59 protein-coding genes, 1 pseudogene and 1 riboswitch (1 of these 61 running past the window's edge) are annotated in these 57,671 nt (G+C 38.0%); of the genes and pseudogenes, 20 read left to right on the top strand and 40 right to left on the bottom strand.

Features of this window, described 5'->3' with window-relative positions:
- Positions 1 to 631 carry the end of an ABC-F family ATP-binding cassette domain-containing protein gene (locus PI85_RS16480; protein ID WP_036125767.1) on the top strand. The gene continues 974 nt to the left of window position 1, outside the view, so 631 of the gene's 1,605 nt are visible here — the last part of the coding sequence; its start codon lies beyond the left edge, outside the window; it ends in the stop codon at positions 629 to 631.
- A 49-nt stretch (positions 632 to 680) separates the two neighbouring features.
- Here the strand turns inward: PI85_RS16480 and PI85_RS16475 are convergent, their stop codons facing one another.
- The 4 genes from PI85_RS16475 to PI85_RS16460 form a co-directional block, all read right to left on the bottom strand.
- A complete protein-coding gene (locus PI85_RS16475) occupies positions 681 to 1,424 on the bottom strand; it encodes an amidohydrolase (protein WP_036125765.1) in 744 nt (247 codons plus the stop codon).
- Between the two features lie 162 nt (positions 1,425 to 1,586).
- On the bottom strand, positions 1,587 to 2,822 hold the full coding sequence (gene fabF / locus PI85_RS16470; RefSeq protein ID WP_036125762.1) for a beta-ketoacyl-ACP synthase II: 1,236 nt from the start codon (positions 2,820 to 2,822) through the stop codon (positions 1,587 to 1,589).
- A gap of 20 nt (positions 2,823 to 2,842) precedes the next feature.
- Positions 2,843 to 3,400, bottom strand: coding sequence for a TetR/AcrR family transcriptional regulator (locus PI85_RS16465; RefSeq protein WP_036125760.1), 558 nt, complete (start codon positions 3,398 to 3,400; stop codon positions 2,843 to 2,845).
- A gap of 79 nt (positions 3,401 to 3,479) precedes the next feature.
- Positions 3,480 to 3,950, bottom strand: a complete 471-nt coding sequence (locus PI85_RS16460) for a DinB family protein (RefSeq protein WP_036125758.1) — start codon at positions 3,948 to 3,950, stop codon at positions 3,480 to 3,482.
- Between the two features lie 169 nt (positions 3,951 to 4,119).
- Between PI85_RS16460 and PI85_RS16455 the strand changes: the two genes are divergently transcribed.
- Together PI85_RS16455 and PI85_RS16450 are read left to right on the top strand one after the other, a co-directional pair.
- The gene (locus PI85_RS16455; RefSeq protein WP_036125756.1) at positions 4,120 to 4,728 is read left to right on the top strand and encodes a hypothetical protein; all 609 of its coding nucleotides are present in this window, start codon (positions 4,120 to 4,122) and stop codon (positions 4,726 to 4,728) included.
- 58 nt (positions 4,729 to 4,786) lie between these two features.
- Entirely contained in the window at positions 4,787 to 5,611 is an 825-nt protein-coding gene (locus tag PI85_RS16450) for a S1C family serine protease (protein ID WP_036125755.1), read from the top strand.
- 62 nt (positions 5,612 to 5,673) lie between these two features.
- Here PI85_RS16450 and PI85_RS16445 read toward each other — a convergent pair whose 3' ends face one another.
- The 3 genes from PI85_RS16445 to PI85_RS16435 all read right to left on the bottom strand — a co-directional run bounded on the left by PI85_RS16445 (position 5,674) and on the right by PI85_RS16435 (position 7,229).
- Positions 5,674 to 6,159 (bottom strand): YkvA family protein, encoded by a 486-nt coding sequence (locus PI85_RS16445; RefSeq protein ID WP_036125754.1) that lies wholly within the window; start codon positions 6,157 to 6,159, stop codon positions 5,674 to 5,676.
- A gap of 326 nt (positions 6,160 to 6,485) precedes the next feature.
- The gene (locus tag PI85_RS16440) at positions 6,486 to 6,686 is read right to left on the bottom strand and encodes a cold-shock protein (protein ID WP_004230088.1); all 201 of its coding nucleotides are present in this window, start codon (positions 6,684 to 6,686) and stop codon (positions 6,486 to 6,488) included.
- A gap of 222 nt (positions 6,687 to 6,908) precedes the next feature.
- Positions 6,909 to 7,229, bottom strand: coding sequence for a DUF1033 family protein (locus PI85_RS16435; RefSeq protein WP_225316193.1), 321 nt, complete (start codon positions 7,227 to 7,229; stop codon positions 6,909 to 6,911).
- 87 nt (positions 7,230 to 7,316) lie between these two features.
- Between PI85_RS16435 and PI85_RS16430 the strand changes: the two genes are divergently transcribed.
- From PI85_RS16430 to PI85_RS16410, 4 genes are all read left to right on the top strand, one after another.
- A complete protein-coding gene (locus PI85_RS16430; RefSeq protein WP_036125751.1) occupies positions 7,317 to 9,044 on the top strand; it encodes a methyl-accepting chemotaxis protein in 1,728 nt (575 codons plus the stop codon).
- A gap of 44 nt (positions 9,045 to 9,088) precedes the next feature.
- On the top strand, positions 9,089 to 9,370 hold the full coding sequence (locus PI85_RS16425; RefSeq protein ID WP_025115385.1) for an acylphosphatase: 282 nt from the start codon (positions 9,089 to 9,091) through the stop codon (positions 9,368 to 9,370).
- A gap of 664 nt (positions 9,371 to 10,034) precedes the next feature.
- A complete protein-coding gene (locus PI85_RS16415) occupies positions 10,035 to 10,685 on the top strand; it encodes a 5-bromo-4-chloroindolyl phosphate hydrolysis family protein (RefSeq protein ID WP_025115387.1) in 651 nt (216 codons plus the stop codon).
- Positions 10,682 to 11,752 carry a toxic anion resistance protein gene (locus PI85_RS16410; RefSeq protein WP_036125747.1) on the top strand — a complete coding sequence of 357 codons (1,071 nt, stop codon included), beginning with the start codon at positions 10,682 to 10,684 and terminating at the stop codon, positions 11,750 to 11,752. The genes PI85_RS16415 and PI85_RS16410 overlap by 4 nt, the downstream gene beginning before the upstream one ends.
- A gap of 49 nt (positions 11,753 to 11,801) precedes the next feature.
- On the opposite strand, the gene PI85_RS16405 is transcribed toward PI85_RS16410, so the two are convergent.
- The 9 genes from PI85_RS16405 to PI85_RS16365 all read right to left on the bottom strand — a co-directional run bounded on the left by PI85_RS16405 (position 11,802) and on the right by PI85_RS16365 (position 23,984).
- Positions 11,802 to 11,999 (bottom strand): DUF6501 family protein, encoded by a 198-nt coding sequence (locus PI85_RS16405; RefSeq protein WP_012294410.1) that lies wholly within the window; start codon positions 11,997 to 11,999, stop codon positions 11,802 to 11,804.
- Between the two features lie 272 nt (positions 12,000 to 12,271).
- Entirely contained in the window at positions 12,272 to 13,003 is a 732-nt protein-coding gene (locus PI85_RS16400; RefSeq protein ID WP_036125746.1) for an amino acid ABC transporter ATP-binding protein, read from the bottom strand.
- 12 nt (positions 13,004 to 13,015) lie between these two features.
- Complete coding sequence (locus PI85_RS16395; protein ID WP_008181226.1) at positions 13,016 to 13,741, bottom strand: amino acid ABC transporter permease; 726 nt, start codon at positions 13,739 to 13,741, stop codon at positions 13,016 to 13,018.
- A 169-nt stretch (positions 13,742 to 13,910) separates the two neighbouring features.
- Positions 13,911 to 14,768: a transporter substrate-binding domain-containing protein gene (locus PI85_RS16390; protein WP_008181228.1), complete on the bottom strand. Its 858-nt coding sequence runs from the start codon at positions 14,766 to 14,768 to the stop codon at positions 13,911 to 13,913.
- Between the two features lie 118 nt (positions 14,769 to 14,886).
- Positions 14,887 to 15,073, bottom strand: a riboswitch (Lysine riboswitch).
- A 304-nt stretch (positions 15,074 to 15,377) separates the two neighbouring features.
- A complete protein-coding gene (gene odhB / locus PI85_RS16385; protein WP_036125744.1) occupies positions 15,378 to 16,634 on the bottom strand; it encodes a 2-oxoglutarate dehydrogenase complex dihydrolipoyllysine-residue succinyltransferase in 1,257 nt (418 codons plus the stop codon).
- Positions 16,635 to 16,725: 91 nt separating this feature from the next.
- The gene (locus tag PI85_RS16380) at positions 16,726 to 19,551 is read right to left on the bottom strand and encodes a 2-oxoglutarate dehydrogenase E1 component (protein ID WP_036125741.1); all 2,826 of its coding nucleotides are present in this window, start codon (positions 19,549 to 19,551) and stop codon (positions 16,726 to 16,728) included.
- Between the two features lie 232 nt (positions 19,552 to 19,783).
- On the bottom strand, positions 19,784 to 21,169 hold the full coding sequence (locus PI85_RS16375; RefSeq protein ID WP_036125739.1) for a HAMP domain-containing histidine kinase: 1,386 nt from the start codon (positions 21,167 to 21,169) through the stop codon (positions 19,784 to 19,786).
- Positions 21,166 to 21,843: a response regulator transcription factor gene (locus PI85_RS16370; protein ID WP_036125737.1), complete on the bottom strand. Its 678-nt coding sequence runs from the start codon at positions 21,841 to 21,843 to the stop codon at positions 21,166 to 21,168. The genes PI85_RS16375 and PI85_RS16370 overlap by 4 nt, the downstream gene beginning before the upstream one ends.
- A 113-nt stretch (positions 21,844 to 21,956) precedes the next feature.
- Entirely contained in the window at positions 21,957 to 23,984 is a 2,028-nt protein-coding gene (locus PI85_RS16365; RefSeq protein ID WP_036125734.1) for a diguanylate cyclase domain-containing protein, read from the bottom strand.
- Positions 23,985 to 24,524: 540 nt separating this feature from the next.
- Between PI85_RS16365 and PI85_RS16360 the strand changes: the two genes are divergently transcribed.
- Positions 24,525 to 25,073, top strand: a complete 549-nt coding sequence (locus PI85_RS16360; protein WP_036125733.1) for a GNAT family N-acetyltransferase — start codon at positions 24,525 to 24,527, stop codon at positions 25,071 to 25,073.
- A gap of 71 nt (positions 25,074 to 25,144) precedes the next feature.
- Here PI85_RS16360 and PI85_RS16355 read toward each other — a convergent pair whose 3' ends face one another.
- On the bottom strand, positions 25,145 to 26,221 hold the full coding sequence (locus PI85_RS16355) for an undecaprenyldiphospho-muramoylpentapeptide beta-N-acetylglucosaminyltransferase (protein ID WP_036125730.1): 1,077 nt from the start codon (positions 26,219 to 26,221) through the stop codon (positions 25,145 to 25,147).
- A gap of 170 nt (positions 26,222 to 26,391) precedes the next feature.
- On the opposite strand from PI85_RS16355, the gene PI85_RS16350 reads away from it, so the two are divergent.
- Positions 26,392 to 27,741, top strand: coding sequence for an MATE family efflux transporter (locus PI85_RS16350; protein ID WP_036125728.1), 1,350 nt, complete (start codon positions 26,392 to 26,394; stop codon positions 27,739 to 27,741).
- 40 nt (positions 27,742 to 27,781) lie between these two features.
- Here the strand turns inward: PI85_RS16350 and PI85_RS16345 are convergent, their stop codons facing one another.
- The 8 genes from PI85_RS16345 to PI85_RS25240 form a co-directional block, all read right to left on the bottom strand.
- Complete coding sequence (locus PI85_RS16345; protein ID WP_036125725.1) at positions 27,782 to 28,858, bottom strand: Ger(x)C family spore germination protein; 1,077 nt, start codon at positions 28,856 to 28,858, stop codon at positions 27,782 to 27,784.
- Positions 28,848 to 29,876 carry a GerAB/ArcD/ProY family transporter gene (locus PI85_RS16340; protein WP_036125722.1) on the bottom strand — a complete coding sequence of 343 codons (1,029 nt, stop codon included), beginning with the start codon at positions 29,874 to 29,876 and terminating at the stop codon, positions 28,848 to 28,850. Before PI85_RS16340 ends, PI85_RS16345 begins: the two co-directional genes overlap by 11 nt.
- Positions 29,873 to 31,306, bottom strand: a complete 1,434-nt coding sequence (locus PI85_RS16335; protein ID WP_036125718.1) for a spore germination protein — start codon at positions 31,304 to 31,306, stop codon at positions 29,873 to 29,875. The genes PI85_RS16340 and PI85_RS16335 overlap by 4 nt, the downstream gene beginning before the upstream one ends.
- Before the next feature lie 220 nt (positions 31,307 to 31,526).
- Complete coding sequence (locus tag PI85_RS16330; RefSeq protein WP_025115403.1) at positions 31,527 to 32,210, bottom strand: CAP domain-containing protein; 684 nt, start codon at positions 32,208 to 32,210, stop codon at positions 31,527 to 31,529.
- Positions 32,211 to 32,654: 444 nt separating this feature from the next.
- Positions 32,655 to 33,557 (bottom strand): CobW family GTP-binding protein, encoded by a 903-nt coding sequence (locus PI85_RS16325; protein ID WP_036125715.1) that lies wholly within the window; start codon positions 33,555 to 33,557, stop codon positions 32,655 to 32,657.
- A 69-nt stretch (positions 33,558 to 33,626) separates the two neighbouring features.
- A complete protein-coding gene (locus tag PI85_RS16320) occupies positions 33,627 to 35,141 on the bottom strand; it encodes a S41 family peptidase (protein WP_036125713.1) in 1,515 nt (504 codons plus the stop codon).
- 316 nt (positions 35,142 to 35,457) lie between these two features.
- Positions 35,458 to 36,087 carry a GNAT family N-acetyltransferase gene (locus tag PI85_RS16315; RefSeq protein WP_325167543.1) on the bottom strand — a complete coding sequence of 210 codons (630 nt, stop codon included), beginning with the start codon at positions 36,085 to 36,087 and terminating at the stop codon, positions 35,458 to 35,460.
- A 21-nt stretch (positions 36,088 to 36,108) separates the two neighbouring features.
- Entirely contained in the window at positions 36,109 to 36,240 is a 132-nt protein-coding gene (locus PI85_RS25240) for a hypothetical protein (RefSeq protein WP_325167544.1), read from the bottom strand.
- A 127-nt stretch (positions 36,241 to 36,367) separates the two neighbouring features.
- Here PI85_RS25240 and PI85_RS16310 point away from each other — a divergent pair, with 127 nt between their 5' ends.
- A complete protein-coding gene (locus PI85_RS16310; RefSeq protein ID WP_036125710.1) occupies positions 36,368 to 36,640 on the top strand; it encodes a hypothetical protein in 273 nt (90 codons plus the stop codon).
- On the opposite strand, the gene PI85_RS16305 is transcribed toward PI85_RS16310, so the two are convergent.
- The 4 genes from PI85_RS16305 to fabZ form a co-directional block, all read right to left on the bottom strand.
- Entirely contained in the window at positions 36,621 to 37,442 is an 822-nt protein-coding gene (locus PI85_RS16305) for a polysaccharide deacetylase family protein (RefSeq protein WP_052323541.1), read from the bottom strand. The two genes, PI85_RS16310 and PI85_RS16305, sit on opposite strands and share 20 nt — an antisense overlap.
- A 78-nt stretch (positions 37,443 to 37,520) precedes the next feature.
- A complete protein-coding gene (locus PI85_RS16300) occupies positions 37,521 to 37,961 on the bottom strand; it encodes a DinB family protein (protein WP_036125708.1) in 441 nt (146 codons plus the stop codon).
- A complete protein-coding gene (locus PI85_RS16295) occupies positions 37,945 to 38,439 on the bottom strand; it encodes a hypothetical protein (RefSeq protein ID WP_036125706.1) in 495 nt (164 codons plus the stop codon). The genes PI85_RS16300 and PI85_RS16295 overlap by 17 nt, the downstream gene beginning before the upstream one ends.
- Before the next feature lie 127 nt (positions 38,440 to 38,566).
- Positions 38,567 to 38,992 (bottom strand): 3-hydroxyacyl-ACP dehydratase FabZ, encoded by a 426-nt coding sequence (gene fabZ, locus PI85_RS16290; RefSeq protein ID WP_008174760.1) that lies wholly within the window; start codon positions 38,990 to 38,992, stop codon positions 38,567 to 38,569.
- A gap of 246 nt (positions 38,993 to 39,238) precedes the next feature.
- On the opposite strand from fabZ, the gene PI85_RS16285 reads away from it, so the two are divergent.
- Together PI85_RS16285 and PI85_RS16280 are read left to right on the top strand one after the other, a co-directional pair.
- Positions 39,239 to 39,856 carry a LysE family translocator gene (locus PI85_RS16285; protein WP_036125703.1) on the top strand — a complete coding sequence of 206 codons (618 nt, stop codon included), beginning with the start codon at positions 39,239 to 39,241 and terminating at the stop codon, positions 39,854 to 39,856.
- Positions 39,857 to 39,945: 89 nt separating this feature from the next.
- Positions 39,946 to 40,413, top strand: coding sequence for a DinB family protein (locus PI85_RS16280; protein WP_036125701.1), 468 nt, complete (start codon positions 39,946 to 39,948; stop codon positions 40,411 to 40,413).
- Positions 40,414 to 40,542: 129 nt separating this feature from the next.
- On the opposite strand, the gene PI85_RS24705 is transcribed toward PI85_RS16280, so the two are convergent.
- Complete coding sequence (locus PI85_RS24705; protein ID WP_164908711.1) at positions 40,543 to 40,707, bottom strand: hypothetical protein; 165 nt, start codon at positions 40,705 to 40,707, stop codon at positions 40,543 to 40,545.
- 141 nt (positions 40,708 to 40,848) lie between these two features.
- Between PI85_RS24705 and PI85_RS16275 the strand changes: the two genes are divergently transcribed.
- Together PI85_RS16275 and PI85_RS16270 are read left to right on the top strand one after the other, a co-directional pair.
- Positions 40,849 to 41,691: a copper amine oxidase N-terminal domain-containing protein gene (locus PI85_RS16275; protein WP_036125700.1), complete on the top strand. Its 843-nt coding sequence runs from the start codon at positions 40,849 to 40,851 to the stop codon at positions 41,689 to 41,691.
- 82 nt (positions 41,692 to 41,773) lie between these two features.
- Entirely contained in the window at positions 41,774 to 41,953 is a 180-nt protein-coding gene (locus tag PI85_RS16270; protein ID WP_036125698.1) for a hypothetical protein, read from the top strand.
- Between the two features lie 48 nt (positions 41,954 to 42,001).
- Here PI85_RS16270 and PI85_RS16265 read toward each other — a convergent pair whose 3' ends face one another.
- The 3 genes from PI85_RS16265 to PI85_RS16255 all read right to left on the bottom strand — a co-directional run bounded on the left by PI85_RS16265 (position 42,002) and on the right by PI85_RS16255 (position 43,362).
- On the bottom strand, positions 42,002 to 42,385 hold the full coding sequence (locus PI85_RS16265) for a VOC family protein (protein ID WP_036125697.1): 384 nt from the start codon (positions 42,383 to 42,385) through the stop codon (positions 42,002 to 42,004).
- Positions 42,386 to 42,450: 65 nt separating this feature from the next.
- A complete protein-coding gene (locus tag PI85_RS16260; protein ID WP_008174769.1) occupies positions 42,451 to 42,729 on the bottom strand; it encodes a metalloregulator ArsR/SmtB family transcription factor in 279 nt (92 codons plus the stop codon).
- Between the two features lie 162 nt (positions 42,730 to 42,891).
- Positions 42,892 to 43,362, bottom strand: coding sequence for an Lrp/AsnC family transcriptional regulator (locus PI85_RS16255; protein ID WP_036125694.1), 471 nt, complete (start codon positions 43,360 to 43,362; stop codon positions 42,892 to 42,894).
- Positions 43,363 to 43,567: 205 nt separating this feature from the next.
- Here PI85_RS16255 and PI85_RS16250 point away from each other — a divergent pair, with 205 nt between their 5' ends.
- On the top strand, positions 43,568 to 44,443 hold the full coding sequence (locus PI85_RS16250; RefSeq protein ID WP_233301146.1) for a DMT family transporter: 876 nt from the start codon (positions 43,568 to 43,570) through the stop codon (positions 44,441 to 44,443).
- Positions 44,444 to 44,470: 27 nt separating this feature from the next.
- On the opposite strand, the gene PI85_RS16245 is transcribed toward PI85_RS16250, so the two are convergent.
- The 4 genes from PI85_RS16245 to PI85_RS16230 all read right to left on the bottom strand — a co-directional run bounded on the left by PI85_RS16245 (position 44,471) and on the right by PI85_RS16230 (position 49,544).
- Entirely contained in the window at positions 44,471 to 47,536 is a 3,066-nt protein-coding gene (locus PI85_RS16245) for an ATP-binding protein (RefSeq protein ID WP_036125690.1), read from the bottom strand.
- Positions 47,537 to 47,683: 147 nt separating this feature from the next.
- On the bottom strand, positions 47,684 to 48,019 hold the full coding sequence (locus PI85_RS16240) for a hypothetical protein (protein WP_036125687.1): 336 nt from the start codon (positions 48,017 to 48,019) through the stop codon (positions 47,684 to 47,686).
- Positions 48,020 to 48,559: 540 nt separating this feature from the next.
- Positions 48,560 to 49,045: an NUDIX hydrolase gene (locus PI85_RS16235; protein WP_036125685.1), complete on the bottom strand. Its 486-nt coding sequence runs from the start codon at positions 49,043 to 49,045 to the stop codon at positions 48,560 to 48,562.
- Between the two features lie 28 nt (positions 49,046 to 49,073).
- A complete protein-coding gene (locus PI85_RS16230) occupies positions 49,074 to 49,544 on the bottom strand; it encodes a peptide-methionine (S)-S-oxide reductase (protein ID WP_036125683.1) in 471 nt (156 codons plus the stop codon).
- A 697-nt stretch (positions 49,545 to 50,241) separates the two neighbouring features.
- On the opposite strand from PI85_RS16230, the gene PI85_RS16225 reads away from it, so the two are divergent.
- The 3 genes from PI85_RS16225 to PI85_RS16215 all read left to right on the top strand — a co-directional run bounded on the left by PI85_RS16225 (position 50,242) and on the right by PI85_RS16215 (position 53,619).
- Entirely contained in the window at positions 50,242 to 50,721 is a 480-nt protein-coding gene (locus PI85_RS16225; protein ID WP_036125681.1) for a DUF6530 family protein, read from the top strand.
- 20 nt (positions 50,722 to 50,741) lie between these two features.
- Entirely contained in the window at positions 50,742 to 52,118 is a 1,377-nt protein-coding gene (locus PI85_RS16220) for an MATE family efflux transporter (RefSeq protein WP_036125679.1), read from the top strand.
- A 322-nt stretch (positions 52,119 to 52,440) separates the two neighbouring features.
- A complete protein-coding gene (locus PI85_RS16215) occupies positions 52,441 to 53,619 on the top strand; it encodes a Ger(x)C family spore germination protein (RefSeq protein WP_036125678.1) in 1,179 nt (392 codons plus the stop codon).
- A gap of 29 nt (positions 53,620 to 53,648) precedes the next feature.
- Here the strand turns inward: PI85_RS16215 and PI85_RS16210 are convergent, their stop codons facing one another.
- Positions 53,649 to 54,209 (bottom strand): AAA family ATPase, encoded by a 561-nt coding sequence (locus PI85_RS16210; protein ID WP_036125676.1) that lies wholly within the window; start codon positions 54,207 to 54,209, stop codon positions 53,649 to 53,651.
- A 97-nt stretch (positions 54,210 to 54,306) separates the two neighbouring features.
- Here PI85_RS16210 and PI85_RS16205 point away from each other — a divergent pair, with 97 nt between their 5' ends.
- Positions 54,307 to 54,600 (top strand): hypothetical protein, encoded by a 294-nt coding sequence (locus tag PI85_RS16205; protein WP_036125674.1) that lies wholly within the window; start codon positions 54,307 to 54,309, stop codon positions 54,598 to 54,600.
- Between the two features lie 32 nt (positions 54,601 to 54,632).
- Here PI85_RS16205 and PI85_RS16200 read toward each other — a convergent pair whose 3' ends face one another.
- Entirely contained in the window at positions 54,633 to 55,661 is a 1,029-nt protein-coding gene (locus tag PI85_RS16200) for a serine hydrolase (RefSeq protein WP_036125672.1), read from the bottom strand.
- A 166-nt stretch (positions 55,662 to 55,827) separates the two neighbouring features.
- Between PI85_RS16200 and PI85_RS16195 the strand changes: the two genes are divergently transcribed.
- Positions 55,828 to 56,529: a DUF421 domain-containing protein gene (locus tag PI85_RS16195; protein WP_036125670.1), complete on the top strand. Its 702-nt coding sequence runs from the start codon at positions 55,828 to 55,830 to the stop codon at positions 56,527 to 56,529.
- A gap of 20 nt (positions 56,530 to 56,549) precedes the next feature.
- On the opposite strand, the pseudogene PI85_RS25175 reads toward PI85_RS16195, so the two are convergent.
- A pseudogene (locus tag PI85_RS25175) lies at positions 56,550 to 57,671 on the bottom strand (collagen-like protein); the annotation flags it as partial.

Genomic DNA, 57,671 nt, shown 5'->3' with positions numbered 1-57,671 from the left:
AACTGCCACTCATGAAGGCGATTCACTGTTTAAAGATATTCGTTTCTCGATGAACAAAGATGATAAAATCGTTTTACTTGGTAGCCCACTTGCTAAAACAGCGCTTCTTGATATCTTAATGGAAGATAAAGAAGCAGATGCAGGTACATTTAAATGGGGTGTAACCACTTCACAAAGCTACTTCGAAAACGATCATGACAAGTACTTTGAAGGAACAGAAAAGTCATTAGTAGAATGGTTACGCCAATATTCTCCTGATGATGAAACAGAAAGCTTCCTACGTGGTTTCCTAGGACGCATGTTGTTCTCTGGTGAAGAAGTGAAAAAATCACCTTCTGTACTATCAGGAGGCGAAAAAGTTCGTTGTATGTTATCAAAAATGATGCTTGCCACAGCGAACGTGATTTTACTAGATGAACCAACAAACCACCTTGACCTTGAATCTATTCAAGCATTGAACGAAGGCTTAATTCGTTTCAAAGGGGCTATGATTTTCACATCTCATGACCACCAGTTCATTCAAACAATTGCTAACCGTGTAATTGAAATCCGTGAAGACGGTTCAATTTTAGATAAGCAATTAACATATGATGAATTCTTAGAGTGGAAAGATCGCGAAGGTTTAAACTAATTCCAATAAAAATCCTCTACCGAATGTTTGGGTAGAGGATTTTTTGCATTTACTTGTCATACCATTTTCTAGCATTTTGATAGAGAATTTTATCCGCAGCCTGTTCATCAAAAAGCTCTTGAATCAATTCAACATCCTCAAATTCAAAAGGTCGTTTTGCTCGTGTCGATGGCAAATCTGTCCCAAACATTAACGCATCTGGATGAATGCTATAGATGGTTTGCAAAGCATTTTTCACATTCAATTCTACCCGACCAAAACCAGTCGCTTTCACACGTACACCTTTCTCTACAAGCTTTAGCAAATGTGGTAAACCTTCCTCCGATAAGCCTAGATGGTCAACTGAAATGGCTGGTAATGCTTCAATTGTGGAAGCAATCTCAGGTAAATATTTGGCATCTATATAAAGTTCACTATGCCACCCCGCCAACTCATACACTCTTCTTGCAAAGCTATCGAGTTTTGACAAATCCTCTGAACCGCCTCGTTGAATATTGAAGCGCAATGCCCTTACTCCATTTTTATGTAAATGAAGGATTTCATCATCTGTCACTGTATACGGTAATTGCGTCACCCCACAAAAAGCGGGACCTAGTTGTTTCAAAGCCTTCAGTAAATAATTTTGATCAAATCCTTGAAAGGAACCAGAAACAATGGCGCCCCCCTCTATATTGAAAAGAGCTGTTTCCTTTTGATAGTCCTCTACTATATAGCTCGGTGGTGTGTATCCTTGATTTTCTATAATCGGAAAATCAAAATCAATAATATGAAAATGTGCATCAAAAATTCTCATTATCCATCCCCCTTCTTTATTAACATATCATAGAAAGCACATAAGCGAAAATATTGATTATCTGCGCAATCTCATAAGTAGAACTTATCATAGATGTATAGGTCATTTAATAAAGACAATAAAAAATGGTATGAAACATTCATTTCATACCATTGTGTACTATTATTCCTCAAACTTTTTAAAAGCCAACACAGCATTATGACCACCAAAGCCAAAACCGTTAGACAAAGCAATGTTGACGGTTTGATGAAGCGCCTCGTTAGGAACATAATTCAAATCACACTCTGGATCTGGCGTTTCGTAATTGATCGTTGGTGGAATGATACCTTCCATAATACTTTTTAAAGTAATGATGGCCTCGATTCCGCCAGCTGCGCCAAAAAGATGGCCTGTCATCGACTTCGTGGAGCTCACTTTTAATTGATAGGCATGCTCACCAAATACGCTTTTAATCGCCTTTGTTTCCGACTTGTCTCCCTCTGGTGTACTAGTACCATGCGCATTGATATAATCGACAGCCGTCACATCAATGTCACCCATGCTTAAGGCTAGTTTCATCGCATTAGCTGCCCCAGTAAAATCAGGAGCTGTAATATGGAAAGCATCAGTCGTCACCCCATAGCCTACGATTTCTCCAAGAATCGTAGCGCCCCTTTGCTTAGCATGTTCATATTCCTCTAGGAACACAACCCCTGCCCCCTCTGACATGACGAAGCCGTCGCGATGGCTATCGAATGGTCGGCTAGCTTGTTCTGGCGCATCGTTCCTAGTAGACATCGCCTTCATACGGGAAAATCCAGCAAAGCTCAGCGGATTTATCGGTGCCTCAGCCCCTCCAGCTAAAATTCCATCTGCATAGCCATGGCGAATGTTTAAAAACGCTTCACCAATTGCTTGGTTACCCGTTGCACAAGCGGAAACTGGTGAGAAGCTTGGCCCTTTGAAGCCTGTTTTAATCGCGATAATCCCTGCGGCCATATTGCTAATCATCATCGGCACCATAAACGGTGACACCTTCCTTGGTCCATTATCGAGCATGGCTTGATGATTCGCTAAAATCGTCTCAATTCCCCCAATACCTGAGCCAATATAAACACCTAGTCGTTCCTTATTAACTTGCTCCATATTTATGTTTGCTTGCTCCAAAGCCTGCTGAGATGCAGCCAGTGCATATTGAATAAAAAGATCGTATTTACTTAATTCCTTTTTATCCATATATTGAGTAGCATCAAAGTCAGTGATAGAACCAGCAATTTGTGTTTGAATGCCGCCGAATTCCTCCGCTTCTAACTTTGTAATACCTGATTTTCCTTCTTTAATGTTCTCCCACAAGGCTGATACTGTTTGACCTAGTGGTGAGATAACACCATATCCTGTGACAACTACTCTACGTACCATATATTCCTCTCCTTTTTCGTTTACTTTAACAGTTCCTTTAATTGCTCCAACATTTTGTGAAAGAAATCTTCCCCTAAAACCCGTTTGTATTGCAAAGCACCCTTCGTACTCGAAATAAGCAGGATGGCTAATGCCTCTAAATCCATTGTCGACTGAAGTGAACCATGTTTCTTAGCATCTTGTAGTAAATCCACTAAAACATCTACTTCCATTTGGCTAAGCTGTTGAACTTTTTCTTGCATCGCAGGTGACAATTCTTGATAGTCCGCCTGTAATGCAGAAATCGGGCAAACACCATCTTGTTCTAGAAATGTAATCCGTCTTAAAATAAAGGCGAAAGGTTTTTCCTCAGCTGCTACTGTAGATTCCTTAATTACTGTATAAGCCTCCCCTAATCCTTTTTGAATTCTTTCGCAAACAGCGACTCCTAAGTCTTCCTTCTTTTCAAAATGATAATGAATGCTCGCTTTTGTTACACCAAGCTCTTTCGCTAAATGGTCATAACTAAATGATGTGAAACCTTTTTCTTGAATATTCTTCAATGTTAATTCAATGATTTGTGATTTTCTATTTGTCATGGCTATATACTAACTTACTAGTAGGTAAGTGTCAAATTAAAATACAGCAGATAGGTTATTTATCTGCTGTAATTAAAGTCTATTTCATTTCTTGTGTTGGTCCCATAACACCTGGTACTGGTAAACCAGCTTGACGAAGTAGAACTGTCATTTGACCGCGATGATGCGTTTGATGATCGATTAATGCACGTAATAAAGCGCCCTTTGGTATTGGCCCTGTAAAGCCATTTACAACTTCTAGTAAATCTTCATTTGAAAGCTTTGCCGCTTCCTCTTTTATACCATTTACAACTTTCTCATATGCTTGTACGATTTCTATAGCTGTCGTTGGTACAGGGTCTTCTTGACGAATCATCGGAACCTTTAAGCCTGCTAAATAACTAAAATATCCAGCCGCTCCAACTAAATGCCAACCAAGCCAGCCAAGTGTACTATGTCCCTCTACAATACTTTGATCTAACTTATCGTCCGTTACTGCCTGTAATACTTTCAGCGTTCCCTCTGCAGCCATCGTCCATTCCTGTAAAAAATCATCCGCTTGTCTATACATAACCATGCCCCCCAATTTTTAACTACAATTCTATCTTAGTTAATTTTTTTCATAGTTACAAGTTTTGCGCTTTTAGTTTACATAATAATATTATTGGTATTTTAGCTATGATTCGTATAATGCCCAACATTCACGTATAATTAATAAAAAGTAGCAAGGGAGTGTGCCAATGAAGCATTCTATTATCGTTCTTGCTCTTGTATTTTTATTGGCAGGGTGCCAAGAAGAAATGAAAAAAGAACCTGTGCACCCAGCTGTTCAAGATCAAGTGTCATTACTCACCTATTTCCCACCTGATGGCTCTGTCGCATATTTTCAAGGAGAGGGAAATGAATTTGCCAGCTTTACTCTACAAACTACCTATATCGATACGCAACATATCGCTCAAGTGGAAGATAATGGTGGTGTGACCCTATTAAAAATTTATCGCATGACAGATTCAAAGATTGAGCTTGTCTATCGTGAACCCGTTGACAGTAATCCAAGCTTGCCTAGTATATCTGAGGTTGCAGCCTACCCTGTGCTAGAAACGATACTGCAGCAACCGATACAAGTAGGAACAAGCTTTGAAGGCTGGACCATTCAATCAACAACTGCTCAAGTCGATACAGGAACAAAAGTCTATACGAATGCCATCCAACTTACACGCACTGAAGATCAATTCATAACGACCAAGTATTTTGCACAAGGGGTTGGCCTCATCAAAATCGAAGATACGATGGAGTCTGATCAAGAGCAGCCATTTGTCGTGACTTCCACCTTACAAAAAATAGAGTAGTATGATGATGATAGGCGTCCTGCTTGGGCGCCTATTATGTAGCAAAAGGAGGCATCCTATGAGTGACCTACATAAGTCTGCTAATGAGCAGGAAGAATTAACAGAAGAAGAATTTATTGAGCTGGTGTTAACTGAGCAACAAAAAGCATTAGCTCAAGAGCAAGAAGAACGTCTTTATGGCAAAAAAGCAAAAAAGCCCAAGCCATTCGTACGCTGGATTGTATGGAGTATGGCATTCGTATTGTTTTTTAATACATTCGCGATTATTTTTCAAATTTATTCTATTCCGGCTATCGAATTTATCAAAGTATCAACTAAGCTATCAGCACAAGAGGATATACAAACTTATAAAAAAGCTATCGTAGAAATTTCGACAGGTTCCAGTAAAGGAACAGGTTTCGCCATCTCACCGGACGGTCTCATTGTCACCAATGCCCATGTGGTAGAGCAAGCACAGACATTATCCGTTGTATTTCCTGATGAGGGAGTAATGGAAGCAACATTAATTGAGAGCTATCCGAATGTTGATTTAGCCTTATTGCAAGTTCAAGCAGATCAGCTTCCCTATCTTCCACTAGCAGCTGATCCAACCTTCCCTGAAAATGAGCATATCCATTTTATTGGTAACCCCCTTGCCTTTACTGGAATAGCTAATGAGGGAACTTTGCTGGAATCCATTCAATTAGATGATTGGCAAGTACCTGTAATGATGCTGAAAGCCCCAGTTTACCGTGGCAATAGTGGCAGCCCCGTCATTGATCAACAGGGTGAAGTCATCGGAATCATCTTTGCCACGATGAAATATGAACCTATAGGACGAGTTGGCCTATTTGTCCCCGTCCAACAACTACACCATATTTTAGAACAATCCAACAAAAAATGAACCTGTAAAGTGCAGGTTCATTTTTATTGGTGTTGAAGTTATTTTGTGTTTACATAATAATATTATTTATCCTTACTTTCCTGTTTCACAAACTGAGCAATGGCCGATTTCACAGGTATTTTACTAACGACCTCATCACTAACCTCCGCAACCTTTTGGAGCGCATGCAAAAGATTATCATCCCCTGTCCAATGCTTTTCCACCACTTCCGGTCCTACTTTATTAATAATCGTATTCACCACAAACGTCGCCAACACGATATCATCCAAATAACCACCAAACCCTAATATCCCCTCAGGCATCAAATCCAACGGAAACACAAAATACGCAATCGACGCACCAATCAACGCCCGACTTTTCTTATCCACCCCTGCATCTGTTAACGTTTTAACTAATAAATGAAATAAATCAGGCACAAACATTAAATACGGTGTAAATTTACTACTCTTGCCCTTCTTCGACCCAAGAAAACCAACTAATTTTGTACGTAACTTCTGATAAAAATCCTGCTGTTCCTGATCATTCGGTAATTTCATTAAATCTTCCATCAATCAATCAACCTCCAATAGTAAGTACTTTGTGTGCTATTTTTGTGGCGCTATTTAGTTACCTTTTGAGGTGCTTTTTAGCACATTTTGCGGGCTATTTGCCACTCTTCAAATCCTATTCGAATCTTAGCGCGTTATCCGTCACTTCGTCACCCTTGCGCTTCTAGACAGCACTTCCACCGCGCTATTAACTTTGCCAACAGCACTACTTTATATTTATCCTATTTTAAGATTTATAATCATTGAACATTGCGATGATATAAAAAAAGACATCCTATTTGCATAGGATGTCTGGGTTTAACGAAAGTAATTTTAATTTCTGAGAATTAAAGTTTAGTTACGTTAGCAGCTTGTGGTCCGCGGTTGCCATCTACAACTTCGAATTCCACTTTTTGACCTTCGTCAAGTGTTTTGAAACCTTCGCCTTGGATAGCTGAGAAGTGTACGAATACGTCGTTTTCACCTTCAACTTCGATGAATCCAAAACCTTTTTCTGAGTTAAACCATTTTACTGTACCTTGTTTCATTTAAGAAAACCTCCAAAAAATAAAAGTGAACAATATGTAATTTCTTCAGCGATTGAAAAAAATTCACATATTACAAAGAGTACCGTACTAACGCGATCACTTTTTGTAATATGTGAATTCATGTTTCCGGTGAAGCAATTAAATTGTTAACCTAAGTATAACCAGCATTCATAATTTTGTCAAATAAAGAAAATTGTTTTTTTACTTTATTTCAAAATTATTTTACTTTTCTTCCATTTTACATGCAATAATTCCATGATATACTTGTGCGTCATCATCACATGCCTCACAGAAGAAGCTTTCATCCTCTGACCAAAAAGCCCAATATTGCCCTTCTTTTACTACTTCATTATCATATGTTGAGCGAAAGTGTGCTAGTTTATGCTGTAAAGCCAGCTCAAACTGCTCCTTTGCTTCAAATGTATCGTGTGTTTGAATAAAAGCTTCCCAGCCCTCAAATTTCCACCAAGGCTCATAGTCCGCTTTCATGTAAATAATTGTATACATATTTGCCCATTCCTTGCTGTCATAAGATATTTTCATTTTAGCAAACACACCTGAAATGTCTATTAAAACCACCTGAATTATGCTATTATTACCTTATTATACATAATTTTTGGAGGTTTTTATATGTTTTCAAGCATTCGACCTAAAGCTGAGCTAGAAGAACTACTAAAGCGTGGTACTGATTTACGTGCAACAGGCCGATTTCATCAAACATTGGCATTTAATCATTTCAATTCGCAAGATGAAGAGCATTTAAAGACGCTCTATGAAAAGCTTAAAGATATTACCCCTTCTATGAATGCCATTTTTCACCATTATTTAAGTGAGATATCCCCTACCTCTCAATTAACCATTAGTGAAGAAAATATAAATCAATATTTAACGCAATTTTTCCTAGCAACACGTGATGACGAGTATGTGGATGAAACCGTCAAGTTTTTCAATTTATTTCGCAAGCATCAATATGAGCCTGGTAAATTAATTGTCGTTTTCAATCAATTTGCCTTCTATATTACTACTTATATTTTACATAACTTTGGGATGAAGCCCAATAAAGCCTTCCAATTTATGAAATCATTCCAGTCTGCTGTCAATGTCGATCAGGAGCTATTGGTGGAAGTTTTGACGGAGCGCATCATTGAGAATGTTGTAGGTGAAGTATCATCCTTGATGGATGTCAATGCCAAAATCATGTATATGAAAGATTTAGTATTTAGTTTAGATAAGCAAAATGAGGAAATCCAGTCCTCTACAGCTGCGACTGAAGAAATTGCCGCTTCTATAAATGAAGTAGCCCGTATGTCCTCTCATATATCAGAAAAAACAACTGAATCTGTTGACCATGCGACACAGGGTAAAAATGCAATTGAGCATGCATTAACAGAAATTTTCAAAACGGAAGAAACGTTTACTTCGATTGTAGAATCTTTTACAGAACTGCAAAAACGGGTAAATGATATTGAACAAGTTGTGACATTGATTAACCAAATTGCGGACCAAACTAATTTACTAGCACTAAATGCCTCCATTGAAGCCGCACGCGCGGGTGAACATGGTAAAGGCTTTGCGGTCGTAGCACAGGAAGTACGAAAGCTTGCGGAAAGCACGGTCTCGGCTTTAAGCGAGGTCTCTACAAATGTTCACCATTTAAAGAGCTATTCCAATGACGTTTCCGACTCGATAACAGAAACAACAGCCATCATTAAAGAAGCAACCGTTGAGGCGAAAGAATCGTTACCATTATTGAATGCTATTGTCCATGCGATTGAAGGTATTAACTTGGATGTGACCAATACGGCAGCGATTTCCCAGCAACAGGCAGCGGCGATTGATGAAGTCTCCTCTAGAATGATTGAAATTTCTAGCTTGCAAGAAGATATTCGAGACTATAGTCATAATACATCAAGTGATATTCACCTTTTAGGGAAAGAAATCAATCGTTTCCGTAATGATATTATTGCCAATAATAATGTCCAGCTTTCATCCATTGCCCTTTTACAGCTATCTAAAGCTGATCATATTTTATGGAAGTGGCGCATTTATAATATGTTCCTTGGCCTAGAACATGTTGAGCCAAACGATGTCTCTTCACATAGAGAATGTCGACTTGGCAAATGGTACACAGCTTCTCGCACGGTGGAACGCTTCGGCCATTTACAGGATTATCATGATTTAGACAATTATCATTTACTTGTCCACGAATCCGCGAAGCGCGCGGCGACAGCCTTTAAAGCTGGCAATATCGCACAAGCAGATAGCCATCTAAAAGAAGTGGATGAAGCGTCTACTCAAGTTCTATATTATATTAATAACCTAATCGCCTATTTAGAAAAAGAAAGAGTACTGCAATAAAGAGAGTGGCTCGTCCCCTCTCTCTACTGGTAGGAGGTATTTCCTTGAATAAACGAGCAAGTATTAAATTTTTTGGTGACGTCTACGGGACAGGCTACCGATTCTTTATTAAACAAAAGGCCATTGAATTAGGGCTAAAAGGGTATTGCAGATTGAATGCTGCTGAGCAAATTGAGGTTGAAGTAGAAGGAGCTGAAAAAGCGCTGAATGAATTCCTTCTTTTCGTCCAAAAAGGTGTTAGTCCCCAAGCCGATTCCAACTCATTTTCTTTAGAGCTGTATGATGATTTAAAAGGATATGTACGAATGGAGTCAGACATTGTTTAGTCTGGCTCTTCTTTTTACAAAGTAGTCAGGCCATCGTAGGACATTACAACATGCCTTACTAGTTAATGATTTATGTTTTGTTTAAGTAATTTATTATTGGCTATTGCGACTTCTATTAAACCAATCATACATGTGGCTAAAAATAATATAGACCAATTGATTTTTCCATATAATACACATGTATAGGTAACGTCAATCACACAGTATAAAAGTATGATGCTAGCAATAATTATTCCTTTTTTATTCTTCATCATTCCACCACTTTCTTTTTTGACAAGATACTAATTTCAAACAAGCTGTATTATACTGTATTTTTCTTATTTTGCATAATTAAACATTTATTGGCAATCGGCACAGGAAATAAAAAATATCCGTAAATATAGGTTTTTCAAAAAACAAGCCTTCTACGTTTATTTTCAAATCAAACAGCACATCAACCTAATCATGAGAAATTAAAATCTATACGCTATAATGTTCCCAAATCTCTTAAAAATAAATGGACATAAATAATGAACGACTTATTCCTAGGTATTCTAGGTAATATCATTGAGAAAATTTGCGATTCGCAGTAAAATTTATGTAAGGTTTCATTTTACATTGAAACTTTATGTCGATTATTTCGTATAAGAAGATAGACATATTGAAATGCAAGGAGGAAGAAACAATGCTTAGTGTTGGACAGTTTTTTTCTAGACATACTGCTAGCTTCGTTATTTCGCTAACAACTGTTTCTATCGCAGCAATTGCAGCAAATCCTGGATTCTTCCTTGGTGGTTTACTGTTTGCTGGTTCATATGCGACGAGTACAGCGTTGCTGAAACATAGACAAAAAAAGAAAGTTATGCAAATAGCAGGTATCACAAAAGAAGAATTCAAACACATTGAAACACAATTATCAACCGCTAATAAGCAAATTCAAACATTAAGTCAAAACTATTTACGTGTACGTTCTGTATCGGCTTTTAAACAACTACTTGAGATGACGCGCATTTCAAAAAATATCGTCAAAATTGTAAAGACAGATCCACGTAAGTTTTATAATGTTGAACCCTTTTTCTATGCGCATTTACCTTCAGCAGTGGAATTAACGGATAAGTATACAATGCTTTCTAGGCAGCCGGTGAAGGATAAAGAAATTCAATTGACGTTATCCAAAACGCGTGAAACACTTACGGATTTAAATGATACGATTCAAATTGATTTAAAGGATGCGCTAGCTAATGATATTGACCACCTGCAAATGGAGATTGAATTCGCAAATCGTTCTAATCTTAGACGTAGAGAACAATTGGACTGGCGAGGCGATGATAAATGACAGCAAATGAACATGCTTTTCAATTAAATACCATTCCTGGTCTTTCTCCATTAGTACAATCTTATTTAGACACAACTCCACAAACTGAGGCGATGGCGACGTACGAAACGCTATCGCCTCTTGCGCAAAGTCGAGCTTTACTATATGCTAGCCAAATTGATTTAACTGATTTTGAATCTTTGCTGTCCTTAGGGCAAGAATCACAGCGTTCCCTATCCCAGTTTGCAGATCGGATGTTAGCGCAGGTGAAGCAAAAAGACGTGACCAAAATCGGCCAAATGCTCGATTCCTTAATGCATACTTTAGATCGTGTAGACCCGACAGCTTTAGAGCCGAAAAAGCAAACCTTTTTTAATAAGATATTTGGTAGTAAAACAGAGCCTACTGTGAAACAAACGCTAACAGAATTTGAACGCATTAGTATTCAGGTGGAACGTATTGGGGTCCAATTGGAACGTGCTCAGCTCCAACTCATTCGAGATGTAGAAAATTTAGAAGCGCTTTATACACATAATCGAGGTTTTTTCGAGGAACTAGCTACTGCCATTGCAGCTGGTCAAATGAAAAAACAGCAAGCGATTGAAGTGGAGCTTCCTACAAAAATAACAAGTGTCCAAGCAAGTAAACAGCCACTTGCCATACAACAGCTAAATGATTTCGCTGCGCAAATTGAGAGGCTGGATCAACGCATTTATGATTTACAGGTATCTCAACAAGTAGCCCTTCAAACAGCACCACAAATTCGTATGATACAGCAAGCGAATCAAACATTAGCTGAAAAAATTGAATTTTCCATTGTCACACTAATTCCTTTATGGAAAAATCAATTGGCGATGATGCTTTCCATGCATATGGATCATCACTATGCACAGCTTGAGGAACGATTATCACAGACACAGGATCGTTTTGCAAGGCCTTCATTTGAGCAGCAAGTATCGAAATTCAAGGAAACACAGCATGAGCTACAAACAGCTATAAAAGATGTCTTCGCCCTACATACGGCGACTGAACAGGAAAAACAACAGTTGCAAGATGCGACGGATATAAGAGGCTATCAGAGAGACTAATGAAAAAAAGGGTGGCTCAGTAAATGATCTGAACCACCCTGTCTTCTTTTTATGCAAAATAATCTTTATAGTAGCCACCGACATTGCCAGTGTTATCGATGATAAAAATGAACTCTTCTGTTTCATTTTTCACTTCATATTCTTTTCCAACTGTTAATACGTTTGATACTAAGTATTTTGATGCATTGGTATGTTTGCAAGTCACTGTTCGTAATGTTGGCGCATCTTTCCATTTTAAATGTAACATATTCTCTCTACCTCTCTTTACTAGCATAAAGCTAATGTCTAATGCTTATTTTATAATATTTTTAGGCTTTTGTGGAGAAAAAAGAAATACAATACCTAATCTATCCAAAAATAATTTTACATTTGAGGTGTTATGATGAGCTTTGGCGGTGTACCGCAATGGTTTTTTATTATTGCAATAGCATTTGTAATCTGCTTTGTCCTTTATGCAGAGTGGAATTCTAGAAAGTAAGTGAGTCCCTCTATTAGGACTCACTTTTTCATTTGTTGCTACTACTTTAATGTTCGTTTTAAAAACTCTTTCGTTCGATCATGTTGAGGGTTTATTAACACTTGTGATGGTGGGCCCTCTTCGACAATTACACCTTTATCCATAAAGACTACACGATCTGCTACCTCTTTGGCAAATTCCATCTCATGCGTCACAATTAGCATCGTATTGCCTGCATCGGCCAATTGTCGCATGACTTTGAGTACCTCCCCTACCATCTCAGGGTCTAGTGCTGATGTAGGTTCATCAAAAAGCATCACTTCTGGATTCATGGATAATGCTCGGGCAATGGCTACGCGTTGTTTTTGCCCCCCTGAAAGCTGTCGAGGCTTTGCGTTTACATATTGATCCATCCCGACGATTTTTAAATATTTAAGCGCCGTTTCCTCTGCTTCCTTTTTGGAACGTTTTAAAACTTTTATTTGCCCCACTGTACAATTATTTAAAACATTGTGGTTGTTAAATAAATTGAATTGCTGGAATACCATTCCTAGATGTGTTCGATATTCTTGAATATTGTGTTTTGCGTCTAGGATGTCCTCCCCTTGATAAATAATTTGCCCACCACTTGGTGTTTCTAATAAATTAATACAACGAAGTAAAGTGGATTTACCAGAACCAGAGGAACCAATTAAACAAACGACTTCCCCTTTTTCCACTTGAAAATTAACATCCTTTAACACTTGGTTACGTCCAAATGATTTACTTAAATGCTCGATTTTAATGACTGCCATTTGTGCGTCCCCCTAAATTGCTTCTTTTTGTTCTTTTTGATAAGCATCTGGTCCATCTAATCGTTTTTCAACATATAGCAGAATACGTGATGCTGTAAATGTCATGATGAAGTAAAGAATACAAGCTACAAAGAATGATTCAAAATAACGGAAGTTGTTACCGGAGATTGATTTTGTTTGGAAGAATAATTCTGTTACTCCGATAACGTTTAATACGGCTGTATCTTTAATATTCATAATTAATTGGTTGCCTGTCGCAGGTAGTACGTTACGCGCTACTTGTGGTAAAACTACGTGAAGCATGATCTGGAAGTGATTCATACCGATAGCTGATGCTGCCTCATATTGACCATTATCAATTGATACAATACCACCGCGAACAATTTCTGCCATATAGGCACCTGTATTAAGCGAAACGACTAAAATCCCCGCTGTAATAAAGTGCATGTCTATGCCAAATGCAATATCTAATCCATAGTAGACAACCATAGCCTGTACAATCATTGGTGTACCACGGAAAAATTCAACATAGCATGTGAGTATAAAATTAATAAGCTTTAAGCCATAAAATTTCACACCTTTTTTACGAACTGGAATCGTATGCATAATTCCGATGAAAAATCCGATAAATGCACCAATAATTGTACTGATAGTCGAAATTAGTAACGTATAATACGCACCTCGTAAAAACATTTGCCAGTTGTTTTCAATAATTGAAAGTATCCATTCAAGACTCATGATGTTCCTCCTAACAATGTCATGTTGCTTGCTATCTTTTTCGTGCCCTAGCTCTTTCTACTAGTCTATGTTTTATTTCGCTAGGACATTATCATTATGTAGAGAGGTCCTCATTTTAATAATGATGAAATGATAGTGCACGGACTAGCCACTAGTCCGTGCCATTTTTTTATTGTGCTGCTGGTTGCTGAGAAATAGCTTCTTCCATAATCGCTTGACGATCATCTTCAGAAATTCCTTTTAGAATTTCATTGATTTTATCAAGATTCGCATCTTCTTTACGTAAGCCTACAGCAATTGACGTATTTGAAAGATCCGTATCGAAGCCCTCTTCAAATGCTACATATGTGAATTTATCGTTGGCAGCAGCTGCGGAAATACCTTCTGGACGTTCTGCAACATAGCCGTCAATTTTGCCTGCCTCTAAAGCTACACGCATAGCTGGGAAGCTTTCCATTGCCGTTTGTTTATTAACATCTTTGATTTGATCAATCACATTGTAATTGGATGTATTAAGTTGTGATGTAATTTTTGCGCCAGAAAAATCTTGAATCGATTTGACCCCTTCGTATTTGCTGCCCTTTTTAATAACCATGACAAAATCAGAAGTATAGTAGTTTTCAGTAAAATCAATTGTTTTCTTACGTTCTTCTGTTGGCGACATGCCCGCGATAATTGCATCAATTTTATTTGATTGTAGCGCTGGTACTAAGCCGTCCCATTCCATTTTAACGATCACTAATTCTTTGCCTAAGCCTTCAGCAATTTTTTTCGCCATTTGTACATCATAACCGCCTGCATACTCTGCATTATCTGCAATTTTCACCGCGCCATTTGCATCATTTTGCTGTGTCCAGTTGAATGGTGGGTAGCCAGCCTCCATTCCAATTCGGAATTCACCGCCGCCTTCTTCCTTATCTGCGCCAGCTTCTCCTGAACTGCCTTCTTTTTTGTCGCTTGTGCCACATGCAGCTAGCACAATTGCCGTCATGATAGAGATCATTACTAACAGCCATTTTCTTTTCATGTAAAACTCCCCTTTTCTGTAAAAAAATAAGACAACTGTACGAAAAAAGACCTAAGTTTTGTGAACTTAGGTCTTACCTTTTATGACAGTTGCCCAAATCCTCACTAGTATTCCATGTTTCCGAGATAGCACAACCTAGTAAACTTGGAATTGAATTTACTAGGACAGTCCTGCACTTATTCACTGCAGACCCAGCATAAAAGTACGAGCTCCTTTTATACTTCGGCGATATTTCCTTCTTCATTGCGTCTTTGTTTGCTTGTACTCAACAATGAACTAATAAATACCGCGCCTCTACCTCACTGTTATATGTTAGTGAGGTTTGTTTATTTAATTGATATTTAGATACTACTATAAAACTAGTATGTACGTCAAGAGAGTTTTATCATTTTTCTGACTAATGCCAATATTAGGGTATTATGCTTGACCTATCCATTGATAATCTATGTATTTTTGTCAATATATCCGCCGGAAAACCACAAATTTTTACGATCAATGGTTTTTATTCTAAGTAAATAGTTTCGTATTTTCAAAATCACTAAAGACTTTAGTGATACAGAAAACCAAGAAAAAAACCCTGTAAAACAAAGTTTACAGGGTTTAAAGGAATTATGAATTTAATAATAAATCTTCAGGGTTTTCGATTAATTCTTTAACTGTTTTTAAGAATCCTACAGAATCTTTTCCATCGATGATACGGTGATCGTAAGAAAGTGCTACATACATCATTGGACGGATTTGAACTTCACCATTTACCGCAACTGGGCGGTTAACAATTGAGTGCATACCTAAAATACCAGCTTGAGTACCGTTCATAATTGGTGTTGACATTAATGAACCGAATACACCACCGTTTGTGATTGTGAATGATCCACCAGCCATGTCATTTAAGCCTAGTTTTTTCTCACGAGCTTTAGTCGCTAAGCTAGCGATATCTTTTTCGATTTCTGCGAAGTTTTTGCTGTTTGCATCGCGTACAACTGGTACTACTAAACCTTCTTCAGTTGATACTGCAATACCGATATCAAAGAAGTTATTTAAATGTAATTCATCGCCAACGATTTGAGCGTTTACATATGGGTATTTTTTCAGTGCTGCAACAACAGCTTTTGTGAAGAATGACATGAAACCAAGTTTGATGTCGTTTGCTTTAACAAATTCTTCTTGTTTACGTTTACGAAGTGCCATGATGTTTGTCATGTCAATTTCGTTGAATGTTGTTAACATTGCTGTTGATTGTTTAACTTCTAATAAACGTTTGGCAATTGTTTGACGACGACGGCTCATTTTTTCAATTGTTACACGGTCAGAATTAGCTGCTGGTGTGAATACAACTGGGCCACCTGTAGTTGCTACTGGTGTAGGTGCTGCTACTGCTGGTGCTGTACCATGTGCTGATACATCTTGTACACGAACACGGCCTTGTGGATCTACTGGAGATACCGCTGCAAGATCGATGCCTTTTTCACGTGCAAGTCGACGTGCCGCTGGAGATGCGATCACACGCTCACCAGAAGTTTCTTCTACTACAGGAGCTGCTGCAACTGGTGCTGTAGGAGCCGCTTGTGGCGCTGCTGGAGCTGGAGCTGCTTCAGCTGGTGCCGCCGCTGCTGGTGCAGCAGCTGCGCCTTCGCCTGCTTCTACGATAGCAATAACTTGACCAACTAGTACAGTATCGCCTTCTTCAGCTAAAATTTGTGTTAATACACCTGCTTCTTCAGAAATGATTTCAGCGTTTACTTTATCTGTTTCAAGTTCAACGATGAATTCACCTTTTTCAACGCGATCGCCCACTTTTTTAACCCACTGTGCGATACTACCTTCTGTAATCGATTCTGCTAATTCAGGGACTTTAATTTCAGCCACTTTCATTTCCTCCTTTGATTAACGTGCATGACGCACATAAAAGGGCTACTGCTTATGGGCAAGTAGCCCAGCTATCAATATTTATATGTTATTATTTAACCTTTACTGGCTCAGCAACAGCTTCTTCAATAAGTGATGATTGAGCTGCTTTATGAGAATCTGCATCCCCTTCAGAAGTTGAGCTCATTGCAGGACGACCTACATAGCGAAGCTTTTTACCTTCTGCAAGTTCATATAATGTTTCTAGTGCATAATTCCATGAGCCTTGGTTTTTAGGTTCTTCTTGTACCCATACGATTTCTTTTGCATTAGGATACTTAGCAATAATACCAGCAACTTGCTCTTTTGGGAATGGGTAAAGTTGTTCTACACGAACAATGTGTACGTGATCGAAACCTTCTCCATCTTTCACGCGATCTGCTAAATCGATCATCACTTTACCAGTACCTAATACAATACGCTCTACAGCTTCTGTTTTTGTACCTAAACCAGGTTGTTCAATCACTTCTTGGAATGAACCATCTGCTAATTGCTCAGCATTAGCTGCTGCTAATGGGTGACGCAATAATGATTTTGGTGATACAACCACAAGTGGACGTACACCTTCAGTGCCTAATAACGCTGCTTGACGGCGTAATAAGTGGTAGTAGTTACCTGCATTTGAACAGTTTGCTACAAACCAGTTATTTTCTGCTGACATTTGTAAATAACGTTCCATACGGCTTGAAGAGTGCTCTGGACCTTGGCCTTCATAACCATGTGGTAATAGAATCACCATGCCAGATTTTTGACCCCATTTAGAGCGTGCCCCTGAAATGAAGTTATCAAACATTACCTGTGCCATATTCGCGAAGTCACCAAATTGTGCTTCCCAAACTGTTAATACATGGCCGTTTTCTAGGTTGTAACCATATTCAAAGCCAACTACCCCTGCTTCAGTCAGTGGTGAGTTGTGCACTGAAAAGGATGCACTTGCACCAGAAATATGATGAAGTGGTGTAAAGACATTACCATTGTTTTTATCGTGAAGCACTAAGTGACGTTGTGAGAAAGTACCACGTTGTGCATCTTGACCTGTGAAACGTACTGGTGTGCCATCTTGGATAATTGTTGCATAAGCTAAAGTTTCCGCATGACCCCAGTCGATTTTCGCAGATGCAAATGCGTCACGACGTTTTTCTAAAATTTTGCCAAGCTTTTTCTGTGGCTCGAAGTTTTCTTCAAACACTAGAAGCTCTTCGTTAATTTTACCTAAACGTTCTGCTCCAACTGCTGTATCAATTTGTGGGAATTCAATTTTTAACTCTTCTGGCATTTCTAATTGATGATGCTCATCTTTTGAAGCCATTTCTTTTACATGATCATAAGCCGCTTGCATTTCTGCATAAATAGCTGTATCTAATGCAGCTACATCTTCAGTTGATACAAGACCTTCAGTTACAAGTGCAGCACCATATAATGAACGTACAGTTTCGTGTTTAGATACTAATTTATAAGTTTCTGGGTTTGTAACCGTTGGATCATCCGTTTCGTTATGACCATGACGACGGTAACCAACTAAATCAACGACAATATCTTTACCGAATTTTTGGCGGTAATTAGCTGCAAAACGACCAACTTGTGCCACTGCTTCAGGGCTATCTGCATTCACATGTACTACTGGTACTTCATACCCTTTTGCTGGGTCAGAAGAGTAAACAGAAGAACGAGAATCATATTGTTCAGTCGTGAAGCCGATCATATTGTTCGCGATAATGTGAATAGTACCACCTGTTGTAAATCCTTCAGTTTTAGCGAAGTTTAATACTTCAGTTACGATACCTTGACCTGGGAATGCTGCATCACCATGCACAAGAATTCCTAAGCCTTTTGTGCGATCATGAATCGCTTGACCTGGTTTTGAAGTGTCATCTTGCGTTGCACGTGTAGCACCTAGAACTACTGGATTGCCTACTTCTAAGTGTGATGGGTTGTATGCAAGCTTTACATTCATACCTGAATCACGGTTATAAGAAGCACCCATATGGTATTTCACATCACCTGTCCACCCTTTTGTAATTTCAAGGCGACCATTTTCTGGAATAAATAAATCATTTGATACATGTGCAAAGTCAGAGAACATCATGTCATAAGGTTTATTTAAAATATGTGTTAAAACATTTAAGCGACCACGGTGTGCCATACCAATACGTACTTTTTCAACACTTAGCGCTTCTGCAGTTTTAATGATTTCATCAAATAGTACAATTTGCGTATCTAAGCCCTCACCAGAGAAACGCTTTTGTCCTACAAATGTTTTATGGATAAATTTCTCGAAATTTTCAACACGCGTTAAACGATCTAATAAGGCTTTCTTTTCATCAGAAGAAAGTGCTTGTTGGAAAGAGCCAGATTCAATTTGTGCTTGAATCCAATTACGTTCTTCTGTAGCTACTACATGTTCATATTCAAACGCTACTTTATTTGTATAAATAGCTTTTAAATAGTCAATTGCATCCTTACCATTTTTCACGTTTGCTGGCACATCTTTGAAGAAGATTGCTGCAGGAATTTCAGCTAAATCTGCAGCGCTTAAGTTGAACGCGCTTTCTTCAATTTGAGCTGTTTGTAGTTCACGGTTTTTCAGAGGATAAATATCTGCTGCTAAATGACCGCGTGAACGGATTGCATCGGCTAATTTCACAGCGGCTAACACTTTTTTGTAATCGCCAGCAGGAGCCGCTGCTGTATGACTAGCTACAGCTACTTCACCTTCTACTACTACTGGTGCACCAAATTGTTGGAATAAAGAAACTAACTCCGGTTCTACTTCTTCAGGAGACTGTAAGAATAAGTCGTATTGCTCCATCACATATCCTAGGTTAGGACCAGAGAAAGCTGACCATGGAGAACTTACAGTTGTAACGTTGTTCGACATGAAAAATGACCTCCAAATTTTGCCTTTCGGCAGTTCCATTAATTAAATTGCAATTAATTATATAATATTTAGCCGTTCTTTAAAAGAATGTTTTACACTACTTTTCCATATTTTAAAGAACGTTTTTTCCATCTCAATCTTACTACTCTTCACAAAAAATACAACTCTTTTTAGCAAATTAAGCAATTTTTTTCGCAAAGGATAGAATAATGAAATAAAGCGTGCATTTTTCTTAATATTTTAGCGGGATCTTTAATGAGAAAACGGTTCCAATATTAACCTCACTCTTGACTTCTACCGTCGCATTATATTTTTCAAGCAACATCTTCGAAATACTTAATCCTAAGCCAGTTCCACCAATTTGACGGTTTCTTGCCTCATCCACTCGATAAAAACGATCAAAGATAAAAGGAATATTGTCTTTTGCTATTCCTATACCATTATCAGCAATTTCTAAACATGCATAATTTCCAGCAACTGAAATAGAAATTTGTATCTCAGGAATTTTTTCACAATAACGAATTGCATTTTCTATTATATTACGAATGATTTGACTTAGTGCATTTTCAGTTATAAATAAAAGACCCATTTCATCATTTTTCGACAGCAAAATTCGCGCTTTGGGGTGTACAAGCCTCATTTCATCGATAACAGCCTCAATCACCGATAGTGCATTTGCCTCACTCATCTCATCTTTTTCCTCACGTCTTGCAAGCTCTAATAACTCCTCAATCATTTTACGCATGCGAGCAATTTCTGTTAAGGAAGTATCGATCGACTCATCTAAAATAGCTGGATCATTTTTGCCCCATCTTTTTAGCAGAGAAAGATGGCCTTCGATAGCTTGGATTGGCGTACGAAGCTCATGAGAAGCATCTGCGACAAATTGTTGCTGCTGAGTAAATGAAATTTGCAGTTCATTCATCATGGCATTGTACATTTTCAACAAATCACCAATTTCATCGTGTGATGTGTAGGTTAGCTGTATAGGCTCATTAAAGCCTTGATCCATCACCATTTTCATGGAAGCACGTAATTCACGCAATGGCTTCATTAAATAATTGGCTAGATAATACCCAATAGTGCCTGATAACACTAATGCCCCAAGACCAGCGATGAGCATAGCTGTTAATAAATAATGCATGAGCGATTGAAAACCGTTGAGCGGATGGACAACTTGAACATACCCTTGAAAAAAACCTAGTCGTATTGGTTCATTCATGACCAGTACGTCCTGCTTATTAATGGTCGTCTCAAAAATCTCCTGCATGGAGCTAAGAGGTGCAGCATCTGAAGTATTATTGATACGCAAAATATCCACACCGTCCGCATTAAACATTCTAACAGTTTCATCTCGATCGACAATCGATTTGAGCAAACCAGTATTTTGTTGGATTTGTTGAATCGTAATATCCGGTCCCTGTGATTGTAAAAATGAAATAATATCCCTACTAGTCCGTTCAACCTTGCTTTCCTCATCATTTAAAAGCCATGTATGGAGAGAAATATAAACAACCACGCAAATAATCGTATAGCTTATAAAAATTACACTACTCGATGTGAGCATCCATTTTTTCTGCAGAGATTGACGACGGAGATACATCAGTAACTTGTTCATTCCCGCATCACATACCCAACCCCTCGAACCGTTTCAATATAGGCATTCGTATCACCTGGGAGCTTCGTCCGTAAATGACGTATATACACATCTACCACATTGGTCTCTATATCTGTATCGTAGCCCCATACAGATGTTAGTATATGCTCGCGTGTACAAACTCTATTTTTGTGTTCGATTAGTAGTTTCAGTAAATCATATTCTGTCTTTGTGAGGTCAAGTTTATTCCCTTGCACGAAAACTTCGTAGGCTGCGATATCTATCTCAATATCACGTAAACTTAAAAATTCACTATTTGCTGGCTCTTGCGTTGTTGCACGACGTAAAATCGTTCGAATTCTTGCTAATAGTTCTTCGATCGCAAATGGCTTGACGATGTAGTCATCTGCTCCAGCATCTAGGCCAGCTACACGATCCATAACAGCGTCTCTTGCCGTTATTAAAATAATAGGCACTTGAGATTGTGTCCTAACCCGCCGACAAATTTCAATACCATTGATGCCCGGTAGCATCACGTCAAGCAATAGCACATCAAATGCCTCTGTTGTTGCCAAAGATAGCCCCTCACGCCCTTCAAAGGCAACTGTCACGTCATAGCCTTCATGCTGTAGCTCTAGCTCGACAAAACGTGCAATATGCTTTTCATCTTCCACTACTAATATTTTCTTAGGCACATAATCACCTTCTATTCCGAAATAACGATGCAGGATTTTTATCCCTATACTGTTATAGCATAACATCAAATAAAAAGTCTGTCTCACAAGGATTAACTTGTGGACAGACTTTTTTAATGAGCTTCCGAAATAAAGAGATTATTTTTCCCAGCTTCTTTTGATTTATATAAAGCTTGATCAGCCAAATCCATTAATTCATCCAACGTTTGGGCATGATCTGGATAGTATGAAATTCCTATTGAAGCTGTTGGTGTGAACTGATGATCCTCAATCATCCAGCCCGCTGCTAATTCATCACGAATGCGACGAATAATATGCATAATTTGACTATGCCTTTTATCCATTTCTCTCGTTAAACCTGTTAGGATGACAAGAAATTCGTCGCCTCCTATGCGGATAACGATATCATGACTTCGGACGGTTTTGCTTAAAGCGTGACCAAAGCTCTGAATAAACGCATCCCCTGTATCATGGCCAAAGCGATCATTGACAGCTTTAAAATCATCCCCATCCAAATAAAGCATCGCTACACTTGCATTGTTTTCGTCGGCCTCAGCCAATATTGTAGGAAACTCATTTTGTAAATAACGGCGATTAGGGAGCTGTGTTAAAGAATCATGATAGGCCAGATAAAGCAAATCATTTTCCCTCTCTTTACGATGGGTAATTTCACGGGACACCATCATAATTTGAGAAACTTTTTCTCGATCAGGATCATGGACCACCGTGACATTCCCTTCTGTCCAAATAGGTGTGCCGTTCTTTGCTTTCAGTAAAAGTTCGAACTGGGTATCTGTTTGACCAGTAAAGTTATTTAAAAATGTTTGCCATTCATGCTGGCTTTCTGTATCAATAATGGCACTGTAAAACTGACCTTGTAGCTCCGCATTTTCATAGCCTAAATATATTTCATAGGATGGTGACGTATAAATAATGATTCCATCCTCATTTGTAATAACAATTAAATCATTCGTATTTTCCGTAATGAGACGGAAGGTACGTTCAATATTTTTTAATTCTGTGAACATTCTTTTCTTGTCTGTAATATCATAGTTAATGGTTAAAATTTGTTCAATCTGACCAAATTCATTTTTTAATGGAACAATGGTTGCCTCCACCCAATAATCAGCATGGTATTTTGTGCGATAGCACAGCTCTCCCCGCCAGATCTCTCCACTAGCAAGTTTGTCATTGAGTAATTGTAAAAAATTTTGTGTTTGGTACCGAGGCTTAAGTAACGCATAAGACTGCCCAACTAATTCCTCTTCCGTGTAACCTGAAGCTTGTAAAAACATCTCGCTCACTTCTGAAATATGGCCCGCACTATCTAAAATAGCGATGGCCGTAGCTGAATTTAATGCCGACTTAAACACTTCAAAGCCATGAGATTTCGACCGTAGTTCTGCCTTTTGCAAGGTGAACTGTGTGAAATCCTGCATAATAAGAAAGATTGCAAAGGAATTATCCTCTTGCATGACAGGTGATAGTGACAGTAAATACATGCGTTCTTGCTGGTCCAACGTCAGCAATTTTACAAACTTTCCATCAACGTTTTCTCCTCTAGCCGCTTGTTGTAAATACAATTTAATTTGCTGCACTTCTTCTTGTGGAACAATCGGTAAATCACTAAACATTTTTTGTTTGACGGCTTCATTATCTAATTGAAAATCTTCCATAAAGCTTGAATTCACTTCATAAATCATACCTTCAGCTGATAGCACAACGGTCGAAAAAAAGGCATGGTCGAACATGGACCGCATAAACAAAAATTTATCTTCAATACTACGATCATAGTGAATTTCCTTGGTAATTGCTAAAACATAGTCTTCCTGGTTATAGTGCAATGGGCGTACAGTTGTTTCATATTTACGAACCTCCGACTGCACATACGCATAATCTACATAGTCAACCTGTATATGTTCTGCAATTGCATGATGATAGTTTTTCTGAATGATCGAAAAATTTCGATTCGAGGTAACGGAGGAAAGCATTTTTCCAATTACATCGATCGATAACAGTTCTCGAGCTGCATTGTTTAAGCGAATATATTGAAAATCTTCCTCTACTTTTTTCATAAGAAAAACAAAATCATTACCAATAAATAATTCATTAAAAAAATCTTCGCTTAAAAGATACTCCATACTGTCACCTCCAGAAAAGGCCATTGCCATCATAATAAAAAACTATGTATATGCTTAATTATACGCAAAAACTAATTCTACTATTATAACATAAAAATAAAAAATTACCTTTCTAGAATTAGATAAATTATATCCTTTTAAGGATATTTTTGATAATTTAGCTATTTAAACATAAAAATATACTACTAAAGATTCACAAAATTGATTAATTATAGATAAAAGTGATAGAATTTACTTAATTTTAAATATGGAAAATAAATTGAATATTTCCATTAATTTATCAGAATTTACTGACTATTAAACTTAAAATTTTGTTTTTTATGTGCAAAATGATTGCATGAAACAGCTAGCATGTTATATTATATTTAAAAAACTAGTCTTTTTTCGGTATGGTCGAAATCAGTAAGACAGCGGGAGATTATGGAATATCATAGTTATAACGTCTAGTTCTTTGGGTTTTAATTCCAGTACGAATTTTAGTTTTCTTCTTTATGCTTCAACGGAATTGTTTTAACTACCCTAGTAAAGGAGGCGTTTCGTATGCTTAAACATCGAGACCTGCATGAATGTACAGAGCTTTATGAACTATTATCACACCCTTCTGTATTCCCTTTTGTCCGTCAGAAAGCCACATCCGCTGATGAATACTGGTTTATGACAAAGCAACTGATCGAAGAGGAAGCGAGAGGACTCGCTATCTCGAGGACCATCACTGATGACTGGGGTCAACCAATCGGCACCATTAGTATACACGATGTTGAGGACGGTGCAGGTTTTTTAGGAACGTGGATTGGACTCCCTTACCAAGGAAAAGGTTACAATCAAAAGGCAAAAATGCTTTTTTTGAATGAGTTATTTTTTGATTATAATTTCCATACGGTATTCCTCCGTATTCGTGTTGAAAATATAAAATCACAGCGTGCTGCGTTAAAATTACCCTATGTTGTGAGCGCTAATGAAAGTCATCCAACTTTGTTAGCTCAAGTAAATAGTGGTATGGCACAATTTGATTTATTTAAAATTCCAAAGGATTTATTCTACTTAACAACTGCTTATCAAATGCAAGAAGGCGAAGAGCAAGCAATGTAAGCCTATTAATATAAGAAGAAGCTATGAGGTGTTGTCATCATCGACATCCCTCATAGCTTTTTTAATGACTTTTATTTTTGATAGTTCAAAATTAATGACGCCATCTCGTCAGGCGTTTTTGGTTTTTGAGTTTTGGACATCGTTTCAACCATTTCCTCTTTACGCCCTGTTAGTGTATAAACAGACTTCATAAAGGATTCCTTTGTTAAAGCTTCTTCCTGTAACACTTCTGCATAGCCCTGCTTTTTAAATAAATTGGCATTTAATATTTGGTCCCCTCGACTTTTTTGGGCAGATAAAGGCACCAAAAGCATTGGTTTATGAAGTGCTAAAAACTCAAAAATAGAGTTTGATCCCGCTCGAGACACAATAAAGTCTGCTGCATGCATTAAATCAGGCAGCTCCGTCGTCACATATTCAAATTGTTTGTAGCCGGACAATGATTCTAACGACTCATCATAGTTTCCTTTTCCACATAAATGAATCACGTAAAACTGTTTTAACAGCTCTGGTAAATTTTTTCGAAGGGCATCATTCAGAACAACTGAGCCTAAGCTACCACCCATGACAAGTAAAACAGGCTTTAATGTTGTAAAGCCACAGTATGCTAATCCTTTTGCTCTTTCCCCTCTCAACAACTCAGGGCGAATGATGGAACCTGTACAAGTTGCTTTGTCACTTGGTAAATGCTTCAGTGTTTCTTCAAAAATGGTAAACACATGAGAAGCAAAAGGTAAAGCTATTTTATTGGCAAGCCCAGGTGTCACATCTGATTCATGGATTACGACTGGAACACCCGCCAGCTTGGCTGCCATGACAACAGGGACAGACACAAAGCCCCCTTTTGAAAATACAACTTGCGGCTTTACTTTTTTGATAATACGAAAAGCCTGCATCATTCCAGCAAGCACCTTAAATGGATCTGTAAAATTTTTCATCGAAAAGTAACGACGCAACTTACCACTTGCAATGCCATAAAACGGCACGTTAGGGAACGCCTCGCCAATCAATTCTTTTTCAATACCTTGTTCTGAGCCAATATAGTGGACATCATAACCTAGTTCAAGTAAAGACGGGAGTATCGCTTGGTTTAACGATACATGGCCAGCTGTCCCACCACCGGTTAAAATGATTGTTTGTTGTTTCACATGAATTCTCCTATTCCTTAAAAAACATTGTAGGTAGACTACTTTTTGTGTACAGTGTTCTATTTTACTATATGCCGACGAAAAGATATAGATGAAGCAATAAATTTTCAGCTTTTCTCTCTTTACATATGCTATACTTGTTCATTATGTTAATGAAGGAAGTATCATACATGTATCAAACATCCACTTTGAAAGAAAAATACGCACTACTTTTAAAAATGATCATCCCTATTTTAGTAACCCAAGTAGCTATCTACCTCGTTTCTTTTTTTGATGTGTTAATGTCAAGTCGCTATGGGACGGCGGATTTAGCTGGTGTATCGATTGGTTCCTCCATCTGGATGCCGATTTATACTGGACTATCTGGCATTCTCCTAGCCATTACACCGATTGTCTCCCAGCTTGTAGGGGCAAAAAAGGAAATGGATGCTAAAAAGGCTGTTCAGCAAGGCATTTATGTAGCCATTACACTGTCCATCATTATTTTCATTGGACTTTTCTTTGGCATCGATTGGATACTTAGCAAGATGAGCTTAGAAACATCTGTACATACTATAGCAAAGGGCTACATCTATGCGATGTGCGCGGGCCTTTTACCACTATTTTTATTTTTTGTTATGCGTTGCTTCATTGATGCACTCGGACAAACACGTGTCACGATGATCATTACCTTAATGACAACACCGATAAATATCGTATTAAATTACATCTTTATTTTCGGAAAATTCGGATCACCCGAGCTTGGTGGGATTGGAGCAGGTGTAGCCACAGCCATTACTTACTGGCTGATTTTCTTAATTACTGCTTGGATTATCGCAAAACGAGTGCCTTTCGAACGCTTCCGGATGTTTCACAATTGGCGCAAGCCTTCATGGCTGCAATGGAAGGAAATTTTGCTAATTGGTGTACCGATTGGCATTTCACTCTTCGCAGAAACAAGTATCTTTTCGGCCGTCACAATGATGATGAGTAATTTTAGCACAACCATCATCGCAGCCCATCAGATTGCGATTAATTTCACCTCCCTCCTTTATATGGTCCCCCTAAGCATTTCAATGGGTGTCACGATATTAGTAGGCTTTGAGATTGGTGCCGGTCGCATGCGGGATGCACGTACATATAGTTATCTTTGTGTTGGTACTGCCATCGTCTTTAGCTTTATTTCTGCTTGTATACTCTTTATTTTGCGTGAACCTGTTGCGCATATGTATACGACAGATAGCAACGTAATTGAATATGCTGTGCAATTTTTAGTATTTGCCGCTATTTTTCAGCTATCCGATTCTATCCAAGCCCCTGTGCAAGGAGCTTTAAGAGGCTATAAAGATGTGATGATAACATTTATTATGGCCATTATTTCTTACTGGGTAATTGGTTTACCAGTTGGTTATTTGCTTGCGACCCACACAGATTTAGGGCCTTTTGGCTATTGGATTGGACTCGTTGCAGGATTGACTACTGGCGCTGCTACACTATTGATTCGCTTGCTACTGGTTCAAAAAAGAGTGACTGTTGCCTAATAAAAATCGCCTTTCCTTTGTTCTAGGAAAGGCGATTTTTTTAACGTAAAACTCCTGTTCGAATGATTTTTACCTCCACTTTCGGTTTCAGTAATAAAGAGGAGAATTCGGTATGCCAATCTTCTTTAAACATGTTTGGATGATACGCCCGAATATGACGACCAACCCCTAATGTATCAGACTTTTGATTTTGAAGAATCCGCAACACTTCCTCAAACTCAGCTTGCATTTTTTCCTCTATCATTTGTTGTACGTCCTGAAAGATTTCATCCTTATATAAATGATCGTGCGGAAATTCTTCAACCTCCACATCAATGGTATAACTCATATCTATTGTTCGTAATTCCTCATTAACAGTCCATTTACGCTTCACCTTTAACACATCAACTGTAATTGGATTGACCTTCCCATCATTTTGCCACAGATAGCTCATTCGTGCTGCTTTACTTTTTTGATTCATTAATAGCAGCATCGTTAAGGATTGGGATGGTGTTAAGACAGTGCCGGTAAAGCTTCGTCCAGAAAATATAGCTAAGCCCCCTGCCACCGCATGCTTTTTATCTTCACTAAGTTGAAAATAAGGCAGAGCAATATCAATGGTCTGATCCAAAAGCATAGAACCCACTACTTGCAAATCGATCTTTGGAAAATAGGTATTATCCTCTGAACTTTCGATAAATCGCTGATAATAGCTCCCCGCGCTACCAGCAAGATCTTTTGTCAAATCTATAAACGGTTTAACATCACCTTCAGTAAGCGCGATTTTGATTGATATAGGATTTTGAGGGTCCCGAAAATATATATCCAACAGTTCATAGATGGACTCCCTCGCCGTACGATCAGAAATCAGAATTGTTGATAGCTCCGATAAATCAAGTGTTTGCTCCACTTTTAAATTAGCATTTGTCCGCACTTCACGAGGTGATAATCCTTCAGCCTCGATAATTTCCGTTTCTTGAGTCATTGAAGTTGGGTAGGCATAATATCCTTTATACGCTCCAACATAACCTTCTATCCCAACAAGCGTTACAACGGAAGAATTTTTATATAGTCTTTCATCCCAGCAGCCAGCTAGCAATAACATCGACAGGACCATTATGATTCCTTTACGAAACACTTTTTCCCCTCCATTTATTCCAACCAATTATGACGATAGGCAATAAAATAGTAAAGAAGATGAATACGTAGTGTAAAGAATTTTTGATAAACTCTATGCTTCGAAAATGCAGAACAAAAAGCGGTAGAATGGCTAGGAAAAGATGATACACAATAACACTTCTTTTCGGATGTTTCTGTTGTTTCATAAAATGAAGCACTCGGAAGGATAGCCCATAAATCATAATAGTAACTATCGACCAGGAAAGCCAAATATAAACGAAAAAAATATCAAGTCGTTTCACAAATGTGACTTCCTGTGATTTTAAAATATACATAATGGGTTCTGGTATGAGATTAATTTCATCCAAAGAGAAAAACATTTGCGTAAAAAGTACCGAAATAAAGTAAAAGACGAATATGACTAGCTGATAGGTCAATAAGGGTCTTCCCTTTACTTGTAACTCTTTTTGTAAAAATGGGCGATAAATAAGGTACATTTCAATGCCAAAATAGGCATAGATACTATGAATCAGGCCAGCTACTATTTGTTTTGTATGATTCCATTCAATCGGAAAAAGATTACTCCACGTTAAATCTGGTATGGCTAGCATGAGAAAAATCACAAATAGAAAAATAAGAGGAATGAGTAATACACCAATATTGATAACCGTTTCTGGTCTACTTAAGTTGGCATATAACGAAAGCGCTACTATAATGACAACAACAATCCACTCGGGCGTTTGTGGTAGCACCCACGATGCCAAAACAAAGCTCATATAGGCAATAAAGACAACGGTCACTAGTAGCCAATAGATTTGATATACCCAACGAAAGAAAGCATTTAAATAGAAATACGAGTAATACCGTTCAAAAAATAGGAGTAGGCCATAATGTATGGCACTCGCTATAATAAAAATGAACCATGAGCTATTTCTACTGGAAATCATTAACGGAGTTTGAAAGGCGATGTAGACAACTCCTGTTTGAAAAATAAATAATAGTAAAAAGAACTGAGCCTTAGTCAGGGAAACATTCATGGTGTATCCTCGTTTTTCGTTTGCTCATCTTTTGGTGGTTGAAACGATGTCACTTGCACGGTCGGTTTAATAAACGGCCAGCGTAGAAAAATTTTAAGCACTGCCTTCGGTTGAAAAGGAATGATAGGTGAAAAATAAGGCTGTTTTAAAGACGTTAAATTAATTAAATGAATAAGTAAAATGACAACTCCTACGACAATCCCTAAAAAACCAAACAAAGAGGCAAGTACCATAAATGGAAAACGGATCATGCGAATAGTACTATTTAACTCGACTGACGGGACAACATAACTAGAAATAGCGGTTAATGCCACAACAATGACCATTAAATTAGAAACTAATCCTGCACTGACGATAGCATCCCCTATGACTAATCCCCCTACGATTCCAATTGTTTGCCCTACCGATTGTGGTAATCGAATGCTGGACTCTCGAATTAATTCCATAATAATCTCTAGAATCAATGCTTCAATTAGCGGTCGATAAGGAATGTCATTCACGTCATTTTTCACTTGATTACTTAATTCCAATGGTAGCACTTCAAAATGAAAGCTTATAATGGCAATATAAAAGGCTGGTAAAAAAACGGCGGTTAAAAACGACAGAAGTCGAACAATTTTATAAAAAGAACCGACAACAACGCGACCATTATAATCATCTGGCGTCTGATAGAATGAAAAAAAAGTGACAGGAGCAATAAATGCGGTCGGTGAAATATCCGTCATGACCACAACCTTACCCTCCACTAAATTGGCTACTACCCGATCTGGATGCTCCGTATTTAACAATTGCGGAAAAGGAGATAACACAGAATCCTCCAGCGCATCACTTAATTGACCAGAGCTATAAAAATAATCAATTTGCAGAGCAGCAATCCGCTTCTCTATCTCTTGTAATGTCTCTGGCTTTATAACCCCATCCATATAAAGATAATACGCCTTTGATTTCGTTTGTTGGCCAATCGAAAATGATTTCACGACCAATGCAGGATTATTGACACGTCTACGTATTAACGCTAAATTGGTATCCACACGCTCAATTAGACCTTCATGTGAACCGCGTAAAATACTTTCGCTACTCGGTTCTTCGAGGTTACGTCGAACTTCATTCACTATAGTAAGCACCAGCATTTTTCCTGTATCAGGCAAGATAACGATGGTTTCTCCCTGACAAACTCGCTCAATCGCAAGGGGTAATGAAAAATTTTCTAATGTCGTAATTAATGTTTCACTCCAAAAAGGCTTTGCTGTATCTAAACGTGCATAAATTGTATCTAAAACTTTTTGAACTTCCTTAGCATCTACAAGAGAAGCGTAAAAGCATAAAATAGCTGTATTGCCTTCATGCCAATCTACCTGTCTGACTGTCAAATCAGAGGAATGGTAGAATGCTTTTTGCAGGCTTTTCATCATATATTCCACTCTATCCATAAAACGCCTCCTCTACTTGAGAGTATAAGCATTTTTCTCTTATTTCAAACAAGTTGATAACAGGATTCACCGGCATAAAAAAGATGCCCCGACGATTTTACCTAGGCATTTTACAAATAATTATTTTAGCTTTACCTGTCATCCCTCTTTGACATTTATACAATAAAAAAATGCCCTATAAGCCTAGTAGACTTATAAGACATTTTCGTTAACACATATCTTATTTTGTAATAAATTGTTGTGTCCAGTAATTACCTGATTTCACGTAACCTACACCAATATGCGTAAATTTCCCGTTTAAAATGTTAGCACGGTGACCAGGTGAGTCCATCCATGCTTGTACTACTTCTTGTGGTGAACGTTGACCTTGTGCAATGTTTTCCCCTGCACTTTTATAAGCGATTCCTAAAGCTTTCATACGATCAAATGGTGAACCGAATGTTGGACTTGTATGTGAGAAATAGTTATTAGATTGCATATCTTGTGATTTTTCACGAGCTGCCGCCATTAATTTATCATCCGTTTGTAATGGTGATAAACCAGCTTTTGTACGTTCAGCGTTCGTTAATTTTACTACCTCTTGTTCAAATGCGTTCACATCCGAAGTTGTTGTTGAAGGTGTAGAGCTAGTTGGTGGTGTTGCCGGTTTTTCGTTTTGTGATGATTGATTATTGTTTGGCGTAGTTGCCGTATTATTATTTGTTGTAGGCGTCTCTTTAGATGGTGTAGATGCCTGCGGGAATTGAATATTCCATTTATGATTGTTAGACCATTTATAATAAACTTTACAGTTTGTTGTTTGCTTTACTGAATTCCCCTCTGTTGTATTTGTAGCAGCAGAAGCTATTTGAATTGGAGCTGCTAAAAGAAATGTTGCACAAATTGCAGTTAGTGTTTTTTTCATGTTTGCAATTCCTCCTTCTATGCCATTAATCGTAAAGGATAATTTTCGTTAAATTCTTACCAGCATCTGCTAACTACGCCAACACGGAAATAAATACGCGAAAAATCGGGGTTTTTTTGCTATATTTCTTAGTAGGATTAACCAATCTATGAAATACTTACGTTTGAAAGTGGGTTGACACCCCTATAAATCTAGCAAATATTATCGTAAATTCACCATAAAAGTGAATCCAAAATGTATGCGCTATTCAATGATTCAGTTAGTCTAAAGATCCTTATTGAAAGCCGCCAGAATTGTGATATCACTAGTTCTAGTGGCTCTTCTCACTATTTATATTACAAACACATTACAAAAACGTTACATTCTCTTTACATAAAAATAAAAAAACCTGTGTAATCTACACATTGTCTAAATTGTGCAATAATCCACAGGTTTACATTTTCTTTATTGAATGCCAATGACAGGAAGAGACCCAACGTTTTCACCGATAATAACAAGTTTCGCTGGCATTTTTATATATTCTGGTAGCCATTGAACCATGCCATATGCATATTGGAACAGCATTGGATTTTTAATGCCGTCTATCGGCACATACCCTTTCATTCGATAAATTGTTTCAGGTAATGCACGCACCCATTCTTCAAATTGCTCCTGGGTAAATTCCATATCAGTGAATTCTACTAAGCGTGAGCCTAGTTGCATAGAGGCTATCGGCGCTTTCACAATATCAGCTTTATCCATTTGTGCCGTTGCCTTTAAGTTCTCTAATAATGACAGTGGTACTCGTCCATTGGTCGTTTGCAAAATAAAGGCATGGGGATTTAAGCCTTGTAGCTCATAGACTACTTGTGCTTGCTCTGCCTCTGTTAAAAGATCCGTTTTATTTGCTAATAATAAGTGAGCATGGCGAATTTGTTCCATAAATAGAGAGCGTACTTGTGGTGTCAGCGTATCACGGTGAAGCCATAGCTTTGAATCAGCCACTGTTACTATGCCTTTGACATTTAGCTTATCAGCAAACAATGGTGAATATACCGCATCTAAAGCCTCGACCGGATGGGCAGCACCCGTTGTTTCAATAATTAATACATCAAAATCACTATCTAATAGAAGAGATTGAATTTGTGCCTCTGTTTTTTCAGCACCTGAACAGCAAATACAGCCTTCTAGCATCTCTTTGAGCGGAATATCCTTTTCCACGGCCTGTGAGTCAAATGGTAGCTTCCCCAGTTCATTCATAATAACAGCGGGCTTTAAATTTTTCTCCTTTAGTTGGCGAATCACATCTGTCAGCATCGATGTTTTACCACTTCCTAAAAAGCCACTAAATAGGTATACATCCTTCATTCTTTTCTTCCTCCTATAAAAAAAGCTGTCGCAGATGCCGTGAAAACGACTGTTGCGACAGCTGTAATGTTAGTTTGTAGTTTCCTCAGTCTTATCAGCTGTACCTAAAAGAAGCTCTTTCGCTTTTAACAACTGAGGATCATCAGCTTTCATTTTTGCACGTAAAGCATCCATTAATGCATACGTTGTGTTTCCTGTTAAAACACCTGTCTCTTCAAGATTATTCGCAGCCTGCAATTGTTCTACTGCATGCGCTGTATTGTCATCGAAAAGACCATCTATTTCACCAGGCTCGTACCCTAATACTTGGAGCATTTCTTCTGCAGCCTTCACAGAGTCTGATTGCATACCTGCCTTCATTTCTATAGAAGCATTCAAGTATGGTAATGACGCATATGTTGGGTAAGCGACCTTGACATCAGGAGTAATCCCTTTTTCATTAATCCAGTTACCTTTCGGCGTTAACCATTTACCAGTAGTAAACTTCAGATTAGAGCCGTCTTTTAACGGAGTCACATTTTGGACTGTGCCTTTACCGAAGGATGTTTCACCAACAACCTTTGCACCAACAGATTCTTTTAAAGCACCAGCTAAAATTTCGGAGGCAGAAGCACTACCACCATCAACTAGAACTGTAATTGGTAGGTTATATTTTTTACCAGCAATCGCATTTGTGACTTCTGGTTCTGCATCCTTTTCTTGTACCTGTACAATGGCCTTGCCTTCTGGAACGAATAGATTAGAAATATCCACTGCAGCCTTTAAGTAGCCACCTGGATTTTGACGTAAATCTAAAACAATCCCCTTCATGCCTTTGCCTTCGTACTCCACGAGGATTTTTTCAAGCTCTTGGGCAGTTTGTTCACTAAACGATGTAATTTGAATATGAGCAATATTGCCATCAAGCATTTCACCATAAACAGTTTCTACTGGAATTTCATCACGAACAATTGTCATTTGAATAGGCTCCGTATTGTCGCCACGTTTCACTGATAATTTCACAGGCGTTCCCTTTTCGCCGCGAATTAACGCTACTGCTTCTGTAGCACTGAAACCTTGAATGCTTTTCCCATCAACTGTTAAGATGATATCTTTTGGTAATAAGCCTGCCTTCTCAGCAGGGGAATTTTTAATCGGTGACACAACTGTAATATAACCATTACGCTCTTGAATTTCTGCACCAATTCCTTGGAAGCTTGAAGATAAACCAGAGTTAAATTGGTCTGCTTCTTCCTTCACCATAAAATCAGAGTACGGGTCTCCTAAAGCGTCGAACATGCCATTAATAGCACCATCGACAACCTTTTCATCTTCAATATCTTTGTAATAGTTATTTTTTAGTAAATCAAATGCTTCATATAATTTCGTAAATTCCTCACGTTCTACAGGAACTTTTACTTCTACTACTTTCTTATCACCAAATGTTAACGCAAAAATCGTTAAACCGGCAGTAATAAGAATTGTAAAGAACATTAGCATGATGAATTTAAACGGTTTTAATTGTATAAATTGTCCTGCCGGCTTAATTTCAGCAGGTGTTGGCTCTTGCTGCTGTTCCGTACTTTCATTTTTCTGTTCATCCATCTTGATTGTCACCACTCTCATATACACTAACTTGTTGTCACACTATTACCATCTTAACAGGTTATACAGAAGACGAAAAGAAAAAGACTGTCGAAATTTTATGACAGACCTTGTCTGATCCTGCTTCCTAGCATCTCGCATCCAAATGCTTATGGACCCATCATTCCCTATAGAAGCTTAAGGTATATAATGGTACTGCCTTCTAATTTTACTCATTTCCTAGTAGCAGTCAACTAAAAATTCAATTGAATCATAGAAATACTATAAAAATATAACGTGCCAGTGACTGAAAAAGTTTCAAATCATGGTAATTTTTTTACACAGGTTCTTCTAATAGGGTTTGAAGCTTTTTATAAACAGAATGAACCGTTAATCGGTGAAAGGAAATAAGTTGTCCTTTATAGATGACAGAGAAGATACCATAGGGTGTCGGTGATTTCTCCATTAACTCGTCACGGCTTTGGATTTCGACTAAATCTACTGAAATATCTAGCTTGCTGGCAGCGGCTAAAATGTTCTCCGTTGCGACTTCTACATATGGACATTGAAAAGATCGAAGAATCGTCAAGTTGTGATAGCCTGTTAAACGTTCATGCCAATTTTCAGGAAAATAAGGTAACTCTACATCTTCACTAAATGGGTAAACCAATAATTCGAAATCAAAAGGTGCAGTGGCGACTAGTTGGAATTGGTGCTGTAAAAATAAAGCCTTGCTTGGGGTCCACGATGTCTGATCATTAGTTAGCACCGCGACTCCTTTTTTACCCCGTTGTTTTGCATCATCTATGCACTTTTGCAATAATTGTGTACCGTATCCCTTTCCAACAGCGCTAACCCATAAACAATGAATCATTATATAGCCTTCTGCATGTACAACCCTAGAGGAATATTCTGCGTCAGTATATTCTATAAAGCCCACTTGTTGATGATCTTCTACTAACTGCACATAACGTAAGCCCTTTTCAAATTATTGATGTAGCCAGTTATTTTTACCTTTATAGCCTCCACTGCCTCCACTTTTTTTCTTGCTCCTTAAACAAAAACTGCCTATCCCCTCCAACAATTGTCCATCCATTTCAACAATCTCTATATGTGTCAATGGCCGCCCCTTCAATATTTAGTTGTTCTGCTAATTTTATCATTTCTTATGAATCATTTAAATCGTTCTCCTTTTCTCTTCCTCCCGCATATGATGCAAGTAATGACAAACATAAGGAGGAAGGATAATGGGGAGAAATAATAAGCCCGATCAAAACAATGATTCCTTGGAAATTTATGCAGCTAAGTTATCTTATATCGGCACAGCTATCTCAACACTGGGAGATGGCCTCCAAACCATTGCAGCAGGTCTTGCGCTAGAGGCACTTGTCAACGCGAATAAGGATTCTTCTCAAAATAATAATGGTGACAGCCAATCAAACGTGCAAATTGATACTATGCAGAAGCAAATTGATTATTTAATTGGTGAGCTGAAGCACATCAAAAAAATGCTGAAATAACCTTTACATAAAGAGAAAGCGTAATAAACAGTCGTGTTGAAAGAAGGCTCTCAACACTACTGTTTTTTTCCATTTTTTTGTGGGCCATCTGTACTTCAAGCAATTCTGAAACGGTCACAAAGCGATAGCCCTGTTTTTCAAGCTCCGGTAAAATTTGCTCTAGCGCCTTTACAGTTTGTGCTCGGTTCCCTCCACCATCATGAAATAACACAATATTACCTGCCTTTACACCTTTTAAGACAGTATTCACAATTCGATGAACGCCTGGGCTCTTCCAGTCAAGCGTATCCAAATGCCATGACCACATCACCACTTTATAGCCCTCTTTCGCGATCGCATCGATCATCGCATCTGAGAACTGCCCTTCTACCGGACGGAATAAAGTCGGTTTAAAGCCGGTAATACTATAAAGGGTCTCATTCGTTTGATCAATTTCCTTCATCAAATTCGTTACATTTGTTTTTAAAGGATGGGTATACGTATGGTTGGCCAATTCATGCCCTTCATCGTACATTCTCGAAATAAGCTCAGGATTTTTTTCTGCATTTTGTCCAACAATGAAGAATGTGGCTTTTGCTTGATATTTATCCAAAACATCGAGAACATCCGCTGTGTACGTGCGATGTGGGCCATCATCAAAGGTGAGTGCGATGATTTTCTCCTCCGTTTTGATTTCCCAAAGTATTTGTCCAGCCTCTTCATAATACTTTCTGCCTTTATTGTCATAAGAGCTCGCCTTGACATAGAAAAATGACACTGTGATCAAACAAAGAGGCAGTAGAAACAGTAATAATTTTTTCAAATCTTCACGTCCCCAAATATTTTTTCGTACTTTATTATTTGAGGATTTCGCAAAAAAATGCTTATGTTTCGATAAATATTATAAGTGCTTTTTCACATGATACTCTAGGTGATCGAGATAATCCTGAACGAGCCATTTGAGTGTCACCTCTTGCTGTTGACCCATTTCACATGGACGAGATAATGCCTGTTCTGAGAGATTTTCCAATACCACCACTATTTTTTTGTTTAAGCTCGTCCATAATAATAAGATTTCTTCTATAGGCATTTTTTGATAACCCTGTAGCTCGACCCATTGAACTTGGTCGTATGTAGACACTACATATGGTGAAACGTCGTATTGAATCTTTATAAATCGTTCAAGGTTGATGAGGGCCGAATCGCATAAATGACCTAAGCATTCTTTTTTAGACCATTTATTTTGAGCAGTGCGTTCTGTCATTTCTGTTTCAGTCATAATGTGAAACATTTCGGGGATTTTCAGCAACCAATAACGTAATGATTCAATGATGTTCGGCATAATGATCATCTCCTGTTTGATAAATGGTCACGTAATAATCTACTAACGCTATCACAGCCTGCACTCGTTTATGTTCTTTTTCAATTTTATAGGAAATAAAGAGAATCGTGACATTCAAACTCAATATCGCCAATGCCACAATTTGGACAAGAGAATGTCCCATCATCAATTGGCTATTCACAGCGGCAGCAATCAACGTAAACACGGACAAAATGACCCCACTTAAAGTGATGAAAATAGGCTTTAAACGCATAATTTCCTCCGCCTGCTGCCTTAACATACGGATGATAAAGCGTAGCTCCTGTGTTGTATATTGTTGCTGAAAAATAACAAAATAGGACTGATAAATATCTTGGTGAAGCTTCTTATGGAGAATTTGTTTATGCATTTTTTGTACAAATCGATCACAAAAATCATTATCTAATGCTTCCTCCGGCCGTAACCGCTTTTCATTACATTCTACTATAGCGACCCTCAATCCCCCTCCTTCGGTCATAATGATTACTATTATATGAAAGAAAATTAGGGGTGTAGTACGCCTTAAAGCAAGTCTTTATCTATTTTTACGCTAAAATGGCGTTAACACCGTCTATTGAGCAAATTTCTTAATTGCCAAACGCGAACACAAGCTCCATTTCACACACCATTTCTCCATCAACCGTCGCAATTCCCTTCCCTTTACCGATTGAGCCTTTTACACGTGTAATTTCTACTTCAAGACGTAATTGATCTCCAGGCTTCACTTGTTTTTTAAAACGACATTGATCTATGCCTGCTAGCAATCCCAGTCTTCCCTCATTGCCTTCCTTCGTTAGCATGATGACCGCGCTAACTTGTGCTAATGCTTCCACTATCAGCACACCTGGCATCACAGGATATTGGGGAAAATGACCGTTAAAAAACTCCTCATTGATCGTCACATTTTTAAGACCTACTGCACGTTTTCCTTCCTCCAATTCTTCAATCCGATCCACCAAAAGGAATGGATAACGATGTGGTAAAATTTCTTGTATTTGTTGACTAGTTAACATGCGGATACCTCCAAATTTTTAATGATCTCATTCTATCATTAAATACTATTAGTTGGTACTAAAAAATACCCTAAACTATACAGCGAATCATCCATTCAAATCTTCTATATTATCCGTTTATTATTTTCTGAATATTTTTTCATTCTTTTTTCAATATTTCTTTATCGACAGCTCTATAGTAGCTAGAATATAATATGTCATGCATTCACCCTAGAATGATTAGTTTATTAGAATAGGATGGTAAGCATGTTATCTTTTATCGCAATAGTTCTTTTATTATTTTTAATTCCAGGACCTGCAGTCATTATCACCATTACACAAACGTTAAAAAGTGGTAAAAAGAATGGCATTTATACAGCATTAGGTATCGGTCTAGGCGACTTAGTCCATACTCTGGCAGCTGTTTTAGGGCTATCTGCTATTTTAATGAAATCTGCCACAGCCTTTGAAGTAGTGAAATATATAGGTGTAGCTTATCTTGTATATTTAGGAATACAAATGCTCGTAACAAAGCCGAAGAAAATTGAACAGCCTACTGTGGAACAAAGCCCAGCGAGTACTTCATTCCGCCAAGGCTTTTTAGCCGAAATATTAAATCCGAAGACGGCATTATTTTTCCTTGCCTTTTTACCGCAATTTATCCAGCATAATGAGACATCTGTGACAGTTCAACTGCTGACACTTGGCATTACATTTGTTGTCATGAGTGCGTTGTATACTATTTTACTTGCTGTTGTAACAAGCTTTATCGGAGAAAAAATGTTTACGAAAACAAGTGGAAGCTCCTTTTGGCTTGAGAAAACGGTTGGCTTTGTCTATATCGGTCTAGGTGTCAGATTAGCCCTCCAAACACAAAGCAAATAAATGACGAGAAGAACCCAAATTGGAGTTCTTCTTTTTTTTGGAGGAAAATTGGTGGCAATAGCTAATACATACTAAAAGGAGGTTTTACAATGAATCATCGTCAAGAAAATTTATTTCAACAACTACAGCATTATCGAAGCGAGTTACTACAAATACTAGATCAACTAACAGAGGAAAAGGCCAATATCATTCCGACTGGCTTCCATAATAATATCCGCTGGAATATGGGCCATTTATATCTCGATCAATATTTATGGATAGAGGCTCTAACAAAAGACAAACATAAAGAACTAGACCATTTCACCAACTGGTTTGGATTCGGTACCTCACCTGATCATTTTGATGAAAAAACCCCATCTTTTGACGCATTAAAAATATTATTGGCCCAGCAGCCTGAGCAGCTAAAGGAACAATATGGTCATCGTTTAATGGAAGAATTCCCTCCCATTGAGATGGGCATGCAAACTATAGAACAAGTACTACTGCGAACTATTTTCCATGAGGGCATGCATGTGCAGGCAATCTTAACGATTCATCGGATACTTAACGAGTCTTAGTCAATAGCTTTTTAAATTGATCATGAATAAAACCAATATTCTATCCACCTTTCAGCTAAAAACCAGGGGATTTTTATGTAAAATATAACAAGCTTATAGATCAAAGTAATCTATAAGCTGTGACGCCTTTTACTGTTTCGGTGTATTCGCTGTTAAAGGATTTGCATTAGCTACTAATTGAACAGGTGTTGTCGTTTGTTGGTAGCTATCCTTCTGTCCTTGATTGGATTTCCCGTAGCCTTTCATCGCAGCAAACAATGCTGCACCAACTATGCCCCATGTTAAATATTTCACAAAAAAACCTCCTTTCATGGTTAGTATTCGATTTCAAAACCGGTTTATACACTGTAAAAAAATAATAAATAGTAATCTATTATAATCCTATTAGAATTTTATGGTAAAATAAGGTCGTAAAAATAAAGGAGGGTAACAACCATGAAAAAAATCTTCGCAGGCTTATTATTAACATCTGTATTATGGACAGCTTCCCCCGCTGACGCAGCAACACCTCAACTGAAGATTGACGAGGTTGTCGTGAAAACCGATGCAGCGCCTGAGGTCAAAAACAATCGAACAATGGTACCTTTGCGTGTAATTAGTGAAAATTTAGGTGCGCAAGTACAATGGAAGGATTCACAAATTACCCTTTCAACGAACCAATCAACCGTTATTTTAACTTTAAACAGTCAGACTGTTATTCAAAACGGCCAAGCTGAACAATTGGATACAACACCATATCTTAAAAATAATCGTACCTACGTTCCAATCCGTTTTATTGCTGAAACTTTCGGCAGTCAAGTCGATTACAAACAAAGTACGGTTAATATTGCGACAAAGCCCCTATTCATTAACAATCAAAAAATAAAGACTCTTCACTACGAATATCACATGACGATGGGTGGAGTTATTCAAGAAGTTAAGGGACATAGCTATCACCACGCTATGTACAAAATTTTTCTGCAAAAAGGAGATAAAGTAGAAGCGCCTAAAGACTATTCTTGGCAATTAAATCTGGACATACCTGGTTCCTATTATAAGCTTGGACAATATGATTTCTTAAACGCTGACAATAAAAGTGTTCAGCAGTTCGATACGTATTCATTAAACCAAGCATTCCCTGATGAACTATTAAAAGGTTATCCTACGCTTCTTCTCCATGATGTTTATCATGATAGCTGGTATATATTCTCAGATAATAAAATGCAGTCTATTCAACAGCTTATGAATGCCGCAACTAACAACGGTTTTAACAAAATTATTAGCAATACCGTTCTTTAAAAAATAACAGTAAACTAAACATATTCTGTATGAAAATGTGCAAAATATTCATATCAACGTTTTATGGATGGAGGTTTGCCTCATGCAGAAGTTACTGTCATTTAGTTTGGTATTAATATTACTATTTGTTTTAGCAGCCTGTTCATCGGAAGAAGCGCCGCCAAGCGAAGAAGCTGAAGCTAAAGAACAAACCGTAAATGCACAACCAAAAGAAACCCTTGATTTATTAGAGAATGACCGAGGTTTAGCCATACATGAATAAATAGAAAAGCGTGTTTTGAATAGACTCAAAACACGCTTTCATCATGAATTATTTTTGGATAATCTGAATAAGGTTGCCACAAGTATCATCCAAGACAGCTATTGTGACGGCCCCCATTTTTGTTGGCGTCATCGTAAATTCTACGCCTTTTTCTAATAATTGCTTGTACTCCTCATGAATATTTGCAACACCAAACATTGTTGCAGGAATACCTTCAGCGAATATTCTCTTTTGATAATCCTTTGCGGCAGGGTGCTCATCCGGCTCTAGTAAAAGCTCAGTTCCACCTTGCTCATCTGGCGATACAAGCGTCAGCCATCTATGCTTTCCTAATGGTACATCTTCCTTTTTAACAAATCCAAGCTTTTCTGTATAAAATGACAATGCCTTTGCTTGGTCTGTTACAAATATACTGTTCACGATAATGTTCATTTGAATAGCCTCCTCTGTTAGTTGCACAAAATGCTTGCACGCCCTACTGTATGATGTTCAAAAAACTACTCTACCCACCCCTTCAATAAATCTTTAAGTGGTTCATTGTTAAACATAACAACTCGATATTTCCCTTTCCGCTTGGATGTGACAAGCCCTGCCCCCTCCAAAACAGCAAGATGTTTAGCAATTGCTTGTCTCGTTATGGAAAGCTCGTACTTCATCAGTAGACGAACCGTTAACTCATATAAAGTCATCTCATTTTGTTCACATAGCTCGTCTATTATAAGTCTCCGAGTCGAGTCTGCAAGTGCTTTAAATATAGCGTCTTTGTCCCATTTCATAAACCGATTATAGGCAACTTTTCGGTTGCGTGTCAAGTATAAGCAACCTATCAGTTGCCTATAAGTAAAAACAAAGCAGTTTTAAATAAATATATTTCTGTAAATATATAATAATAAAAAACACAGCAAGCTTGAGTAGGACACTCACACTTGCTGTGTTTTTTATAAGGGTAACACCGTGGAATATTTGATTTCTCGTAAGGATAAATTTGTTTGAATTCTAGAGATGCCTAACTTATTTAATTTCCGAATAAATTGATTTAATTCTTGACGATCTCGGATAACGATTTTTAATAAATAATCATAGGCACCTGTTAAACAATGACATTCCAATATTTCTGTCATCGTTTGTAGGCTTGTTTCCAATTCCTCTATTTCCTTCGCTTGATGGATATCCGTACTCATAAAAACATAACACAGTAAATCAAATCCTAGTTTTTCCTGATTTAAAATAGCGACTTGCTGATCGATATAGCCTTCGCTTTCCATTCGTTTAACTCTTGTATGAGTCGCTGGTGGCGATAAGTTGACACGTCTCGCCAATTCAGCATTACTAATATGAACCTCTCGCTGCAAAATATCTAAAATTTGAAGATCCGTCCTGTCTAGTTCTTTATTTTTGCTATCCTCCATTGATATCTCCCCTTTTGATTATTTTTTATGACGTATCTACAGAGTCTATATTACGAAGATTATTCTAAAAAAATCCTATATACTTTATTTTATTTCAAATTTAATCAATTTCACAAAATATTATACAGCCAAATCACTGTTAATGCTATGATTCTTAATATACATAAAGTTAAGAGGGGTGTTACGAGCTTTGGTTAAATTGTATATGGGTCTAATGCTTGTCACAAGTTTCCTGTGGGGAGGGAATTTTGTTGTAGCCAAGACGCTTGTTGCCCATGCTTCTCCTATGACATTGACTACAGTCAGATGGTTCATTGCCATCATTGTCCTTGTCCCTTTGGTTTGGTGGAAAGAAAAAAAATTAGTTCCCCCTAAACAAGCGATTGTCCCGTTACTTTTAATGGGTGTTACAGGGGTTGCTCTCTTTAATATTTTTCAGTTTCTAGCATTAGAGCGTACGACCTCTACTAATGCTGGGCTTATTTCTACGATGAATACAATATCCATTGCCCTTTTTTCGTTTGTCTTGCTGAAGGAAAAAATAACGAAATGGCAGTTATCGGCAATGGTTTTATCATTGTTCGGGGTAGTTCTCGTTCTTTCAAAAGGAAATTGGCAGCTGTTGCTGGATTTTCAATTGAATACAGGCGATTTATGGATGCTGGCAGCTGTGTGCGTTTGGGGTCTGTATTCCGTATGTAGTAAATGGGCTATGCAAACAGCCTCCCCATTAATGGCTACTTTGTATGCCGGGATATTTGGTGTGCTACTACTCCTACCATTCACGAGCACAGACTTTACCTTCACGAATGTCAATACATCTTTCATTCTTTCCATGCTATATACTGGTATTATTTCCACGGTTGTTTGCATGGTATTTTGGAATATAGGTGTACAGAAATTAGGGGCGACAACATCGGGGATTTTTTTAAACTTCAATCCCATTTTCACTGCCCTTCTCGCCTATTTATTTATTGGGGAAAATATGTCTTGGCTCCAGGGAATTGGTGGACTTATCGTCATTATGGGTTGCTATCTATTTACCCATTTTAAAACAAAAGCTCCGCAGGCTATACTATAAAGAAAAGAAGCATGGCACACAGACGTGTCATGCTTCTTGTTTTACGGGCTTCTTCACAAGAACTACAAAAGAAACAGATGTTCCTTCATGTAGCTTACTCGTAATAGTCAATCCTTGCCCATAATGCTGTTGAAGGCGAAGATGGGTATTCATTAAACCAATGCTTTTGTGCGGCTGTTGGTTTGTTTGAAGTAACTGGGACAAACGTAGTTCATCCATGCCAACACCATTGTCCGAAACTGTAATTTCAAGTTGTGATTCACTTTCAAAAATCCGAATATGGATCGTTCCCCCTTCTGTCCGTTTTAAAATACCATGCTGTAGGGCATTTTCAACTAAGGGCTGAATAGTTAATGAAGGGATGAGCACATCGGTAGATGCCTCTAAATCCCATTTAACGTGAATACGATCGCCGAAGCGCTCCTGCTGAATATAGAGATAAGCTTGAATTAACGTAAGTTCATTTTCTAATGGCACAAGTGCTTCAACATTTTGAAAATTATAGGATTCTCTTAAAAAATCACTGAGTGCCTCTACTGATCTACTTGTTCGTTCACTATCCATTTCACTCAATGTTAAAATGGCATTTAACGTGTTAAAAAGAAAATGAGGCTCAATTTGTGCCTGCAGCCAGGCAGCCTCCATACGATGACGCTCTTGAATGGATCGCTTCACCTTTATTAATGCCGCTACTCGTGATCGTAGCTCTAGTGCATCGACAGGCTTAGTCACATAATCATTCGCACCTGCTAAAAAACCTTTTTCAAGATCCTGGGGTTGACTACGCGCTGTCAGCAATAATACAGGTAAATCGGTGATGGCGAATTGCTTCCGAATGAGACGCACTAATTCATACCCTGACATTTTGGGCATCATCACATCTGAAATAACTAAATCCCAGTCGTGTGACTGAATACATTCTAGCGCTTCTATACCACTTGTCACCGTAACAATGTCATATTGTTCATTTGCTAAAATTGTCTCCACTACTCGCAAATTAATAGGCTCATCATCTACTACTAAAATACGCGGATGATTCCACTCCGCACTTCGATTGTCCTCCAATTCTGCTTGTAAACTTGTTGTGCGCTCTGAACTACTGCTAACGTCCTGTCGTACCATTTCAAGTGGTACTTGGACGTTTGATTCATCCGCTAAGGGCAATGTAAAGCTAAAGGTAGAGCCTTGTCCTACAACGGATTTCACTTCCAATGTCCCACCATGCAATTCAATGAGCCGCTTACAGATGTTAAGCCCTAACCCAAACCCTCCTTCTACCATCGTTTTACTGATCGTACCTTGCTCATATGGTTCAAATATTCGACGCATGGTTTCATCGTCCACCCCGATACCTGTATCTGTAATGACGATATTTGCCATCCCATTGCGCGTAAAACTCGAAATCGTAATCGACCCTTCATTCGTAAATTTCACAGCATTATGCACTAAATTAAAGACTATTTGGATCACACGATTTTCATCAGCGAGTACTCTTTGAAAATCCTCTGGTATTTTCAGGACGAACTGAACAGGCTTCCCTTCAATCATAAAGCGCAGCATATCAAATACACCTACTACAATAGAATGGACGGAAACCATACTTATTTGTAATTTTTGTGTATTGTCTTTCAAGCGCATGACATCCAGCAAATCATTTAACAACAAAGACATTCGATTCCCAACGGACAGGAGAGTTTCTAAATCATTCACACTTTTTGTAGTTAACGTCTTGGCTTCACGATCAAGTACTGCTTTAGACATATTGATAATGCTATGAAGTGGATTACGTAATTCATGAGAGGTACTTGCCAAAAATTCATCCTTGATTTTATCAGTCTCTTGCAGTTTATGAGCAAGCTCCTTCGTATCGGTATGTACCTTTGCATAATCTTTAAACCACAATGTGGCTAAACAGGCAATTGTCACAATCAAATCAAAAGGATAAGAAATGATTTTTATTCCTGTAATCAGCAGCATAACATCCCAAATGATACTATTCACAAAGGCCACTAATCCTAATAAAATAAAAACATTTCTGCGAATATCCTTTATGGATTTTCCAATCATTAAGATTAAAGTAATAACGATTGGAGCTCCTAGAATAACAATATAAAAAGCTTGCATGGAAACAAGATAACGTATAGGTAACGTAAAGGCTAATAGGATCGCTACCATGCTGAAAAAAGTGTACATACGTCTATAGAGCTGTAAATTTGGCGGTAGCCAGTGTTCTATACATTGCAGTAATGAATAGCCAATGCCCACCATAGAAAGATGGACTAATATAAAACCCCAATCATAATTTATGGGAAACCAAAATGAAAGAAGTTTATCATCACTTCCTAATAAATAATAAAACATAATACTTACGGTTAAGATCGAAAAGAATAGTAAGCGTTTATCTTTATTTCCAACTAAATAGAGAATAACAGAGTAGATGGCATGCAAGACTAAAACAACTGCCACTAATAGTTGCATTGTGACGGACAATTGTGTCTCCCGATTGATCACATCTTCTTGTCCAAATTTAATAGAACGGACAATTCCCCCATTACGAGGATCCTGAAAGTTGGCTACTTGAATAATCAGTTCGATTTCACTTTCACCATTTGTCTCGAATGAGGCTGTAAACGGTACATTTTTAGCCACCGTTTGTGCTCGATTTTCACCTAGCTCACCTGATTTCGCAATTAAGCGATCGTTCACATATATTTCTGCGGCACTGCGAATACTTGGCACCCTTATACTAAAGGTTTTTGTCTCATCTGGATGAACCAGAATTTTTAGTCGATAAGAGCCATATCCAAATGGGCTTTGCTCCCCTTCCTGAAAAACTTTGTCCCACCCATCCGGGACTTGTATGTAGGTCTGGTTGGAAGAATGACTATCCATCAACCATTGCGATGGATAGAAGGACCATTCGCCATCAAGAGTTATTGCACTTTGTTGAAAATCAAAATTCCGGACATCCATCTGCCCTTTCATTGCATATGGTTGATCGGGCTGCGTAAATGATTGAAGCCATAAAATACGAGTACCTGTTAAACAGACTATAAACAATATAATGATGATAGCGATTTTTCTATGTTTCATAGTGAATGATCATAACACCTCCTCCTTCTAAAAGTAATCCCATAACCTCCTATTCTACCAAGTCTACTTAAACAGAATCTGAACAATCTAGTTTCCCCCAAAAAAACAAGACAGTCTAGTGACTATCTTGATTTCCCTTACCTATTATCATTTCTGCGGTGGAATGATGCCTGTAACAAGTAAGATAAAGAATACCAAACCTATTAGTACGAATATAAGTGATGCTATAAACACAGGACCCGCTTTAAACTGAAATCGGTCTCGTTCCTGGATAATGCCTGTTACGGCTCCAGATTGAGCTGCAAAGAATCTTGACATAGCTCCACCACTACTTGTAAAGTAGAGCGTTCCTAATGTAAAGGCAGCCCCTGTGAAAAACATGACTTCTATAAACCTGACAGAAAATACGGAGGCAATCCAATAAGTTAGGGCAAATTCTACAATAAATGCAATAACCATCATCATATAATGTTTTCGGTTCATTTTAAAACCCCCTTCTTTCTTTATGTACGCATCCATTTGGTAAAAGTTTCATTTTTCTAAAAATACTGTATATTTACATCTCCATTTACATTCGCAGATGATAAGCAAGATTAGGGCGATGAGTGTTATGAGCATCCATATACAATGCCTTCCTCATTTAAGTGGCTTGCCAAACGTGCATGAAGAGGACATGCCTAAAGATGCGTTACATCAGCAAGTGGTTGATTTTTATGTACCTGCATTTGAAATTACATTATTAGTAATTGGCGAACTTTGCTTTTCCCAATCAGTGGGTCCCTCATTAGGTTCTATATACTTTCGGCAATACTCCCCGCTTTGCTTATCCAATATAATGATATTACTATCGTTTGGCGAGATTAACTCAAACCTGAATTGTTCTTTCTTCGTTTATCGACTTGTTCGGATGTGAAAGACAGAAAAAAATAATAAAAAGAGTATATACATTAAAAGACTAAGGAATAAAAGATATATACATTTATGTTTGAGCGCTTATAGGGCCAATGTATATATTCGAGGCTGTTATTGTATTGCACAGTCTACTATTTCCTTATAAAGAATGTTCCATTTGTGATAATAAGAGGCTATATCATTGGGATTGACAAACATCCGTTGAGCAGATTCAAATTTGCCTTCAAAAGGGAGCAAATTTGTTATAGACATTTTGTAGAATAGTTGATAACCAATTTTAGGATAGGGACTGCTTTCTGTCCATAATGGATTTTCATGATGGTCAACGATGATGTGTCCTAACAACTCACATTCTCCTTCCACATAACCCTCTTCCAGCGCTTCCCTTTTAAAGCAATCTTCTGGTCTTTCACCAGATTCAATATGTCCTCCTGGAAAATCCCATCCTCTTTGATTGACATCTACCAATAATAATTGATCCCCGTGAAAACAAAAGCCATGTACACTTGTTATTAAATGATAGGGGGGCAGTAAGTTATTTTTTTCCCAAGTTAATTTAACTTTTGATTGTCCCCAATTTACATAAGTAGTAGTCATTTTTTTCCTCCGAAAATAATCATCTCTCTTACTTATATTTATTTAATAGTTCTTCTGGAATATGACAATAATCATTTGGACATTTTGCTAGCCTGTCTTGATGCTCTTCTGCACTTCTCACATAATTCGTAAGAGGTAATACTTCAACAACGATCAAATCGTAATCATTTCTCTCTCCAAGAAACGCCTTCGCCTCTAGTAAGTGTTCCGGATTTTCACTATAAACGCCCGTTCTGTATTTCTCACCAACATCCTGTCCTTGTTTATTCAAACTGTAAGGATCAATAATTTCAAAAAAATACCCCATTAATTCCTGGATGGTTACAACGGACGGATTAAATCCTGTTTTGACACATTCAGCATACCCATCGTAATCCCCCTCAAGTGTTTGACTTGTTCCATTGGCCCTTCCTGCCTCTGTAAACTCAATGCCTGGTAAGGTTTTTATAAAAGCTTGTACTCCCCATAAACAACCACCTGCAAAATATACTACTTCCATCCCTATTCACCTCTTTGTTTAATGACACAAATCATACGGACTATCTACTTCCTCCGGATATTATTGTAAGAAATTTCTAAATACTTATTCCATACTATCATGAAAATCGATCAAATTACAGGCTATCTTCTCTCTAAACACAAAAAGACCAGGGTGCTCACCTTACTGGGAGCCCTGGTCTTTTTGTGAAAAGTGAAACTTACTAGTTTGCTTTAGTTTTTGTATCCTACTAGTACAGTAGTCGTGTTCACGATGAAAAAGTTACAGCTTATTTATAAAATTTTTTAAATCTTTTGGATAACCCCTTTAAATGATTCCTCCAAGGCAAGCGATAAGAATAAATCACAAGACATAGTCCAGAGCATCCAGCATACTTTTAGAATATGTAGATTCCTACATGCTGCTTGTACATACTCCTCCCCCGTACATGCATATTTCATGATCCTTCATTTGCATATTCAATATACATAATGCGGCTCCATACAACGATACGATTCATCCAGAAAAGCAGGGTAAACCTAGGCTCACAAAACATGCACTAAAACCTTCCATTTGTCTTGCGTAATATTGCTTGGCCAATATCATACAGGTTAACTCCACTAATTTTTGGATTGACTTATGAAGTCGCTAATGCTAAATTTACTAAAGCAGTAATTTAGTAAATTACTAAATCCAAATGATAAGGAGTTTTTTTAACATGAACATCCCAACACATTTAAAACATAAACCTGTAATTGTTGCCGAAAACTATGCCAATATTGATGGGCGTACAGCATATCAAACTGATGCTCAAGGTCTTTCTCTTGGTTTAGCACAGTGGAATGACAGAGGAAAAGTGGATATTTCTGCGAAAGTTTGGCGCCATACGGGTGGCAAATGGTCTCGTCAATCAGAAGAACTTCCCCTACATCGTGTGCTCGACCTTGCTATTTTAGTATGTGAGGCGCAACTTCATTTTAAAGAGGCCTATCGCTTCGAGCATTTATATGATGAAGAAAACCCTGTGATTAAGCGTGTAGGCTTACAGGGAGATGCCATGACTGTGGAAGTTTGCACAGAAAATGAACAAATCCATGAAGATATTCAACTTTTTCAACAAGCGTTAAATAATGATGGTGAGCTAATTGGTGAACGACTGCGCACATTGTCACGAATCTTAAAAGAAATGGGTTATTAAAACTCAAGAGGAACCTATTGATGAATGCACAAATGTTACAAGATGATCAACAACTTAAGAAAGCCTTTTTTAATTTTTTAATTCCTGTTATGTTGGCAAATGTCCTGCAATCCGTTGGCCAGGTTTTTGCCATGTTTTTAGTGGGGCGTAATTTAGGTGTCGAAGCATTAGCAGCGATTTCAGCCTTTTTCCCATTTTTCTTCTTTTTAATGGCATTTGCCATTGGCATTGGATCAGGTAGCTCCATTTTAGTCGGGCAAACATACGGGGCTGGTAATCATGCTAAAATGAAGGAAGTTGTTGGAGTAACGCTCGCCTTCACAACGATTTTATCCATTGTTGTGGCGATCTTTGGCGGCTTTTTTATTGAGTGGATTTTACGTTTTATGCAAACACCAGCAAATATATTAGACATGAGTATTAGCTATGCCCAAATTTTATTCTTCACACTACCAATTATGTTCTGGTATATGGTATATACTACCTTTATGCGTGGAGTTGGCGATTCAAAAACACCATTTCTATTTTTAGTTATTAGTGTTGTGTTAAATATCGCCTTCCTTCCCCCATTACTGTTCGGTTGGTTTGGCCTGCCGGCATTTGGCTTAAATGGTGCCGCTTATGCATCCGTTTTATCAAACCTAGTCACAATGATCTTGTTATTGGCATATTTGCATAAAACAAAGCATTTACTGCGTTTAGACAAATCTATTTTACAGCATTTTAAATTGAAGAAAGATATTTTAGCTTCTTTGTTAAAGCTAGCGATTCCATCTAGTATTAGTATGGTCGCTATCTCTGTCGCAGAAATTGCAGTCATTGGCTTTGTCAACGTCTATGGCTCCAATGCAACAGCAGCTTACGGCGTTGTTAATCAGGTCGCTAGCTATGCACAGGTACCTGCGATGAGTATTGCCATTGCTACATCTGTATTTGTCGCACAGGCATTAGGCGCAAATTCTACAGAGATGATTAAAAAAATTCGCCAAATGGGTGTCCGTATCAATTATCTTTTAGGAGGCGCCATTATACTGATCATGTATCTATTTGCCGAGCCAATTTTGGCCTTCTTTATTGATTCACATGATACTGTGCTCATTGCCAAAAATTATTTATATATCGCCTTTTGGAGTTATTTAATTTTCGGTCATACACAAACGGTTTCAGCTACGATGCGTGCAACAGGTGTCGTTTTATGGCCGACAATTTTCTTAGTCATTACGATTTGGGTAGTTGAGGTACCATTAGCGTTCCTACTATCTCACCACACTTCACTAGACTTAAATGGTGTATGGTTAGCCTATCCAATTACCTTCTGTGTGCATTTCATTATGCAATATGCCTACTTCAAGCTAGGCTGGCAAAAACGAACATTAAAAGCTATGCTTAACGATTAATGGACTGAGGACATGCAAATAAAGCATGTCCTTTTTTCAATAAATACAAAATGACCAGGTACTCGACAGTGAGCCCTGGTCATTTTGTGAAAAGTGAATTTTACTACTTTGCTTCAGTTTTTTGTATTCTACTAATGGATTAGTCGTATTCCGCTCAAAAAAGTTACACGTAAAATAATAAATTTTTTCATTTTCTTCAATTCATTTTCCCCTAGGTGTATAAACAATCAAAACGTATTAAAATACCCTACATTTTTTTATAAAAACACCAGCTTTTGTCCAAGCTACTATTATAAAATAGCTACTTGAGAGTGGAGAAACGATGAAAACAACCTTCAAATTTATAGTGATGATTTTTCTAACAACCCTGCTCGCAGGTTGCTGGGATATTACAGAGCCACAAAGAATGTACTATATCAATGCAGTCGGTGTTGATTACGTTGATGATGAATATGAGGTCTATTTACAAATTATCAATTTTGCTGATGTCGCAAAATCGGTTCAGCCTAGTTCAAATGCTGAACCTGCTGAAATTGGCCGTGCAAAAGGGAGAACCGTAGAAGAGGCTATCTATAAATTGTATCGATCATCTGACCAACAAATTTTTTGGGGGCATATGAGATATATCATTTTCTCGGAGAGCGCCTTGGAAAATGAGCGATTTATCCCCGTTATTGATACGTTTATTCGTTTTCGAGATACAAGGTATCACATTTGGATGTATTGTACAAAGGATCCAGTGCACGATGTCCTCCTTGTCTCACCAATATTAAAAAATTCACTGTCTTCCTCAAAGCTAAGTAATCCGATTAACCCAACAGAACAGGAAACATTTGTTGAACCAAAAAATTTACGAGAAATCGTTATTGGATTAAATGAGCCTAACCACGAAGTGACAGTACCTTATGTATCCATTAGGAAAGATTGGCAAACGGACGAGGAAAATGTAGAGGAAACCTATTTTTCAGGTGTCGGCATTTTATCGAAAGACGGCTTTAAAGGGTTTGTGAAAGATGAGGCTGCCCGAGGTAATCAATGGATGCATAATTACACAAACCGAGGAGAAATCACCTTTAAATTAAGAACAGATGGTAAAGAAGAGTTAACCGTCAGTATTGATAAATTACAAGTCAAAAAAATACCTGTAGTGAACAAAGAGGAAGTTTATTTTGATGTCGAATTACAACTTCGTGCAACCGTTAATGGCTTTAAAGGAAAAGTTAGCGAAAAAGAACTGAAGAAGCAAATTATCAAAGAAGTGAAAAAGGAAATCCGCCAAACCTATAATGAGGGATTAAAATTAGATGTAGATATTTTCCGATTATCAGAGGTACTTTATCGAGACAACGTCAAAGCATGGAAAAGGTTAGAGACAGATGGAAAAATCCCTTTACAAGAGAATTCTATTCGTAAAATTTCCATTGACGTTTCGCAAATAAATCCAGGGCGCAAAACGTTTTCTGAAATCATCAAAATTAAAAGACCAGATCCCTCTGAATAAAAAAACGCTTGGGAGCCAAGCGTTTTTTCTTATAAACGGAATTTGTCTTGGACCATTTTTGCAACATCTTCCGCACTTAAATTTGTGCTCTCTATCTTTATATAATTGGGAAATTGGATTTCGCCATCGACTGAATTTAATCTGTATTCTTCTATAGAGGTTAACAAGTCCTGTTCAGACCAAGCAAGATCCCTTTTTGAAGGTTTATGCTCAAGTCTATTAGATCCTTTATTGCGCTGAAGTCTCTCCTTTAGAGCAGCCTCAAGTTCTACATAGTACACCATGCCACCTTTGGATTCGAAAAGCTCAGCAACTTGCTTCACATAGTCCCAATCCTCTTGACAATCAAACGCCCAAACATATGTAAAAATCAATCCATCTAAATGACTAGCTGAAACTTCTTCGAATATCTCCTGTCGAAACAAATTGACTAGCCTTTTCCCCTCTTTCGTACCATAGTCAAAAAAATGACTAACCAAATCAATCGTCATATGATTATGAAATAGCTTTAAGCCTGTTATTTTAGCTAATTCCTGCCCGACTGTCATTTTTCCAACAGCTTGAGGACCAAATATAAGAACAAATTTCATTCGTTACCTCCTAGGAAATGCTCTCTGTCATTTTAAGTATAAAATTATGTTTACGGCTAACCAATAGTTGTAAATCATTCTAATCGAGGTGAAAAGTATGGAACATTTCCCACTCATACATACGAATTTTTGGGATGCCATCATTGCCGTCCCATTGGTGATGATTCTAACACAATTGATGAAGAGGCTATGCCATATTAAATCTTTTTGGGTACCCTCCATCGCTTTAGTTATCGGCTTACTCATTTCCGTCTTCATCAGCCATCGCCACAATTTGTTAGCGGGCCTATTTATGGGCTGGTTTTATGGCTATGCGGCCATTGGTAGTTATGCTTCGTTGAAAACCTATAAGCAAAAGAAATTAAAAAGACAAAATCGTTTTTCCACTTAATTTTTGTATAAAATACGCACAGTTCAAGTCTCTTAAATTGAAATTAACGCCTCTTCTATTCCTTTCATAATATCAATGGCTCCACTTGATTTATTGGAACAGATCACAACCTTGAAAGAGGACTCTGGATAATATGCTGAGTGGAAGCAAACCCCAGGATCGTACCCCATAACATGGTATTTCAGAATAGATGATTTGCTATTTTTTTTAATCCATACACCATGTCCATAGCCATTATTTCCACTCGTTTCTACATGTACTGTTAGAAGCTGCTGTGTTAAATCTTCATTTAAAAGTTCAAAATTCATCAGGGCTTGCCATAACTTCGCCATATCACCTACTGTGACAAATGCTCCCCCATCAGAACCACCTTTTACGGGTAATGAGTAAATATTTGTTTTCCATGTACCATCTGGATTGTCGATGTAACCTAAGGCCGTGTTTGACGGCAGAGCATCCAACGAGAAATAGCCTGATTCCGTCATTTTCACTCGATCAAAAATATTTTGTTGAATGTAATCTGAAAAAACCAATCCCGATGTTTGTTCTACAATTAATCCTAATAAAATATAGCCGGCATTGTTGTAATGAAATCTATCGCCTACTTTATATTTCATAGGGCGATTTTGAAATAACGGTAAAAAATCACTCAATGTTCGAAGATGATACATTGGATTTTCGACCCATAACTCTTCAAAATCTTCCATTTCTTCCTCATCAAAATAATCTGGTATGCCAGAAGTATGCGTCAGTAAATGATGAATCGTTATATTCCGATCCAAATGGTCAAAATGATGGTTAAGACATTCATATAATTTCGTGTCAAACGAAAGTTTCTCTTGTTCTATTAGCTGACCAATAGCTATTGCCGTAAAAATCTTACAACCAGAAGCAATTCCAAATCGAGTTTTTGCATGGTTTTTGATTTGCTCAGAACGATTAGCATACCCAAAGCTTTGATTGACTAAGACACCCTTCTCTCGATTCTCCACAAGCACTGTCCCTGAAAAATCAACCTTCTGTTGAATATCCATTATGATTGTATGTAATTTTGTATTCATACAGACTCCCCTAATTTTATTAAATTTTCTAAATAATGACTCTCTCTATTTAACAATATAGATTAGCCAGTATTTTCACAAGTTTTTTTTAGTCTCTAGCCTTGCAATTTTTCATGAATATTCAAATGAGGTACGGAGAAAATAAGAAAAAAGAGGACCTATCATTGTGGATTTCTTTCAAAGTCAAGAATCACTTACTGCCATTCAATGGGTACTTAGAGCAATTGTAGCCTTTTTCTTCTTACTCTTTGCAACAAAAATAATGGGGCAGCGTTCTATTTCACAACTAAGATTATTGGACTTTGCTATGGCCATTACTCTTGGTAATATTATCGCCCATCCCTTATCTGATGAAGGTTTAGGAATGAAGGGTTCCATGATTACCATAACGGTTTTAGTTTTTTTATATCTGATTGGTGTTTTTTTGAGTCTGAAATGGATAACATTTCGACATTTTATCGACGCTCCCCCAATCCCCCTTATTAAAAATGGGAAAATCATATCTAAAAATTTACGTAGAGCTCGAATATCGGTAGATTTTTTATTGACTGAACTAAGAAAGGAAAAAATAGAAGAGGTTCAAAATGTTGCGCTTGCTTTATGGGAACCAGACGGATCAAGCTCTAGTTTTTTGCACACACAACTCCAAACAACTACACGTACAGATTTGAACCTAAAACCTCAGCCCTTTTTTCTACCAATTATTCTTAGTAAAGAAGGAAAAATTGATTATCATGAACTACAAAAAACTAAACATACGGAAGACTGGTTACATGAACAACTAACGACAACTCATAAAGTAAATATAAAAAATATACTCTTAGCAACCATCGATCAACATGACAATTTGCAGATTTTCCTATATTAAATGAGTCTCATTGAATGACACTAAATAGTGGTCAAAATGATAGTTGCAGAAACGCCATTTGAAAAAGCTCCACCAGTTGTAGTCACTTGCACAGAAAGAAGTGTACAACTATTAATTGAATAGTTCGCATTTGCCTTCGCACAACTATTTGGAGTAGTTATTGAACTTGGTCCTGTCACTGTCGCAATAATCCCTGTTGCAGTTGGGGCAGTGAAACCACCATTCGTGCTTATAAATACTTGTGCCGAAGCGATTTGTCCTGCGCTAAGTGAATGATCTCGTATATTCAACGTTAAACTTCGAATAATAGCATTTTCCGGAATAACGATTGAACTCCTCACAAAAGAAGCTGATGAATTGCCTGTTCCTAGAAAATCATTATTACCAACTGATTGATCTGTAGATAAGTATACTTCCATGAGTCCAGAACCACTCGGACCCGTAGAGCCAGTCGTGCCTGTTATACCAGTAACACCCGTAGTCCCCCTTGCTCCAGTTGCCCCCGTAACCCCTGTGATTCCAGTAATACCTGTGGCTCCTTGCAGGCCTGTCGCTCCGGTATTTCCTACTAGTCCTTGGAGACCCGTTGCTCCTGTAATCCCAGTTACCCCCGTATTCCCTGTCACTCCTGTGACACCGGTTGTACCTTGTTGCCCAGTGGCTCCCGTATTTCCTACTAGTCCTTGGAGGCCCGTTGCTCCTGTAATCCCAGTTACCCCAGTATTCCCTGTCACTCCTGTGACACCGGTTGTACCTTGTTGCCCAGTTGCTCCGGTATTTCCTACTAGTCCTTGGAGGCCCGTTGCTCCTGTGATTCCTGTTACCCCAGTATTCCCTGTCACTCCTGTGACACCGGTTGTACCTTGTTGCCCAGTGGCTCCCGTATTTCCTACTAGTCCTTGGAGGCCCGTTGCTCCTGTGATTCCTGTTACCCCAGTATTCCCTGTCACTCCTGTGACACCGGTTGTACCTTGTTGCCCAGTTGCTCCGGTATTTCCTACTAGTCCTTGGAGGCCTGTCGCCCCTGTATTCCCTACTGCCCCTTGAGGTCCTGTCACTCCCTGAATGCCTATGGCTCCTGTTTGGCCAGTAATTCCTTGTAATCCTGTTGCTCCTGTTGATCCTGTTATCCCTTGTGGTCC

Source organism: Lysinibacillus sp. A1, from assembly GCF_000801965.1.
In the GTDB taxonomy this organism is placed as follows: domain Bacteria; phylum Bacillota; class Bacilli; order Bacillales_A; family Planococcaceae; genus Lysinibacillus; species Lysinibacillus fusiformis.
Note: the sequence above shows the minus strand (reverse complement) of the source record. Positions and strands in the feature narration are given on the sequence as shown.

Excerpts from the sequence above, each read along its gene's own strand:
- PI85_RS16335 (WP_036125718.1), bottom strand. The coding sequence starts at position 31,306 with ATGGATAGAGTGGAATATATGATGAAAAGCCTGCAAAAAGCATTCTAC.
- PI85_RS16460 (WP_036125758.1), bottom strand. The coding sequence starts at position 3,950 with ATGTATAGACAAGCGGATGATTTTTTACAGGAATGGACGATGGCTGCA.
- PI85_RS16455 (WP_036125756.1), top strand. The coding sequence starts at position 4,120 with ATGAAGCATTCTATTATCGTTCTTGCTCTTGTATTTTTATTGGCAGGG.
- PI85_RS16430 (WP_036125751.1), top strand. The coding sequence starts at position 7,317 with ATGTTTTCAAGCATTCGACCTAAAGCTGAGCTAGAAGAACTACTAAAG.
- PI85_RS16450 (WP_036125755.1), top strand. The coding sequence starts at position 4,787 with ATGAGTGACCTACATAAGTCTGCTAATGAGCAGGAAGAATTAACAGAA.
- PI85_RS16395 (WP_008181226.1), bottom strand. The coding sequence starts at position 13,741 with ATGAGTCTTGAATGGATACTTTCAATTATTGAAAACAACTGGCAAATG.
- PI85_RS16245 (WP_036125690.1), bottom strand. The coding sequence starts at position 47,536 with ATGAAACATAGAAAAATCGCTATCATCATTATATTGTTTATAGTCTGT.
- PI85_RS16330 (WP_025115403.1), bottom strand. The coding sequence starts at position 32,210 with ATGAAAAAAACACTAACTGCAATTTGTGCAACATTTCTTTTAGCAGCT.
- PI85_RS16380 (WP_036125741.1), bottom strand. The coding sequence starts at position 19,551 with ATGTCGAACAACGTTACAACTGTAAGTTCTCCATGGTCAGCTTTCTCT.
- PI85_RS16215 (WP_036125678.1), top strand. The coding sequence starts at position 52,441 with ATGAAAACAACCTTCAAATTTATAGTGATGATTTTTCTAACAACCCTG.
- PI85_RS16410 (WP_036125747.1), top strand. The coding sequence starts at position 10,682 with ATGACAGCAAATGAACATGCTTTTCAATTAAATACCATTCCTGGTCTT.
- PI85_RS16235 (WP_036125685.1), bottom strand. The coding sequence starts at position 49,045 with ATGACTACTACTTATGTAAATTGGGGACAATCAAAAGTTAAATTAACT.
- PI85_RS16280 (WP_036125701.1), top strand. The coding sequence starts at position 39,946 with ATGAATCATCGTCAAGAAAATTTATTTCAACAACTACAGCATTATCGA.
- PI85_RS16400 (WP_036125746.1), bottom strand. The coding sequence starts at position 13,003 with ATGGCAGTCATTAAAATCGAGCATTTAAGTAAATCATTTGGACGTAAC.
- PI85_RS16390 (WP_008181228.1), bottom strand. The coding sequence starts at position 14,768 with ATGAAAAGAAAATGGCTGTTAGTAATGATCTCTATCATGACGGCAATT.
- PI85_RS16350 (WP_036125728.1), top strand. The coding sequence starts at position 26,392 with ATGTATCAAACATCCACTTTGAAAGAAAAATACGCACTACTTTTAAAA.
- PI85_RS16440 (WP_004230088.1), bottom strand. The coding sequence starts at position 6,686 with ATGAAACAAGGTACAGTAAAATGGTTTAACTCAGAAAAAGGTTTTGGA.
- PI85_RS16230 (WP_036125683.1), bottom strand. The coding sequence starts at position 49,544 with ATGGAAGTAGTATATTTTGCAGGTGGTTGTTTATGGGGAGTACAAGCT.
- PI85_RS16225 (WP_036125681.1), top strand. The coding sequence starts at position 50,242 with ATGAACATCCCAACACATTTAAAACATAAACCTGTAATTGTTGCCGAA.
- PI85_RS16275 (WP_036125700.1), top strand. The coding sequence starts at position 40,849 with ATGAAAAAAATCTTCGCAGGCTTATTATTAACATCTGTATTATGGACA.
- PI85_RS16340 (WP_036125722.1), bottom strand. The coding sequence starts at position 29,876 with ATGAATGTTTCCCTGACTAAGGCTCAGTTCTTTTTACTATTATTTATT.
- PI85_RS16220 (WP_036125679.1), top strand. The coding sequence starts at position 50,742 with ATGAATGCACAAATGTTACAAGATGATCAACAACTTAAGAAAGCCTTT.
- PI85_RS16360 (WP_036125733.1), top strand. The coding sequence starts at position 24,525 with ATGCTTAAACATCGAGACCTGCATGAATGTACAGAGCTTTATGAACTA.
- PI85_RS16210 (WP_036125676.1), bottom strand. The coding sequence starts at position 54,209 with ATGAAATTTGTTCTTATATTTGGTCCTCAAGCTGTTGGAAAAATGACA.
- PI85_RS16325 (WP_036125715.1), bottom strand. The coding sequence starts at position 33,557 with ATGAAGGATGTATACCTATTTAGTGGCTTTTTAGGAAGTGGTAAAACA.
- PI85_RS16415 (WP_025115387.1), top strand. The coding sequence starts at position 10,035 with ATGCTTAGTGTTGGACAGTTTTTTTCTAGACATACTGCTAGCTTCGTT.
- PI85_RS16310 (WP_036125710.1), top strand. The coding sequence starts at position 36,368 with ATGGGGAGAAATAATAAGCCCGATCAAAACAATGATTCCTTGGAAATT.
- PI85_RS16435 (WP_225316193.1), bottom strand. The coding sequence starts at position 7,229 with ATGAAAATATCTTATGACAGCAAGGAATGGGCAAATATGTATACAATT.
- PI85_RS16205 (WP_036125674.1), top strand. The coding sequence starts at position 54,307 with ATGGAACATTTCCCACTCATACATACGAATTTTTGGGATGCCATCATT.
- PI85_RS16265 (WP_036125697.1), bottom strand. The coding sequence starts at position 42,385 with ATGAACATTATCGTGAACAGTATATTTGTAACAGACCAAGCAAAGGCA.
- PI85_RS16475 (WP_036125765.1), bottom strand. The coding sequence starts at position 1,424 with ATGAGAATTTTTGATGCACATTTTCATATTATTGATTTTGATTTTCCG.
- PI85_RS16465 (WP_036125760.1), bottom strand. The coding sequence starts at position 3,400 with ATGACAAATAGAAAATCACAAATCATTGAATTAACATTGAAGAATATT.
- PI85_RS16375 (WP_036125739.1), bottom strand. The coding sequence starts at position 21,169 with ATGAACAAGTTACTGATGTATCTCCGTCGTCAATCTCTGCAGAAAAAA.
- PI85_RS16200 (WP_036125672.1), bottom strand. The coding sequence starts at position 55,661 with ATGAATACAAAATTACATACAATCATAATGGATATTCAACAGAAGGTT.
- fabF (WP_036125762.1), bottom strand. The coding sequence starts at position 2,822 with ATGGTACGTAGAGTAGTTGTCACAGGATATGGTGTTATCTCACCACTA.
- PI85_RS16320 (WP_036125713.1), bottom strand. The coding sequence starts at position 35,141 with ATGGATGAACAGAAAAATGAAAGTACGGAACAGCAGCAAGAGCCAACA.
- PI85_RS16260 (WP_008174769.1), bottom strand. The coding sequence starts at position 42,729 with ATGAAATGGGACAAAGACGCTATATTTAAAGCACTTGCAGACTCGACT.
- PI85_RS16270 (WP_036125698.1), top strand. The coding sequence starts at position 41,774 with ATGCAGAAGTTACTGTCATTTAGTTTGGTATTAATATTACTATTTGTT.
- PI85_RS16240 (WP_036125687.1), bottom strand. The coding sequence starts at position 48,019 with ATGAACCGAAAACATTATATGATGATGGTTATTGCATTTATTGTAGAA.
- PI85_RS16365 (WP_036125734.1), bottom strand. The coding sequence starts at position 23,984 with ATGGAGTATCTTTTAAGCGAAGATTTTTTTAATGAATTATTTATTGGT.
- PI85_RS16250 (WP_233301146.1), top strand. The coding sequence starts at position 43,568 with ATGGGTCTAATGCTTGTCACAAGTTTCCTGTGGGGAGGGAATTTTGTT.
- PI85_RS16445 (WP_036125754.1), bottom strand. The coding sequence starts at position 6,159 with ATGGAAGATTTAATGAAATTACCGAATGATCAGGAACAGCAGGATTTT.
- PI85_RS16285 (WP_036125703.1), top strand. The coding sequence starts at position 39,239 with ATGTTATCTTTTATCGCAATAGTTCTTTTATTATTTTTAATTCCAGGA.
- PI85_RS16300 (WP_036125708.1), bottom strand. The coding sequence starts at position 37,961 with ATGCCGAACATCATTGAATCATTACGTTATTGGTTGCTGAAAATCCCC.
- PI85_RS16405 (WP_012294410.1), bottom strand. The coding sequence starts at position 11,999 with ATGTTACATTTAAAATGGAAAGATGCGCCAACATTACGAACAGTGACT.
- PI85_RS16255 (WP_036125694.1), bottom strand. The coding sequence starts at position 43,362 with ATGGAGGATAGCAAAAATAAAGAACTAGACAGGACGGATCTTCAAATT.
- fabZ (WP_008174760.1), bottom strand. The coding sequence starts at position 38,992 with ATGTTAACTAGTCAACAAATACAAGAAATTTTACCACATCGTTATCCA.